This window comes from Geodermatophilus sp. SYSU D01036, assembly GCF_054050435.1.
The window spans coordinates 1-46438 of sequence record NZ_JBJGZJ010000031.1; the positions used below are offsets into that span (position 1 = coordinate 1).

41 protein-coding genes and 1 pseudogene are annotated in these 46438 nt (G+C 75.1%); 13 read left to right on the top strand and 29 right to left on the bottom strand.

Annotated features, from left to right (window positions below; genetic code table 11):
• Positions 1-284 (top strand): annotated as a pseudogene (locus ACI8AR_RS21165) (DUF349 domain-containing protein); the annotation flags it as partial.
• A gap of 49 nt (positions 285-333) precedes the next feature.
• Here the strand turns inward: ACI8AR_RS21165 and miaB are convergent.
• Complete coding sequence (miaB, locus tag ACI8AR_RS21170; RefSeq protein ID WP_457052748.1) at positions 334-1785, bottom strand: tRNA (N6-isopentenyl adenosine(37)-C2)-methylthiotransferase MiaB; 1452 nt, start codon at positions 1783-1785, stop codon at positions 334-336.
• Between the two features lie 112 nt (positions 1786-1897).
• Here miaB and ACI8AR_RS21175 point away from each other — a divergent pair, with 112 nt between their 5' ends.
• The 5 genes from ACI8AR_RS21175 to ACI8AR_RS21195 all read left to right on the top strand — a co-directional run bounded on the left by ACI8AR_RS21175 (position 1898) and on the right by ACI8AR_RS21195 (position 5832).
• A complete protein-coding gene (locus tag ACI8AR_RS21175; protein ID WP_457052749.1) occupies positions 1898-2653 on the top strand; it encodes an amino acid ABC transporter ATP-binding protein in 756 nt (251 codons plus the stop codon).
• A gap of 20 nt (positions 2654-2673) precedes the next feature.
• Complete coding sequence (locus ACI8AR_RS21180) at positions 2674-3567, top strand: glutamate ABC transporter substrate-binding protein (RefSeq protein WP_457052750.1); 894 nt, start codon at positions 2674-2676, stop codon at positions 3565-3567.
• 84 nt (positions 3568-3651) lie between these two features.
• Entirely contained in the window at positions 3652-4302 is a 651-nt protein-coding gene (locus ACI8AR_RS21185; RefSeq protein WP_457052751.1) for an amino acid ABC transporter permease, read from the top strand.
• The gene (locus tag ACI8AR_RS21190) at positions 4299-5192 is read left to right on the top strand and encodes an amino acid ABC transporter permease (protein WP_457052752.1); all 894 of its coding nucleotides are present in this window, start codon (positions 4299-4301) and stop codon (positions 5190-5192) included. The genes ACI8AR_RS21185 and ACI8AR_RS21190 overlap by 4 nt, the downstream gene beginning before the upstream one ends.
• A 112-nt stretch (positions 5193-5304) precedes the next feature.
• On the top strand, positions 5305-5832 hold the full coding sequence (locus tag ACI8AR_RS21195) for a hypothetical protein (protein ID WP_457052753.1): 528 nt from the start codon (positions 5305-5307) through the stop codon (positions 5830-5832).
• An 88-nt stretch (positions 5833-5920) separates the two neighbouring features.
• Here the strand turns inward: ACI8AR_RS21195 and ACI8AR_RS21200 are convergent, their stop codons facing one another.
• The 11 genes from ACI8AR_RS21200 to ACI8AR_RS21250 form a co-directional block, all read right to left on the bottom strand.
• A complete protein-coding gene (locus ACI8AR_RS21200) occupies positions 5921-6655 on the bottom strand; it encodes a regulatory protein RecX (protein ID WP_457052754.1) in 735 nt (244 codons plus the stop codon).
• An 8-nt stretch (positions 6656-6663) separates the two neighbouring features.
• Entirely contained in the window at positions 6664-7695 is a 1032-nt protein-coding gene (gene recA, locus ACI8AR_RS21205; protein ID WP_456928996.1) for a recombinase RecA, read from the bottom strand.
• Positions 7696-7878: 183 nt separating this feature from the next.
• Complete coding sequence (locus tag ACI8AR_RS21210; RefSeq protein ID WP_457052755.1) at positions 7879-8526, bottom strand: response regulator; 648 nt, start codon at positions 8524-8526, stop codon at positions 7879-7881.
• Entirely contained in the window at positions 8523-9686 is a 1164-nt protein-coding gene (locus ACI8AR_RS21215) for a sensor histidine kinase (RefSeq protein WP_457052756.1), read from the bottom strand. Before ACI8AR_RS21215 ends, ACI8AR_RS21210 begins: the two co-directional genes overlap by 4 nt.
• A 38-nt stretch (positions 9687-9724) precedes the next feature.
• Positions 9725-10561 (bottom strand): ABC transporter permease subunit, encoded by an 837-nt coding sequence (locus tag ACI8AR_RS21220; RefSeq protein ID WP_457052757.1) that lies wholly within the window; start codon positions 10559-10561, stop codon positions 9725-9727.
• A complete protein-coding gene (locus tag ACI8AR_RS21225) occupies positions 10558-11481 on the bottom strand; it encodes an ATP-binding cassette domain-containing protein (RefSeq protein ID WP_457052758.1) in 924 nt (307 codons plus the stop codon). The genes ACI8AR_RS21220 and ACI8AR_RS21225 overlap by 4 nt, the downstream gene beginning before the upstream one ends.
• A 108-nt stretch (positions 11482-11589) precedes the next feature.
• Positions 11590-11784 carry a DUF3046 domain-containing protein gene (locus ACI8AR_RS21230; protein ID WP_457052759.1) on the bottom strand — a complete coding sequence of 65 codons (195 nt, stop codon included), beginning with the start codon at positions 11782-11784 and terminating at the stop codon, positions 11590-11592.
• 10 nt (positions 11785-11794) lie between these two features.
• Complete coding sequence (locus tag ACI8AR_RS21235) at positions 11795-12436, bottom strand: hypothetical protein (RefSeq protein WP_457052760.1); 642 nt, start codon at positions 12434-12436, stop codon at positions 11795-11797.
• Entirely contained in the window at positions 12433-12894 is a 462-nt protein-coding gene (locus tag ACI8AR_RS21240; RefSeq protein ID WP_457052761.1) for a MarR family winged helix-turn-helix transcriptional regulator, read from the bottom strand. The genes ACI8AR_RS21235 and ACI8AR_RS21240 overlap by 4 nt, the downstream gene beginning before the upstream one ends.
• A 181-nt stretch (positions 12895-13075) precedes the next feature.
• The gene (locus ACI8AR_RS21245) at positions 13076-14326 is read right to left on the bottom strand and encodes an MFS transporter (RefSeq protein WP_457052762.1); all 1251 of its coding nucleotides are present in this window, start codon (positions 14324-14326) and stop codon (positions 13076-13078) included.
• Positions 14323-15468: an acyl-CoA dehydrogenase family protein gene (locus ACI8AR_RS21250; RefSeq protein WP_457052763.1), complete on the bottom strand. Its 1146-nt coding sequence runs from the start codon at positions 15466-15468 to the stop codon at positions 14323-14325. Before ACI8AR_RS21250 ends, ACI8AR_RS21245 begins: the two co-directional genes overlap by 4 nt.
• 104 nt (positions 15469-15572) lie before the next feature.
• Here ACI8AR_RS21250 and ACI8AR_RS21255 point away from each other — a divergent pair, with 104 nt between their 5' ends.
• Together ACI8AR_RS21255 and ACI8AR_RS21260 are read left to right on the top strand one after the other, a co-directional pair.
• Positions 15573-20189, top strand: a complete 4617-nt coding sequence (locus ACI8AR_RS21255) for an ATP-dependent helicase (protein ID WP_457052764.1) — start codon at positions 15573-15575, stop codon at positions 20187-20189.
• An 83-nt stretch (positions 20190-20272) separates the two neighbouring features.
• Positions 20273-21082, top strand: coding sequence for a cold shock domain-containing protein (locus ACI8AR_RS21260; RefSeq protein ID WP_457052765.1), 810 nt, complete (start codon positions 20273-20275; stop codon positions 21080-21082).
• Between the two features lie 43 nt (positions 21083-21125).
• Here ACI8AR_RS21260 and ACI8AR_RS21265 read toward each other — a convergent pair whose 3' ends face one another.
• Complete coding sequence (locus ACI8AR_RS21265; protein WP_457052766.1) at positions 21126-21710, bottom strand: antibiotic biosynthesis monooxygenase; 585 nt, start codon at positions 21708-21710, stop codon at positions 21126-21128.
• A gap of 158 nt (positions 21711-21868) precedes the next feature.
• On the opposite strand from ACI8AR_RS21265, the gene ACI8AR_RS21270 reads away from it, so the two are divergent.
• Positions 21869-22723 (top strand): DNA-formamidopyrimidine glycosylase family protein, encoded by an 855-nt coding sequence (locus ACI8AR_RS21270; protein ID WP_457052767.1) that lies wholly within the window; start codon positions 21869-21871, stop codon positions 22721-22723.
• Between the two features lie 51 nt (positions 22724-22774).
• Here the strand turns inward: ACI8AR_RS21270 and ACI8AR_RS21275 are convergent, their stop codons facing one another.
• Positions 22775-23605, bottom strand: a complete 831-nt coding sequence (locus tag ACI8AR_RS21275) for a PspA/IM30 family protein (RefSeq protein ID WP_456930317.1) — start codon at positions 23603-23605, stop codon at positions 22775-22777.
• Positions 23606-23799: 194 nt separating this feature from the next.
• Between ACI8AR_RS21275 and ACI8AR_RS21280 the strand changes: the two genes are divergently transcribed.
• Complete coding sequence (locus tag ACI8AR_RS21280) at positions 23800-24810, top strand: PfkB family carbohydrate kinase (RefSeq protein WP_457052768.1); 1011 nt, start codon at positions 23800-23802, stop codon at positions 24808-24810.
• Between the two features lie 6 nt (positions 24811-24816).
• Here the strand turns inward: ACI8AR_RS21280 and ACI8AR_RS21285 are convergent, their stop codons facing one another.
• The 10 genes from ACI8AR_RS21285 to ACI8AR_RS21330 all read right to left on the bottom strand — a co-directional run bounded on the left by ACI8AR_RS21285 (position 24817) and on the right by ACI8AR_RS21330 (position 37762).
• Complete coding sequence (locus tag ACI8AR_RS21285; RefSeq protein ID WP_457052769.1) at positions 24817-26448, bottom strand: glycoside hydrolase family 13 protein; 1632 nt, start codon at positions 26446-26448, stop codon at positions 24817-24819.
• 20 nt (positions 26449-26468) lie between these two features.
• Entirely contained in the window at positions 26469-27791 is a 1323-nt protein-coding gene (locus ACI8AR_RS21290) for an ABC transporter ATP-binding protein (RefSeq protein ID WP_457052770.1), read from the bottom strand.
• Between the two features lie 48 nt (positions 27792-27839).
• Positions 27840-28673 (bottom strand): carbohydrate ABC transporter permease, encoded by an 834-nt coding sequence (locus ACI8AR_RS21295; protein ID WP_457052771.1) that lies wholly within the window; start codon positions 28671-28673, stop codon positions 27840-27842.
• Positions 28673-29635 carry a carbohydrate ABC transporter permease gene (locus ACI8AR_RS21300; RefSeq protein ID WP_457052772.1) on the bottom strand — a complete coding sequence of 321 codons (963 nt, stop codon included), beginning with the start codon at positions 29633-29635 and terminating at the stop codon, positions 28673-28675. Before ACI8AR_RS21300 ends, ACI8AR_RS21295 begins: the two co-directional genes overlap by 1 nt.
• A complete protein-coding gene (locus tag ACI8AR_RS21305; RefSeq protein WP_457052773.1) occupies positions 29632-30897 on the bottom strand; it encodes an extracellular solute-binding protein in 1266 nt (421 codons plus the stop codon). The genes ACI8AR_RS21300 and ACI8AR_RS21305 overlap by 4 nt, the downstream gene beginning before the upstream one ends.
• Before the next feature lie 213 nt (positions 30898-31110).
• Positions 31111-32340, bottom strand: coding sequence for a DUF4032 domain-containing protein (locus ACI8AR_RS21310; protein ID WP_457052774.1), 1230 nt, complete (start codon positions 32338-32340; stop codon positions 31111-31113).
• Positions 32341-32471: 131 nt separating this feature from the next.
• Positions 32472-32885, bottom strand: a complete 414-nt coding sequence (locus ACI8AR_RS21315) for a helix-turn-helix domain-containing protein (protein WP_457052775.1) — start codon at positions 32883-32885, stop codon at positions 32472-32474.
• A gap of 158 nt (positions 32886-33043) precedes the next feature.
• Complete coding sequence (gene pgsA / locus ACI8AR_RS21320; protein WP_456930326.1) at positions 33044-33706, bottom strand: CDP-diacylglycerol--glycerol-3-phosphate 3-phosphatidyltransferase; 663 nt, start codon at positions 33704-33706, stop codon at positions 33044-33046.
• A 7-nt stretch (positions 33707-33713) separates the two neighbouring features.
• Positions 33714-35150, bottom strand: coding sequence for a MiaB/RimO family radical SAM methylthiotransferase (locus ACI8AR_RS21325; protein WP_457052776.1), 1437 nt, complete (start codon positions 35148-35150; stop codon positions 33714-33716).
• Positions 35151-35218: 68 nt separating this feature from the next.
• Complete coding sequence (locus ACI8AR_RS21330) at positions 35219-37762, bottom strand: DNA translocase FtsK (protein ID WP_457052777.1); 2544 nt, start codon at positions 37760-37762, stop codon at positions 35219-35221.
• Between the two features lie 73 nt (positions 37763-37835).
• Here ACI8AR_RS21330 and ACI8AR_RS21335 point away from each other — a divergent pair, with 73 nt between their 5' ends.
• On the top strand, positions 37836-39779 hold the full coding sequence (locus tag ACI8AR_RS21335) for a S9 family peptidase (protein ID WP_457052778.1): 1944 nt from the start codon (positions 37836-37838) through the stop codon (positions 39777-39779).
• Between the two features lie 4 nt (positions 39780-39783).
• Here the strand turns inward: ACI8AR_RS21335 and ACI8AR_RS21340 are convergent, their stop codons facing one another.
• From ACI8AR_RS21340 to ACI8AR_RS21360, 5 genes are read right to left on the bottom strand one after another with little or no spacing between them, the layout of a single operon-like run.
• On the bottom strand, positions 39784-41496 hold the full coding sequence (locus ACI8AR_RS21340; protein ID WP_457052779.1) for a ribonuclease J: 1713 nt from the start codon (positions 41494-41496) through the stop codon (positions 39784-39786).
• 19 nt (positions 41497-41515) lie between these two features.
• Entirely contained in the window at positions 41516-42412 is an 897-nt protein-coding gene (gene dapA, locus ACI8AR_RS21345) for a 4-hydroxy-tetrahydrodipicolinate synthase (protein WP_456938876.1), read from the bottom strand.
• A gap of 10 nt (positions 42413-42422) precedes the next feature.
• Complete coding sequence (locus ACI8AR_RS21350) at positions 42423-42944, bottom strand: dihydrofolate reductase (RefSeq protein WP_457052780.1); 522 nt, start codon at positions 42942-42944, stop codon at positions 42423-42425.
• Positions 42941-43753, bottom strand: coding sequence for a thymidylate synthase (locus ACI8AR_RS21355; protein ID WP_457052781.1), 813 nt, complete (start codon positions 43751-43753; stop codon positions 42941-42943). The genes ACI8AR_RS21350 and ACI8AR_RS21355 overlap by 4 nt, the downstream gene beginning before the upstream one ends.
• Before the next feature lie 11 nt (positions 43754-43764).
• Positions 43765-44997 carry a winged helix-turn-helix domain-containing protein gene (locus tag ACI8AR_RS21360; protein WP_457052782.1) on the bottom strand — a complete coding sequence of 411 codons (1233 nt, stop codon included), beginning with the start codon at positions 44995-44997 and terminating at the stop codon, positions 43765-43767.
• Positions 44998-45063: 66 nt separating this feature from the next.
• Between ACI8AR_RS21360 and ACI8AR_RS21365 the strand changes: the two genes are divergently transcribed.
• Together ACI8AR_RS21365 and ACI8AR_RS21370 are read left to right on the top strand one after the other, a co-directional pair.
• Positions 45064-45648 (top strand): GNAT family N-acetyltransferase, encoded by a 585-nt coding sequence (locus ACI8AR_RS21365; RefSeq protein WP_457052783.1) that lies wholly within the window; start codon positions 45064-45066, stop codon positions 45646-45648.
• A complete protein-coding gene (locus ACI8AR_RS21370) occupies positions 45645-46313 on the top strand; it encodes a DUF2461 domain-containing protein (protein WP_457052784.1) in 669 nt (222 codons plus the stop codon). The genes ACI8AR_RS21365 and ACI8AR_RS21370 overlap by 4 nt, the downstream gene beginning before the upstream one ends.
• Positions 46314-46438: the final 125 nt, after the last annotated feature.

A 46438-nucleotide genomic window follows, 5' to 3' on the forward strand; every position in this document is an offset into this window, starting at 1 on the left:
ACTACGACCACTACGGGCAGGTCCCGCGGGGCGCATGGCGGTGGGTGGTGTACCGCATGCAGGCGGTCTACCAGCGGGCCCGCGCCCCCGCGGACGCCGGCCGGGTGCGCACCGCGCCGGAGAACCCGATGGTCGCCTCCATGCGGGCCGCGGTCACCAAGGCCGAGGAGCAGCTGGCCAAGGCGGAGGCCTCCGGGGACGCGACGCGGATCTCCCGGGCGCAGGCCGACCTGGAGACCCGCCGCGAGTGGCTGGCCGAGGCCGAGCGGTCCTCCCGCCGCTGAGCCGGGACGACGGAGGCCCGCCCGGGGATCCGGGCGGGCCTCTCCCGTCTCAGGCGGGGGCGCCGATGCGCGGCATGCCGAGCAGCACGCCGGGCGTCGTCGGGCGGGTGCCGGCCTCGTGCGCGTCGCCGGCGCGGGTGCGGCGGTGCGACAGCAGCGGCCCGTCGGCGACCAGGTGGTGCGGCGCGGCCGCGGTGACGACGGTCTCGACGACGTCGCCGGGCCGGACGCCGTCGCCGCCGGCGAAGTGCACCAGCCGCCCGTCGCGGGCGCGGCCGCTCATCCGGCCGGTGCGGGCGTCCTTGCTGCCCTCCCCCGCCGCGGCCAGCAGTTCCACCGTGCGGCCGACCTGCGCGCGGTTCTCCGCCCAGCTGATCTCGTCCTGCAGCGCGGTGAGCCGCAGGTAGCGCTCCTGCACGACCTCCTTGGGCAGCTGGCCGTCCATGGTGGCGGCCGGCGTCCCGGGGCGCTTGGAGTACTGGAAGGTGAACGCGCTCGCGAAGCGGGCCTGCCGGACCACCTCGAGGGTCTGCTCGAAGTCGGCCTCGGTCTCGCCGGGGAACCCGACGATGACGTCCGTGGTGATCGCGGCGTCCGGCATGGCGGCGCGGACCCGGTCGATGATCCCGAGGTAGCGGTCCTGCCGGTAGCCGCGGCGCATCCGGCGCAGCACGTCGTCGGAGCCCGACTGCAGCGGCATGTGCAGCTGGTGGCAGACCGCCGGCGTCTCGGCCATCGCCTCGATGACGTCGTCGGTGAACTCCCGCGGGTGCGGGCTGGTGAACCGCAGCCGCTCCAGGCCCGCGATGCGGCCGGCGGCGCGGAGCAGGTCGGCGAACGCGCCCCGGTCGCGGAAGTCCACGCCGTAGGCGTTGACGTTCTGGCCGAGCAGGGTCACCTCGAGCACGCCCTGGTCGACCAGCGCCTGCACCTCGGCCAGGATGTCGCCCGGCCGGCGGTCCTTCTCCTTGCCGCGCAGCGCCGGGACGATGCAGAACGTGCAGGTGTTGTTGCAGCCGACGCTGATCGACACCCAGCCGGAGTAGGCGGAGTCCCGCTTGGCCGGCAGCGTCGAGGGGAACACCTCGAGCGCCTCGGCGATCTCCACCTGCGCCTCGGCGTTGTGCCGGGCGCGCTCCAGCAACGCCGGCAGCGACCCGACGTTGTGCGTCCCGAAGACGACGTCGACCCACGGCGCCCGCCGCACGATCTCGCCGCGGTCCTTCTGCGCCAGGCACCCGCCGACGGCGATCTGCATCCCCGGGTGCGCGTCCTTCACCGGGCGCAGGTGGCCGAGGTTGCCGTAGAGGCGGTTGTCCGCGTTCTCCCGCACGGCGCACGTGTTGAGCACGACGACGTCGGCGTCCTCGCCCTCGGGCGCGGCGGCGTAGCCGGCGGCCTCGAGCAGCCCGGACAGCCGCTCGGAGTCGTGCACGTTCATCTGGCACCCGTAGGTGCGCACCCGGTAGGTGCGCGGCGGGCTGTCGACCTCGGTTCCCATGACGCCTGCGAGGGTACGGCGCGACACCGGTCACACGGCGTCACCGCCTTCGTTACTACACCGTGACGCCCCCGGGACGTCGGCGCGCGCCCGCGGCCCTAGGGTTCCGGACGTGACCAGCCAGCTAGCCGGAGGACCTCTCGTCCAGCTGACCGGCGTCAACAAGTGGTTCGGTGAGCTGCACGTGCTGCAGGACATCGACCTCTCGATCGACCGCGGCGAGGTCGTCGTGGTCATCGGGCCGTCCGGGTCGGGCAAGTCGACGCTGTGCCGCGCGATCAACCGGCTCGAGGCCATCCAGCAGGGCGAGATCCGCATCGACGGCGAGAAGCTGCCCGAGGAGGGCAAGGCGCTCGCCCGGCTGCGCAGCGACGTGGGGATGGTCTTCCAGAGCTTCAACCTCTTCGCCCACAAGACGATCCTGCAGAACGTCACACTCGCCCCGACCCGGGTGCGGCGGCAGTCGAAGGGCGACGCCGACAAGCGGGCCCGCGAGCTGCTCGACCGGGTCGGCGTCGGGCACCAGGCCGACAAGTACCCCGCCCAGCTGTCGGGCGGTCAGCAGCAGCGCGTCGCCATCGCGCGGGCCCTGGCCATGGACCCCAAGGTCATGCTCTTCGACGAGCCGACGTCGGCGCTCGACCCCGAGATGATCAACGAGGTCCTCGACGTCATGATCTCCCTGGCCCGCGAGGGCATGACGATGGTCGTCGTCACCCACGAGATGGGCTTCGCCCGCCGGGCGGCCAACCGGGTCGTGTTCATGGACGGCGGCCGGATCGTCGAGTCCGCCGACCCGGAGACCTTCTTCACCAACCCGCGCTCGGAGCGGGCCCGCGACTTCCTCTCCAAGATCCTCAACCACTGACCCTCCCGGGAGGACCCCCCATGCGCAGCACCCGACGGATCGCGGCGTTCGCCGCCCTCGGCCTCGCCCTCGCCGCCTGTTCCAGCGAGGCGGGCAGCCAGGCCGAGGAGTCGGCCGAGAACACCGCCGAGGTCCAGGAGGACGTCGAGTTCGAGGCCGGCACGACGATGGCCGAGCTCAACGAGGCCGGCGCCATCACCATCGGCACCAAGTACGACCAGCCCGGGTTCGGCCTGCTCAACCCGCAGTCCAACACCCCCGAGGGCTTCGACGTCGAGATCGCCAAGATCGTGGCGGCCGAGCTGGGCATCCCGGAGGACGGCATCACCTGGACCGAGACGGTCTCGGCCAACCGGGAGCCGTTCATCCAGAACGGCCAGGTCGACATGGTCGTGGCCACCTACACGATCAACGACGCGCGCAAGCAGGTCGTGGACTTCGCCGGCCCGTACTACGTCGCGGGCCAGGACATCATGGTCGCGTCGGGCAACCCCGAGGGCATCGAGGGCCCCGACGACCTGGCCGGGAAGACGGTGTGCTCGGTGGAGGGCTCGACGCCCGCGCAGAACATCCGGGACAACTACCCGCAGGCCCAGCTGGTGACCTACGACGTCTACTCCAAGTGCGCCGACGACCTGCGCAACGGCAACGTCGTGGCGGTGACGACGGACAACGTCATCCTCACCGGCCTGGTCGCCGGCAGCGACGGCGCCTTCGAGCTGGTGGGCAACCCGTTCACCGAGGAGCCCTACGGCATCGGCCTGGCGCTCGGTGACACGGAGTTCCGCAACTTCATCAACGACGTCCTCGAGGAGTCCTTCGAGGACGGCCGCTGGGCCGACGCGTGGGACCGCACCGCCGGCGCCATCACCGGCGAGGAGGCCCCCGAGCCGCCGACGGTCGACCGGTACTGATCCCACTCGACCCGGACGTCCCCGACGCCGCCGGGCGGGCTCCCGCCCGGCGGCGTCCCCCGTCTCCGACCGACCGAGGGTGCGGTGCAGTTCCTCAGCGACAACTCCGACCTGTTGTGGAGCGCGTTCCTGACGACGCTCTCCCTCGCCGTCGTCAGCGGCGTGTGCGCCCTGGTGCTCGGCACCGCGCTCGCGGGCATGCGGGTGAGCCCCGTGCCGCCGCTGCGCGGGCTGGCGACCTTCTACGTCGAGGTCTTCCGCAACACCCCGCTGACGGTGGTGTTCTTCTTCCTCGCGTTCGGCATCGTGCAGATCGACCTGCAGTTCCCGAGCCGCTTCATCACCGCCGTCGCCGCGCTGTCGTTGTACACCGCCGCGTTCGTCTGCGAGGCGCTGCGGTCGGGCATCAACGCCGTCCCGCCGGGACAGGCGGAGGCCGCCCGCGCGCTGGGCCTGACCTTCGGCCAGTCGCTGCGCCAGGTGGTGCTCCCCCAGGCCTTCCGCACCGTGGTGCCGCCGCTGGGCAACGTGTGGATCGCGCTGGCGAAGAACACCTCGATCGCCGCCGGCTTCGCGGTGACGGACCTGACCGCCGCCCTGCAGCGGCTGGCCAACACCAACGCCGACCAGCTGCTCGCCGTGTTCGCCGCGGTCGTCGCCGGCTACCTGGTCATCACACTGCCCTCCGCCTGGCTGATCCGGGTGGTCGAGAACCGGGTGGCGATCGTCCGATGAGCAGCACCGTCCTGTTCGACCTGCCCGGCCCGCAGGCCCGCCGCCGCCAGCGGATCGGCACCGTCGTCGGCGCGCTGGTCATCGCGGCGCTCGTCGGGTGGGCGCTGTGGCGCCTGGGCGTCAACGGCCAGCTCGCGCCCGACCGCTGGGCGATCCTGTTCGACCCGGCGTCCGGGGTGCCGCAGGCGCTCTGGGAGGGCCTGCTCAACACCCTCGCCGCGGCCGCCGTCGGCATGGTGCTGGCCACCGTGCTCGGCGCCCTGCTGGCCGTGGGGCGGCTGTCCGACCACGCCTGGGTGCGGGCCCCGGTCGGCGTGGTGATCGAGTTCTTCCGCGCCGTGCCGCTGCTGATCCTGATCCTGTTCTGCCTGCTGTTCCTGCCGACCGTCGGCGTCCCGATGACCGCGTTCCGCGCGCTGGTCCTCGGCCTGACGCTCTACAACATGGCCGTGCTGGCCGAGATCTTCCGCGCCGGCATCCTGTCGGTGGACCGCGGCCAGCGGGAGGCGGCCTTCGCGCTCGGCATGCGCAAGACGCAGGTCATGACGCTGGTGCTGATGCCGCAGGCGGTGCGCCGGATGCTGCCGGTGCTGGTGGCCCAGCTGGTCGTGCTGCTCAAGGACTCGTCGCTGGGCTTCATCGTCGGCTACGTCGAGCTGCTGCGGACCGCCCGGAGCCTGGTGGAGTTCTTCGCCTTCTCCTTCGGCAACACCTACACGTTCCAGCTGTACGTGGCCGCCGCGGTGATCTACATCGTGGTCAACGTGCTGCTGTCCTGGCTGGCGCGGTACGTGGAGAAGCGCACCCGCCGGAACACGAAGGCGGCCGCGGCCAAGCCCGTCGAGTCGCTCACCAGCGCGGAGATGGACGGGGGCGGCGGGCCGGTCTGACCGGGCTGCGCCGCGGGACACGGAACGGTCACGTGGCGTCCCGTCCGCCCCCCGGCGCACCCCGGGCGCGCGGGCGGTCAGCCGGCAAGGCGGGGCTGCCGAGAGTGGATCCGTGGACACCGCTCTCCGCCCCGCCGTGCCGCCGCTGCCGTCGGTGGTGCGCCTGCCCGAGGGGCAGGTCGACGTCGCCCAGGACTTCGTGAACCGCCTGCGCGCGGCCGCCCCGCAGTTCGCCGTCGCCGCCGGTGCCCAGACCGCCGTGGTCCGCGAGGCCGTGCCGCCGGCCCGGCACCGGCGGGCCCGCTGCCGGGTGGTGCTGCGCGCCGCCGACGGCAGCGAGCGCGACCTGACCTTCCTCGGCCCGGTCAGCCGGCCGGCGGTGCTGCCCGACCGCACGTTCGAGCAGCACATCCAGCAGTGGCTCGCCGCCCGCGTGGGCGACGAGGGCGAGTGGCTGGTCGCCGACGACGAGGCGCCTGACGGCGTCGCGGTGGACCTCACCGCGTGGACCGGGCGCCCCGCGGCGGCCGGGCTGGCGACCCAGGCGATGCCCGTGCAGCGGGCCCAGGCGGTCCAGGGGCCCGCGCACGCGCCGGCGACCGAGGCGATGCCCGCCGTCGCCACCCCGCTGGCGGGCTGAGTCCACCTCCGACGGTCAGCGGCCGGTCGCCCCGAGGGCGGCCGGCCGCTGTCGTTCCGTGGTCCCGCGCGGGCGCGGTCGGACGCCCTCAGAGGTCGGCGTCGTCCCAGCTCGCGGCGTCCTCGTCGGTGTCGGTGCCGAAGCCGGTCTCGTCCATGACCTCGCGGACCACGCCCGCGGCCAGCCCGCCGTTGTAGCCCTTGCGCGCGAGCATGCCGATCAGCCGGCGGGTGGCGGTGACGCGGTCCACCCGGCGCAGCGCCGGGAGCCGGCGTTCCACCAGGTGGCGGGCGGCGGCCCGCTCGTCCTCCTCGTCGACCTGGGCGAGGGCCTGCTCGGCGTCCTCCCCGTCGACGCCCTTGGCGCGCAGCTCCGCGCGCAACGCCCGCCGGGCCAGGCCGCGGCCGGCCTGCCGGGAGGTGACCCAGGCGCGGGCGAAGGCGGCGTCGTCGATGAGCCCGACCTCGCCGAACCGGTCGAGGACCGCGGCCGCGGCCTCCTCGGGCACGCCGCGGCGCTCGAGCAGGTCGGCGAGCTGCTGGCGGGTCCTGGCCGCGCCGGTCAGCGCCCGCAGGCAGATGGCCCGGGCCACCGACTCCGGGTCCCCCGGGTCGTCGGCGTCGCGGTCGTAGGGGGCGGGTGGCGTCCCCGCGTCGGCGGCGGCCGGGCCGTCCGGGTCAGGGGACGGCCCGGACCGCCGCCGCCCGCGGCCGCCGCGCCCCGGGGAGCCCGGCTGCCGGGTTCCCCGGCCGCGGCGGCCGACGGGGCGCTCGGCCTGCTCGGGCCCGGCCCCCTCGGGGACCGGGCCGGACCAGCCGGTCACGGGGTCGCTCAGAAGTCGACCGGGTCAGCGGCCGGCGCGTCGACCTGCGGGCCGATGCCCAGCTTCTCCTTGACCTTCTTCTCGATCTCGTCGGCGAGGTCGGGGTTGTCGCGGAGGAACGTGCGGACGTTCTCCTTGCCCTGGCCGAGCTGGTCGCCCTCGTACGTGTACCAGGCGCCGGACTTGCGGATGAAGCCCTGCTCGACACCGGCGTCGATGAGGCCGCCCTCGCGGCTGAACCCGACACCCCACAGCAGGTCGAGCTCGGCCTGCTTGAACGGGGCGGCGACCTTGTTCTTGACGACCTTGACGCGGACCCGGCTGCCGACGGCCTCGGTGCCCTGCTTGAGGGTCTCGATCCGGCGGACGTCCAGGCGGACCGACGAGTAGAACTTCAGCGCGCGGCCACCGGTGGTCACCTCGGGCGAGCCGTAGACGATGCCGACCTTCTCGCGCAGCTGGTTGATGAAGATCGCGGTGGTGCCCGAGTTGTTCAGCGCACCGGTGATCTTCCGCAGCGCCTGGCTCATGAGGCGGGCCTGCAGACCGACGTGGCTGTCACCCATCTCGCCCTCGATCTCGGCGCGGGGCACGAGGGCCGCGACGGAGTCGATGACGATGATGTCGAGCGCGCCGGAGCGGATCAGCATGTCGGCGATCTCGAGGGCCTGCTCACCGGTGTCGGGCTGGCTGACCAGCAGCGCGTCGGTGTCGACGCCGATGGCCCGGGCGTACTCCGGGTCGAGCGCGTGCTCGGCGTCGATGAAGGCCGCGATGCCGCCGGCGGCCTGGGCGTTGGCCACCGCGTGCAGGGCGACCGTGGTCTTGCCGGAGGCCTCCGGGCCGTAGACCTCGATGACGCGGCCGCGGGGCAGGCCGCCGATGCCGAGCGCGATGTCGAGGGCGATCGAGCCGGTCGGGATGACCTTGATCGCCTGCGCGGCGCTGTCGCCCAGGCGCATGACCGAGCCCTTGCCGAACTGCTTGTCGATCTGGGCGAGGGCCATGTCGAGGGCCTTGTCGCGGTCGAGCGTTGCCATGGTGCTCACCTTCGGGAAGTCGCGTGTCGTGGAGTCGATGCGGTGTCGGAGGCGACGCTAGGTCGGGGGTCTGACAATTCCGGGGACCGACCGGACCTGTGGAGGGACGACCTCCCTGTGGACGCGCCCGTCACTGTAGGACGAACACGTGTTCGAGTCGAGCGACACGCGGTCGAGGCCGGGTCACACCAGGCCGTGCGAGTGCGCGAAGACCGCCGCCTGCGTGCGGTCCCGCAGGCCCAGCTTGCCCAGGATGCGCGCCACGTGCGTCTTCACCGTCAGCTCCGACAGGACCAGCACGGCGGCGATCTCGGCGTTGGACTCCCCCCGGGCGACCGCACGCAGCACCTCGAGCTCGCGCTCGGTGAGCGAGGCGACGCGGGGGTCGGCCGGCGTGTCCGCGGGCAGCCGGTGGGCCAGCGTCTCCAGCAGCCGGCGGGTGACCCGCGGGGAGACGACGGCGTCGCCGCGGGCCACCGCCCGCACCGCCCGCAGCAGCTCCGCCGGCTCGGCGTTCTTCACGAGGAACCCGCTCGCCCCCGCGCGCAGTGCCGCGAACGCGTACTCGTCCAGGTCGAAGGTGGTGAGCACCAGGACGCGGCTGGGCAGCCCCTCGGCGACGATGCGCCGGGTCGCCTCCACGCCGTCCGTGCCGGGCATGCGGACGTCCATCACGACGACGTCCGGCCGGAGCTCGCGCGTCAGCGCGACGGCCCGGGCGCCGTCCCCCGCCTCGCCGACGAGGACCAGGTCGTCCTGGGCCTGCAGCACCATCGAGAAGCCGAGCCGGACCAGGGGCTCGTCGTCGATGAGCAGCACGCGGGTGCTCACGCCACCGCACCGGTCCCCTCGGCGCCGACCGCGGCCAGCGGGAGGACCGCGGCGACCCGCCAGCCGCCTCCCGGGCGCGGCCCGGCCACGACCGCCCCGTCCCACGCCGCGACGCGCTCCCTCATGCCGACCAGGCCGTGCCCCGGCCGCCCCGGTGGTGCGGCCGGGTCGCCGTCGTCGGTCACCTCGACGGCGAGCTCGCCGTCGCGCCAGTCCAGGCGCACGGCGGCCGACCGGGCCCCCCGCGCGTGCCTCAGCGTGTTCGTCAGCGCCTCCTGCACGAGGCGGTGGACGGCGAGCTGGGCGCCGGCGACGAGCGGCGCGGGCCGGCCGGTCACCGTCAGCGACGTCGGCAGCCCGGCCGCCCGGACCTGCCCGACGACCGCGGCCAGGTCGTCGAGGCCCGGCGCCGGCGTCCGCTCCGGCCCGCCGTCGTCGGTGCGCAGCACGCCGACGAGGCGGTGCATCTCCGCGAGGGCCTCCCGTCCGGTCGTGGCGACCTGCCGTACCGCCCGGGCGGCCTGCTCGGTGGCCGGCGCGTACCCGGCGCCGTCGGCCAGTGCGGTCATCACCGAGAGGTTGTGCGCGACCACGTCGTGGAGCTCACGGGCGATCCGGGAGCGCTCCTCCATGACCGCCACCCGGGCCCGCACGTCCCTCTCCCGCTCGGCCCGCTCGGCGCGGTCGCGCAGCGCCTCCAGGTAGGCCCGCCGGGTCCGCCGGTCGCGCCCGACGACCGCGGCCGTCACGGTCACCGCCACCAGCGGCACCACCGCGGCGCCGTCGGCGGGGCCGGCCAGGGCGGCGGCGCCGAGGGCCAGGGGCACGGCCAGGGCGATCCCGACGGCGGTGGCGACGCGCCACGGGGCGCAGCGGTCGGCGACCCAGACGAGCAGCCACCAGGCCGCCACGCCGGCGGGCAGCAGCGCCCGCGCCTCCAGGCCGTGCAGCACCCACCAGGCGACCACCACGCCGGCGGAGGCGAGGAACGCGGCGAAGGGCGCCCGCGCCCGGCCCACGGCCGGCGCCCAGGCCAGCGCGGTCACGGCGACCTCCGCCGCCGACGGGCCGCCGAAGCGGACGAGCGGGCCGACGGCGAGGACGGCTCCGGCCACCACCGGCCCGACCGACCACACCACCGACCCGCCCGCCCGCTGCACGGAGGACATGCTGCCGCCCGCGCGCCCCGGTACGGGAGTCACGCGTCGCGGCGCCGCACCACGACCGCCGCCGCCGCCAGCAGGACGGCCAGGTAGGCGCACAGCACCCCGAAGCCGGTCCAGGGGGCGAACTCGTCGGCACCCGTCGCGACCTGCACGACGCTGGCGCCGGCCTGCCCGGGGAGCCACCGCACCACGTCGGGACCCCAGCTCGAGGGCAGCAGCCCGCCGAGCACCGGGAGCAGGAAGACGACGCCGAACAGCGTGCCGATCGCCCCACCGGTCGAGCGCAGCAGCCACCCGAGTGCGGAGCCGAGCACTCCGACCGCCGTCACGTACAGACCGGCGCCGAGCACGGCCCGGGCGACGCCGTGGTCGGCGAGCGACACCCCGGTGTCACCGAGCGCGGCCCGGCCGACGAGGAACGCCGCCAGCGCGGCGAGCAACGTCGTGACGAGGGCGAGTGCGGCGAGCACGCCGGCGCGGGCCAGGAGGACCGGCCACCGGCGGGGCACCGCCGCGAACACGACCCGCACCGCGCCGCTGGTGTACTCGCCGGTGACCAGCAGGACCCCGAGCACCCCCACGGCCAGGGCCGCCAGGTTGTAGCCGCCCAGGCTGAGCCCGACCGGGTCGGCGGGGTCCAGGCCGGGCGGCCCGCCCTGCTCCCCGGCGCCCGCTGTCGCGGTGAACAGCAGCGAGAGCAGGACCATCCCGGCCGACGCCCCGCCGAGCACCCACCAGGTGGTGCGCAGGGACCGGACGGCGACCCACTGCCCGGCGACCAGGCCTCCCCAGCCGCCGCCGGCGGGCCCCCGGGGGGCGCGGGTCGCGCCGGGGGCGTCGAGGACTCGGGTGCTCGTGCGGCCGGTCATGCCAGGGCCTCCTGCCGATGGTCGGTGCGGTACTCCCGGTCCTCGCGGGTCAGGTCCATGAAGGCCTCCTCGAGCGAGGCCGAGACCGGTGTCAGCTCGTGCACCGCGATGCCGGCGCGCAGGGCGCGGTCACCGATCTCGGCGGCTCCCAGCCCCTGGACCTCCAGGAGTCCCCGCTCGGGCGAGGCGAGGCCGACGCCGTCGCCGGCGAGGACGCCCACGAGGTCGTCGGGGCGCGGGCTGCGCACCCGCACCGAGGAGTTCCCGGCACGCCGGAGGACCGCGGCCGTCGGCTCGTCGGCGACGAGCCGGCCGCGACCGAGGACGACGAGGTGGTCGGCGGTGACGGTCATCTCGCTCATCAGGTGCGAGGACACGAGGACCGTCCGGCCCTCGGCGGCCAGCTGCCGCGTCAGCGTCCGGATCCACAGGACCCCGTCGGGGTCCAGGCCGTTGACCGGCTCGTCGAGCACCACGGTGGCGGGGTCGCCCAGCAGCGCCGTGGCGACGCCGAGGCGCTGGCCCATGCCGAGGGAGAACCCACCGACGCGGCGGTCGGCGACCGGCGTCAGGCCGGCGAGCTCGAGGACCGTGTCCACGCGCGACCGCGGCAGCCCCGCGGTGGCCGCGAGGACCCGCAGGTGGTCCCGGGCGGTGCGTCCCGGATGGGCGGAGCGGGCCTCCAGGAGGGCGCCGACGGCGCGCAGCGGGACCGGGAGGTCGGCGTAGCGGCGGCCGTCCACCCGGACGCTGCCGGCGGTCGGCCGGTCGAGGCCGACGACGACCCGCATCGTCGTCGACTTGCCCGCGCCGTTGGGTCCGAGGAAGCCCGTGACGCGGCCCGGGTGGACGGTGAGGGTCAGGTCGTCGACGGCGGTGCGGTCGCCGTAGCGCTTGGTCAGTCCACGGATCTCGATCACGCCGTCGACGCTAGGGACGGCGAGGTCCCGGGCGCGTCCGCCGCGGGGACGCACCTCGCGGGCGCCGCGTACTCCGCGCGGAGTACCCAGGGCCTCCGGGGAGCGGCCTCAGCGCTCCTGGAGGGGCACGTCGTACTCCTCGCAGATCGCCAGCCACACGCGGCGCAGCGGCACCCCGGCCTCGATCGCGTCGACCGCCGAGCGGCCCCCGAGCACGGAGAACACGTGGTCGCGCGCGACGCTCTCCGCCCGCATCGACCCGAACTGGGTCTCCAGCCGGGACCAGAACTCCTGCAGGCGCACGTCCCCGACGCTAGCGCGCGTCCCCGCCGGCCGTGGCGGCAGCGTGGTCGGCGATCCCCGCCCGCAGCCGCCGGACCAGCGCCGCCGGGTCGTCGGCGGCCAGCCGCAGCTCGCCCACCGGGCGGCCGCCGGTGCGGGCCAGCGGCAGCACCAGCGGTGTGCGCAGCTCGACGTCGACCTGCGTGGAGGCGACGACGGCGACCGACACCGCGCGCCGCTCCCCCTCCTGCGCGACGACGACCGTGCGCGAGCCCTCGACGCTGCGCCGCCGCACGCGCGCGGCGGCGATCTCCTCCCACGGCACCCGGACGTCGACGGTCCAGCCGCTGCGCACGCGCAGCCCGCCGGCGTCGACGGTGTGCGGGTGCACGCGCTGCCCGGCGAGCATCCCGGCCATCCACAGCAGGCCGTAGACGCCGAGGACCGCCACCGCGACCCGCAGCGACTGCCAGGGCAGCAGCCAGTCGACCAGCGGGATCTCGACCGCCGACAGCACGATGAACGTCCACATCACCGGCGCGGCCGCCGAGGCGTACGGGAAGGCGTCGGCGCCGGCCGGCACGTCGGGACGGCGGCGCACCCACCGCCACAGGCTGCGCCAGGTGCCGAGCTCGAAGGCCACCGCGCGGCGCACCAGCTCGCGGGCGGTCACGGGGCCTCCCCCGCGGCCGCGCCGCCCGGGACCAGGGCGCGCAGCCGGTCGAGGACCTCGTCGAGCGCGGACACCAGCCCGGCGAGGCGGTCCGGCGCCAGCCCGCCGAACAGCTGCTCCGCGAGCTGCGCCTGCCCCGCCGCCATCTCCTCGAGCAGCCGCTCGGCGCGGGCGGTGGGGGTCACCAGGGTCGCCCGCCGGTCGGTCGGGTGCGGCTCGCGGGTGACCAGGCCGGCCTCGGCCAGCCCGTCGACCAGCCCGGTGACGTTGCGGGCACTGACCCCGAGGGCGTCGGCCAGCGCCCGCTGGGTGCTGGGGCCGGCGGAGCGCAGCCGCCACAGCAGCGTGGTGCGGGCGACGGTCAGCCCCTCGGCCGCCAGCGACGTCGCCATGTCCCGCCCGAGCAGGACGGTGACCTCCAGGACCCGGTCGAGCGCCGCGACCCGCGCGTCCACCATCGTGAACCCCCTGTACCGTGAAGTGCCTTCACGATACAGGACGGCCTAGGCTGGGGGCGTGTTCCCCAGCACGGGCTCGGCGACGTGGGACGTCGTCCTCGAGATCGGCATCGCGGTCTGCCTGCTGATCACGCTGGTCGTGCTGTGGCGCAACATGCGCGGCCACTGAGGGGCCGGGCGGTCAGCGCCGCAGCCAGACCAGCGCCAGCGGGACCACCAGCGCCGCGGACACCCCGGCGACCAGGCCGAAGCCGCCCAGCGCCAGCAGCGGGCCGCCGACGGCGCCGGCGACCGCCGCGCCCAGGCCCATGAGCAGGTCCGCGCCGCCCTGCGCGGTGGGCCGCACCTCCGCCGGCACCGCCTCGGTGACCAGCGTGGAGCCCGCGATCAGCCCGCACGACCAGCCCAGCCCCAGCAGCAGCAGGCCGACGCCGAGCCGGCCGGCGGCCTCCGGCGGCGCGGTCCCGGCCAGGCCCGCGGCGGCGAGGAGCAGCGCCCCGCCGAGCGCCACCGTCGCGCGCCGGCCCACCCGGTCGGCGAGCCAGCCGACGAGCGGGCTGAACAGGTACATGCCGGCCACGTGCACGCTGATGACCACGCCGACCAGCCGCAGCGTCGTCGCGTCGTCGTGCCCGCCGGCGTGGCCCATGTGCACCGGCGTCATGACCATGACGCCGACCATCACCGCGTGCGAGACCACGACGGCGACCAGGCCGAGCCGGCCGCCGGGGGCGGCCCACACCGCGGCCAGCGCGCCCCGCGTGGCCCGCCGTGGGCGGACGGGCGCCGGCCCGTCGCCGTCGGCGATCCGGCGGGCCAGCAGCAGCGGGTCCGGGCGCAGGGCGAGCCACAGCCCGGCGGTGACGACGGCGAACACCGCGGCGGACACGGCGAAGCCGCCGCCGAGCGCGGGCAGGCCGAGCGCGCGCCCGAGGTCGGCGCCGGGCGCGGCGAGGTTGGGGCCGAGGACGGAGCCGACCGTCGTCGCCCAGACGACCAGCGACAGCGCGCGGCCGCGCCGCTCGGGGAGGGCGAGGTCGGCCGCGGCGTAGCGCGCCTGCAGGCTGCAGGCGGTCGCCGCGCCGAAGGCGAACAGCCCGGCGAGCAGCAGCGGGAGCGAGGAGAGCGCCGCGGCGACGACGGTGAGCGCGGCGCCGCCGACGGCGACGGCGTACCCGGCGGCCAGCCCCGCCCGCCGCCCGGCCCGGTCGGACACCCGGGCGAGCGGGACGGCGAGCACCGCGGCGCCGAACACGCCCATCGTCTGGCCGAGCCCCGCGGCGGCGTCGCTGCCCGACACCTCCCGCGCGAGCAGCCCGCCGACGGTGATCCCGACGGTGACGCCGAGGCCGCCCAGGGCGACCGCGCCGGAGAGGACGGCGACGGTGCGCCGCTGCACCCGGCCGACGTCGGCGGCCGCCTGCGTCGTCACAGGCCCAGGGACCGGCCGATGATCTCGCGCATGATCTCGTTGGTGCCGCCGTAGATCGACTGCACGCGGGCGTCGCGCCAGGCCTTGGACACCGGGTACTCGTCCATGTAGCCGTAGCCGCCGTGCAGCTGCAGGCAGCGGTCGGCGACCTTGTTCTGCAGCTCGCTGGTCCAGTACTTGGCCATCGCCGCGTCGACGGCGGTCAGCTCGCCGGTGCCCAGCTGCCGCACGCACTCGTCGACGAACGTCCGCGCGACCGTCGTCTCGGTGTGCAGCTCGGCGAGGACGAACCGGCTGTTCTGGAAGCTGCCGACCGGCCGGCCGAAGGCGGTCCGGCTGGTGACGTACTCGAGGGTCCGGGCGAGCACCGTCTCGCAGGCGGCCACCGCGCCGACGGCGATCGACAGCCGCTCCTGCGGCAGGTTCTCCATGAGGTGGGCGAAGCCGCGGTTCTCCGCGCCGAGCAGGTTCTCCGCCGGCACCCGCACCTCGTCGAAGAACAGCTCCGCGGTGTCCTGCGCCTTGAGGCCGACCTTGTCGAGGTTGCGGCCGCGGGTGAACCCGGGCGTGTCCCGCTCGACGACGAGCAGGCTGGTGCCCTTCGCGCCGGGGGCGTCGGGGTCGGTGCGCGCCACCACGATCACCAGGTCGGCGTTGATGCCGTTGGTGATGAAGGTCTTGGCGCCGCTGAGCACCCAGGAGTCGCCGTCGCGGCGGGCGGTGGTGCGGATCGACTGCAGGTCGCTGCCGGTGCCCGGCTCGGTCATCGCGATGGCGGTGATCAGCTCGCCGCGGCAGAAGCCGGGCAGCCAGCGCTGCGCCTGCTCCTCGGTGCACAGGTCGCGCAGGTAGGGCGAGACGACGTCGTTGTGCAGGCCGAAGCCCAGGCCGCTGGCGCCGACCCGGGTGACCTCCTCGTCGAGGACGGCGTTGTAGCGGAAGTCCCGGACCCCGCCGCCGCCGAACCGCTCGTCGATGTCCATGCCGAGCAGGCCCTGCTCGCCGCCGGCGAGCCACACCTCGCGCGGGACGATCCCCTCGCGCTCCCACCGGTCGTGGAACGGCGCGACGTTCTTCTCCAGGAACGTGCGGACCGTCTGCCGGAAGTCCTCGTGCTCGGCCTCGTAGAGCGAGTGGCGCATGGCGGGCAGTGTGCCGCACGCCACCCCCGGTCCGGGCGCACGCCGCCCGTCTCCGGCGTCGGCGCAGGCCAGCGGACTGTCGTACCCGCGGGGACACTGGACACGTGCCCGCTCTCGACCGGTTCTCCGCGCCCACCCGGGCCTGGTTCACCGGCGCCTTCGCCGAGCCCACGGCGGCCCAGGAGGGCGCGTGGGACGCCATCAGCAGCGGCGAGCACGCGCTCGTCGTCGCCCCGACCGGGTCGGGGAAGACGCTGGCGGCCTTCCTCTGGTCGCTGGACCGGCTGACCAGCACGGCGCCGGCCGACGAGAGCCGCCGCTGCCGCGTCCTCTACGTCTCGCCGCTCAAGGCGCTGGCCGTCGACGTCGAGCGCAACCTGCGCGCCCCGCTGGCCGGCATCGGGCAGGCGGCCATGCGGCTGGGCCTGCCGCGCCCGGAGATCACCGTCGGCATCCGCTCCGGCGACACCCCGGCCGACGAGCGGCGGGCGTTCACCCGGCGGCCCACCGACATCCTCATCACCACGCCCGAGTCGCTGTTCCTCATGCTCACCAGCTCCGCGCGGGAGGCGCTGCGCGGGGTGGAGACGGTGATCGTCGACGAGGTGCACGCCGTCGCCGACAGCAAGCGCGGCGCGCACATGGCGGTCTCCCTCGACCGGCTCGACGAGCTGCTGGACCGCCCCGCACAGCGGATCGGCCTGTCGGCCACGGTGCGCCCCATCGAGGAGGTCGCCACCTTCCTCGCCGGTGGCCGGCCGGTGCGGGTGGTGCAGCCACCGGCGGGCAAGGAGTGGGACCTGTCGGTCGTCGTCCCGGTCGAGGACATGAGCCAGCTGGGCCAGCCCACCGGCGAGCTGGAGGGGTCGGCCGCCGGGGACCAGCCGCGGACGTCGATCTGGCCCGCGGTCGAGGAGCGGGTGCTGGACCTGGTCGAGGCGCACCGCAGCACGATCGTGTTCGCCAACTCCCGCCGGCTGGCCGAGCGGCTGACCAGCCGGCTCAACGAGATGGCCTACGAGCGGGCCACCGGCGAGGCCGTGCCGCCCGGCACCAACGCCGCGGCGCTCATGGCGCAGGCCGGCTCCGGCGGCGGCGTCCCCGAGGGCGTGCAGCCGGTCGCCGCCGCCCACCACGGCTCGGTGTCCCGGGAGCAGCGCGCGGTCGTCGAGGAGGCGCTGAAGTCCGGGCGGCTGCCGGCGGTGGTCGCGACGTCGTCGCTCGAGCTCGGCATCGACATGGGCGCGGTGGACCTCGTCGTCCAGGTCGAGGCGCCGCCCACCGTGGCCGCGGGCCTGCAGCGGGTCGGCCGCGCCGGGCACCAGGTCGGCGCGGTCAGCCGCGGCGTGCTGTTCCCCAAGTACCGCGGCGACCTCGTGCAGTGCGCGCTGGTCGCCGAGCGGATGAAGGCCGGCGCGATCGAGTCGATCCGCTACCTGCGCAACCCGCTCGACGTGCTCGCCCAGCAGATCGTGGCGATCGTGTCCGAGGGCCCGCGCACGGTGGAGGAGGTCGGGGCGCTGCTGCGCCGGTCGGCGCCGTTCTCCGGCCTGCCCGACTCCGCGCTGCACGCCGTCCTCGACATGCTGGCCGGCCGCTACCCCTCCGACGCGTTCGCGGAGCTGCGGCCGCGGCTGACCTGGGACCGGGTCACCGACACCCTGACCGCCCGCAGCGGCGCGCAGCGGCTGGCGGTCACCAGCGGCGGCACCATCCCGGACCGCGGGCTGTTCGGCGTCTTCCTCGTCGGCGGCGAGGGGTCCGGCGGGCGCCGGGTCGGCGAGCTCGACGAGGAGATGGTCTACGAGTCGCGCGTCGGCGACGTCTTCCTGCTCGGCTCGTCGTCGTGGCGGATCGAGGAGATCACCCACGACCGGGTGCTCGTGTCCCCCGCCCCCGGCCAGCCCGGGAAGATGCCGTTCTGGCACGGCGACGCCCCCGGCCGGCCGCTGGAGCTGGGGCGCGCGCTCGGCGCGTTCCTCCGCGAGGTCGGCTCGGCGACGCCGGAGAAGGGCCGCGAGCGGGCGCAGGCGGCCGGCCTGGACGACTGGGGCGCGGCCAACCTGCTCGCCTACCTCGCCGAGCAGAAGGCGGCCACCGGCCACCTCCCCGACGACCGCACGCTGCTGGTCGAGCGGTTCCGCGACGAGCTCGGCGACTGGCGGCTGGTCGTCCACTCCCCCTTCGGCGCGCAGGTCAACGCCCCGTGGGCGCTGGTGCTCGCCGCCCGTCTGCGCGAGCGCTACGGCGTCGACGTCGCCTCCATGCACTCCGACGACGGCATCGTGCTGCGGCTGCCCGACACCACCGGCGAGCCGCCCGAGGCCGACCTGGCCGTCCTCGACCCCGACGACGTCGAGCGCGAGGTGACCGCGGAGGTCGGCAGCTCCGCGCTGTTCGCCAGCCGCTTCCGCGAGTGCGCCGCCCGCGCGCTGCTGCTGCCCCGCCGCGACCCCCGCCGCCGCACCCCGCTGTGGCAGCAGCGCCAGCGCGCCGCCCAGCTGCTCTCCGTGGCCAGCGACTTCTCCTCGTTCCCCATCACGCTCGAGGCCGCCCGCGAGGTGCTGCAGGACGTCTACGACGTGCCCGGCCTGGTCGAGCTGATGCGCGACGTCCGCTCGCGACGGGTGCGGGTGGTCGACGTCCAGACGCAGGCCGCGAGCCCGTTCGCGCAGTCGCTGCTGTTCGGCTACGTGGGGCAGTTCCTCTACGAGGGCGACGCCCCGCTGGCCGAGCGCCGCGCCCAGGCGCTGGCGCTGGACACCGGCCTGCTCGCCGAGCTGCTCGGCCGCTCCGAGCTGCGCGAGCTGCTCGACGCCGAGGCGCTGGCCGAGGTGGAGCGCGAGCTGCAGCGGCTGCCGGCCGAGCGGCACCCCCGCGACGTCGACAGCGCCTCCGACCTGCTGCGCGGCCTGGGCGACCTCACCCCCGCCGAGGCGGCGCTGCGCGGCGTCCCGGCGGAGTGGCTGGACGAGCTGGTGGCCTCCCGGCGGGCGATCGTCGTGCGGATCGCCGGCGAGGAGCGGCACGTCGCCATCGAGGACGCCGGCCGGCTGCGCGACGCGCTGGGCACCGCGCTGCCCGTGGGCGTGCCCGAGGCGTTCACCGAGCCGGTCGCCGACCCGCTGGGCGACATCGTCGGCCGCTACGCCCGCACGCACGGCCCGTTCCAGCCGGCCGAGGTCGCCACCCGGCTCGGGCTCGGCGTCGCCGTCGTCACCGCCACCCTGCAGCGGCTCGTCGGCACCGGCCGGCTGGTCACCGGCGAGTTCCGGCCCGGCGGCACCGGCCAGGAGTGGTGCGACGCCGAGGTGCTGCGCTCGGTGCGCCGCCGCAGCCTGGCCAGGCTGCGCCAGGAGGTCGAGCCGGTGCCGATCGGCACGCTGGCCCGGTTCACGCCGGCCTGGCAGTCGGTGGGCAGCCGGATGCGCGGCGTCGACGGCGTCCTGGCGGTGGTCGAGCAGCTGGCCGGCGCGCTGGTGCCGGCCAGCGCGCTGGAGACGCTGGTGCTCCCGACCCGGGTGCGCGACTACTCCCCCGCGATGCTCGACGAGCTGACCAGCGCCGGCGAGGTGCTGTGGGCCGGCGCCGGCGGGCTGCCCGGCGGCGACGGCTGGGTCAGCCTGGTGCCCGCCGACCTCGCGCCGCTGCTGCTGCCCGACCCCCTCGAGCCGCCGGAGGAGGGCGGCGTCGGCTTCGCCGTCCTCGAGCAGCTGTCGGCCGGGCAGGCGGTGTTCTTCCGCGGGCTGTCCGACCTGGTGGGCTCCACCGACGACACCGCGCTCGCCGACGTCGTGTGGGACCTGGTGTGGGCGGGGCTGCTCACCAACGACACCCTCGCCCCGCTGCGCACCCGGCTGGCCGGCGGCGGCACGCACAAGCGGGCACCGGCGCCGCCGCGCGCCCGCGTGGACCGCACCCGCTACGGCCGCCCCCGGCTGGGCCGCCCGGCGATGCCCAGCCGCACCGGCCCGCCCACGGTGGCCGGCCGCTGGTCGCGGTTGCCCGACCGGGAGGCCAACCCCACCCGGCGCACCACCGCCCGCGCCGAGGCGCTGCTCGAGCGGCACGGCGTGCTGACCCGCGGCGCGGTCACGGCCGAGCAGGTGCCCGGCGGGTTCTCCGCGGTCTACCCGGTGCTGCGCGCGTTCGAGGAGAACAACCGGGCGCGACGCGGCTACTTCGTCGAGACCCTCGGCGCCGCGCAGTTCGGCACGGTCGGCGCCGTCGACCGGCTGCGCGCGTACGCCGTCCCCGACCGCACGCCCGAGGGCGCGGTGGTGCTGGCGGCCACCGACCCGGCCAACGTCTACGGCGCCGCCCTGCCCTGGCCCGACCGCACCGGCCCCTCCGACGGCGAGGCCACGGGGTCGTCGGCGGTGCAGGTGGCCGTCGACGTCGGCGAGGGCACCGGCGGCGGGAAGCGGGCCACCGGGCACCGCGCCGGGCGCAAGGCCGGGGCGCTGGTGGTCCTCGTCGACGGCGAGCTGGTGCTCTACGTCGAGCGCGGCGGCAAGACGCTGCTGTCGTGGACCGAGGACGAGCAGACGCTCAAGGAGGCGGCCACCGCGCTGTCGGGCGCCGTCGCCGCCGGGGCGCTGGGCCGGATGGTGGTGCAGAAGGCCGACGGCGCCTCCGTGCACCAGGACACCCCGCTGTCGTCGGCGCTGCAGGCGGCCGGGTTCGCGGCCACCCCGCGCGGGTTGCGTCTGCGGGGGTGAGCCTCCGCGGCTGACGGGAGCCGGTCCGCCCCGGACGCGTACCGTGGACCGTCGCAGTACGTGAGGGATCGAGGGATACAGACATGGCAGCCGGCACGGTCCGCTGGTTCGACGCGGACAAGGGCTTCGGGTTCATCGAGCCGCAGGACGGCGGGGACGACGTCTTCGTCCACTTCTCGGCCATCGAGGACACCGGTGGCTTCCGGACCCTCGACGAGGGTCAGCCCGTCGAGTACGACGCCACCGAGGGGCCGCGCGGCCCGCAGGCCGAGCGGGTGCGCCCGACCGGCGGCGCCCCGCGCGGCGGCCGCCGCGACGACCGCGGCGGGCGTGACGACCGCGGCCGGGACGACCGGGGGCGGGGCCGGGCGCCGCGCGGCATCGTCGTCCAGGGCACCGTCACGCGCTTCGACGCCGACCGCGGCTTCGGGTTCATCGTCCCCGAGGACGTCTTCGTGCACGTCTCCGCGGTGACCCGCGGCGGCGACCTCGAGGAGGGCGACCGGGTCGAGTTCGAGCTGGTCGAGGGCAACCGGGGGCTGCAGGCCGACTCCGTGCGGCTGCTCCCGTCGACCCCGCGCCGCGGCGGCTACGACCGCCCCGCGCCCCGGGACCGCCGCGACGACCGCGGCGGCCGGGACCAGCGGCCGGCCCGCGCCCCGCGCGGCGGGGACGCCGGCGGCGACGCCGAGGGCACGGTGCAGTGGTTCAACGCCGAGAAGGGCTTCGGCTTCATCACCCCCGACGACGGCGGCGACGACGTCTTCGTGCACTACTCCGAGATCGAGGACGACGGCGGCTACCGCGAGCTCGAGGAGGGCCAGCGGGTCGCGTTCACCCGCACCTCCGGCGCCCGCGGCACCAGCGCCAGCGGCGTCCGCCCGCTCGGCTGACGCCGGTCCCGCCGGGCCGCCGCACCCCGGTGGCCCGGCGGGTTCAGCCGCGGCCGCGCAGCCAGGGGGCGAGCCAGCGCGACAGCCGTGGCATGACCACCTGGCCGAGCAGCACGACGACGACGGTCGCCGACAGCAGCAGCCGCGCCGGCAGCGGCCAGGACGCGATGTGCGGGGCCACGAGCAGCTGGAAGGCCAGCGTGATGGCGAAGACGACGGCGATGGTCAGCACGGTCAGCCGCCAGCGCGGGCCGGGGCGCGGCGGGGTGAGCGCGGTGAAGAAGCTGTCCAGCCCGGCGACGCGGGCGTAGTCGGCACCGTCGGCGAGGTGCTCGACCCGCTCGAGCGCCCGCTGGCGCTGCGCCGAGCGCTCCCAGCGGGCCAGCGACTCGCCGTCGGCGAAGCGGTAGACCAGGTGGTAGCGGGTGGAGCCGGGCCCCGGCCGCAGCAGGCTGGTGCCCAGGTTGCCCGGGAAGGCCGCGGCCAGGCCGAGGACGTCGGCGGCCCAGCGCTCGAACGCCTCGCGCTGCGCGGGCCGCACGTCGCGGGCGACGGTCACCGTGACCGGCTCGCCGGCGGCGGTCAGGTGTGCGGGCGTGGTGCTGGCGGAGGCGGGACGTCGCTGCACGGGTGCTGCAGCGTCCCCGCCGGGCGCGCCCTTCCCGCCGTGGAGGTGACCTCCCTCGCTCCCGAGCAGTCGAAGGACCCCCTGCCCCCCACCGCTCGCACGCTCGCGGCGGGTCCCTGCAGGGGGCCGAGGACACGGTCACCAGGGACACTGGGGAGGTGCCCGAGGGAGACACCGTCTGGCTGGCCGCCAAGCGCATGAACACCGCGCTGGCCGGCCAGACGCTGCGCCGCGGCGAGCTGCGGGTGCCGCAGCTGGCCGCCACCGACCTCACGGGCCGCACGGTCCGCGAGGTGGTCCCCCGCGGCAAGCACATGCTCACCCGGTTCACCGACGGCTGGACGCTGCGCACCCACTACCGGATGGACGGCAGCTGGCACATCTACCGCAAGGGCGCGCGGTGGCGCGGCGGGCCGGCGTTCTCCATCCGCGCGATCCTCGCCACCGACCAGTGGGACTGCGTCGGCTACCGGCTGCACGACGTCACGATGGTCCGCACCACCGACGAGGACCAGGTCGTCGGCCACCTCGGCCCCGACGTCCTCGGGCCGGACTGGGACCTCGACGAGGCGCTGCGCCGGCTGCGGTCGCACCCCGAGGAGCAGATCGGCGTCGCGATCCTCGACCAGCGCAACCTGTGCGGGCCGGGGAACCTCTACAAGGTCGAGGGGCTGTTCGTCTGCGGGGTGCACCCGTGGATGCGGGTGGCCGACGTCGAGGACCTGCCCGGGCTGGTCGACCGGACCCGCAACCTGATGCTGGCCAACCGGGACCGCCCCGAGCAGAGCACCACCGGCGACCTGCGCCGCGGCCGCGACCACTGGGTGTACGGCCGCAAGGACAAGCCCTGCTACCGCTGCGGCACCCCGATCCTGCGCGGCGACCAGGGTCCGGACCTGCAGGAGCGGATCACCTACTGGTGCCCGACCTGCCAGGCCACCGACGCGCCCGTCGACCCGGCGGCCCGCACCGGCGAGCCCGGCCGCCCGCCGCCGCTGGCCAACGCCCACTAGGGACGCCGCGGGCCCGGCTCCCAGGGGAGCCGGGCCCGCGGCCGTCAGGACCTAGGCGTTCTCGGGACGCTGGGCGGTCTGCTCGGTCTTCTCGAACGACGGCGACGCCGTCCCCGGGCCGATCGCCCCCGCAGCACCCGTGCCGCCCTCGACGGCGGGCTGCCCGCCCATCGCCGCGCGGATCTGCTCCAGCCGGGAGGCGCCGGCGACGTCGAGGGTCGCCTTCTGCACCTCGAGCATGCGGCCCTCGACGGAGGTCTGCGCGAGCTCGGCCTGGCCGAGCGCGTTGGCGTAGCGGGCCTCGATCTTGTCGCGGACCTCGGCCAGGCTCGGGGTGTTGCCCGGCGCGGACAGCTCGTTGACCTGGCGCATCGAGGCGGCCACGTGCTCCTGCATCTTGGCCTGCTCGAGCTGGCTCATGAGCTTGGTGCGCTCGGCCAGCGTCGTCTGCAGCCGCATCCGGCTCTGCTCGACGGCGCCGCGCGCCTGCTCGGCGGCCTGCAGCGCCTCGTCGTGGCTGCGCTTGAGGTCCTCCATCGCCTGTTCGGCGGCGACCAGCTGGGTGGCGAACGCCTGCGCGGCCTGCTCGTACTCGGCGGCCTTGGGCGCGTCCCCCCGGCCGCGGGCCTGGTCGGCCAGCACCAGCGCCTGGCGGGCCGAGGCCTGCAGCTTCTCCACCTCGCCGAGCTGCCGGTTGAGCCGCATCTCCAGCTGCCGCTGGTTACCCAGGACGGCGGCGGCCTGGTTGGCCAGCGCCTGGTGCCGCTGCTGCTCGGCCTCGATCGCCTGCTGGATCTGGATCTTCGGGTCCGCCCGCTGGTCGATCTGCGCGTTGGCCGACGCGGTCAGGTACCGCCAGAGCTTGACGATCGGGTTGGGCATGTTGGGCTCCTCCTGCTCCGGCGCGGTCCCGCGCCGCCTCCTGGCTCCCGCACCGCCGCGGTGCCACGGCGGTTCTCCCCGTCATCGTCCCAGCAGGAAGGGTGTCCCGGCCAACAGGGACGTCCCCGGTCCGGCCGGCGTCCCCCGTCCGGGGATCCCCGGAGAACCGGGCCGCGCCGGGCTAGGGTCGGCCGATGGACAGCGCCGTCCCCACCCTCACCGTCCTCGGCGAGCTCGTCGTCGATCTGCTGCCGGTCCCGGACGCCGACGCCGGTCCCGAGGGCACCGCGCCGCAGTACGTGGCGCGGCCAGGCGGCAACGCGCTCAACGTCGCCGTCGCCGCCGGGCGGCTGGGCACCCCGGTGGCGCTGCTGGCCCGCCTCGGCACCGGCCCGCTGGCCCCGGCGCTGCGGCGGCACGCGGAGCTGTCCGGCGTCGACACCCGCGGCATGGTGGCCGCGACCGAGCCGGTGAGCCTGGCCGTCGTCGGGCTGGGCCCGGACGGGTCCGCCGACTACGGCTTCCACGTGCAGGGCGCCGCCGACTGGCAGTGGACCGACGAGGAGCTGGCCGCCGTCGTCCCCGAGGCGACGGCGGTGCTGCACGTCGGGTCCATCTCCAGCTGGACCCCGCCCGGGTGCGACGCGATCGCCCGGCTGGCCGAGCGGCTGGCCGGCGGGGCACTCATCAGCGTCGACCCCAACCTGCGCCCGATGCTGGCCGGCGGCCCGGTCGGCGCCACGCTGGGCAACGACCCCGGCGCCGTCCGGGCCCGGCTCGACCGGCTGGTCGCCGTGGCCGACCTGGTCAAGGTCAGCGCCGAGGACCTCGGCTGGCTGGAACCCGACGCCGCGGGCGACCTCGACGCCACCGCGCAGCGCTGGGCCGGCCGCGGGCCGGCGCTGGTGCTGCTCACCGACGGCGGCGCGCCGCTGCGGATCGCCCGCCCGGCCCGGCCGCTGCTGCACCGCGAGCCGCCGCGGGTGACCGTCGCCGACACCGTCGGCGCCGGCGACACCCTCGCCGCCGGCTTCTTCGCCGGCCTGCTCGCCGCCGGGGTCACCTCCCGCGCGGCGCTGGAGGCGCTGTCCGACGACGACCTGCTGCGCCTGGTCGACGACGCCGCGCTGGCCGCCGCGCTCACCTGCACGCGGGTCGGCGCCGACCCGCCCACCGCCACGGAGCTGGCCGCGGCCCGCGGCTGACGCTGCCTAGGCCGGGGCCAGCCAGGCGGCGGTGTCCGGCGGCAGGTCGTCGGCGGCCGCGGCGCTGGTGAGCAGCACCCGCCCCAGCCCGGACAGCGGGACCGGCTCCGGGGACAGGTTGACCACGCAGCGCAGCGCCGTCCCGCGGTCGAAGGCCAGCACGCCGGCGTCGAGGTCCAGCCAGGTCAGCGGCTCCTCGGCCAGGAGCTCGCGGCGCAGCCGCAGGGCCGCCCGGTACAGCGAGAGCGTGGACGCCGGGTCGCCGCGCTGGGCTTGCACGGTCAGCGATCGCCACCACGCCGGCTGGGGCAGCCACGGGGCGACGCCGTCGGGCGCGAACCCGAACGGCGGGCGGTCCCCCGACCACGGCAGCGGCACGCGGCAGCCGTCGCGGCCGCGCGCGGTGTGCCCGGACCGCTCCCAGGTGGGGTCCTGCAGCGCGTCGGTGGGCAGGTCCTCGACCTCGGGCAGGCCGAGCTCCTCCCCCTGGTACAGGTACGCCCCACCAGGGAGGGCGAGCGTCAGCAGCGCCGCGGCGCGCGCCCGCCGCAGCCCGAGGGCGAGGTCGGCGGGCCAGGCCGCGTCGAAGCCCATGACGGCGGCGCCGCTGTGCGCCCGGCCGAAGCGGGTGAGGTGCCGGGTCTCGTCGTGGCTGGACAGCACCCAGGTGGCCGGCGCACCGACCGGGGCGAGCGCCGCGAGGGTGCCGTCGACCACCGCGCGCAGGGCCGCGGCGTCCCACGGCGCCCTGAGGTAGTCGAAGTTGAAGGTGGTGTGCAGCTCGTCCGGGCGCACGTACCGCGCCAGCCGCTCGGGCCCGCGGACGACGGCCTCGGAGACGAACAGCCGGTCGCCGTCGTAGGTGTCGCCGATGCGCCGCCAGCGGCGGAAGACCTCGTGCACCGCGTCGACGTCCCAGTGCGGGTTGTCCACCCACTCGCTGCTGGCGAACACCGCGCCCGGGCCGTGCCCGGCGTCGGGCAGGCCGGGCACCTTGGCCATCGCCGGCGCGGCGTCCACGCGGATCCCGTCGACCCCGCGGTCGAGCCAGAACCGCACGATCCCGTCGAACTCCTCCTGCACCTCCCGCGAGGTCCAGTCCAGGTCGGGCTGCTCGGGCGCGAACAGGTGCAGGTACCACTGCCCCGGTCGGCCGTCAGGCTCGCGCACCCGCGTCCAGGCCGGGCCGCCGAACGCGCTGATCCAGTCGTTGGGCGGCTCGGTGCCGCCCGCGCGGCCGTCCCGGAAGAAGTAGCGCGCCCGCTCGGGCGCCCCCGGTCCCCCGGCGAGGGCGGCCCGGAACCACGGGTGCTCGGCCGAGGTGTGGTTGGCGACGAGGTCGACGACGACGCGCAGCCCCAGCGCGTGTGCCTCGGCGAGCAGCGCGTCGACGTCGGCCAGGGTGCCGAACCGCGGGTCGACGTCGCGGTGGTCGGCGACGTCGTAGCCGCCGTCGGCCATGGGTGAGGGGTACCAGGGGGTGACCCACAGGGCGTCGACGCCGAGGTCGGCCAGGTACGGCAGCCGGCCGCGCAGGCCGGGGACGTCGCCCAGCCCGTCCCCGGTCCCGTCCGCGAAGCTGCGCAGGTAGACCTCGTAGACCACCGCCGTCCGCCACCACGGGCGGCGGTGGTCCACGGAGAGGGTCCGGTCCTCCCTCAGGCGCTCGCCCGGTGGGCCCCGGACGACCCGGAGGACCCGGACGGCCCGGTGCTCCCGGAGATGACGCTGGAGCCGACGGTCTGCCCGCTGGCCTGCGCGTCCTGCACCTGCCCGACCCGGTCCTCCTCGGCCAGTTGGGTGAGCCGGGCGCCGGCCTCGGCGTCGCGGGTGAGGTTCTCACCCGTCTGCGGGTCGAAGACGTGGATCTTCCGGCTGTCGAGCCAGAACTCCGCGTCCCGGCCCTCGCGGATGCGGCTGGTCGCGTCGATCGACACGATCGCCTGGGTGCGCAGCTCCTCGGAGTCGAGCTCGCGGGAGAGGTCGCGCAGCTGGGCGGTGATCGCCTCCGGCGCCTCGTAGGGGATGTAGGCGTACTGCGAGTCGCCGAGCCACTCGGTCACGTCGACGCGGGCGCGGAAGACCGACCCGTGCGGCCGCTTGGCCTCGTCGACCAGCGAGGCGTCCTCGAAGTACTCGGGCCGGATGCCGACCAGCAGCAGGTCGCGGCCCCGCACGGCGGCGACGCGCTTCTCGTCGAGCTCCACCTGACCGAACGGCGTCTGCAGGGCGTTGCCCTCCAGCGTCGCCGGGAGGAAGTTCATCGGCGGGGAGCCGATGAAGCCCGCCACGAAGAGGTTGACCGGCTGCTCGTACAGCTCCCGCGGCGAGGCGACCTGCTGGATCCTCCCCTTGCGCAGGACGCAGACCCGGTCCCCGAGGGTCATCGCCTCGGTCTGGTCGTGGGTGACGTACACGGTCGTGATGCCCAGCCGGCGCTGCAGCCGGCTGATCTCGGTGCGCATCTGGCCGCGCAGCTTGGCGTCGAGGTTGGACAGCGGCTCGTCGAAGAGGAACGCCTCGGCCTGGCGCACGATGGCCCGGCCCATCGCGACGCGCTGCCGCTGACCACCGGAGAGGTTGGCCGGCTTGCGCTCGAGGTGCTCGCGCAGCTCGAGCACGTCTGCGGCCTCGTTCACCCGGCGCCGGACCTCGTCGTCGGGCGTCTTCGACAGCCGCAGCGGGAAGGCGATGTTCTCGAACACCGTCATGTGCGGGTACAGCGCGTAGTTCTGGAAGACCATCGACAGGTTGCGCTCGCGCGGCGCCAGCTCGTTGACGCGCTTGCCGCCGATGAGCATGTCGCCGCTGGTGATGTCCTCGAGCCCGACGATCATCCGCAGCAGCGTCGACTTCCCGCAGCCGGACGGGCCGACGAGGATCATGAACTCGCCGTCGGCGATGTCCAGGCTGACGTCGTTCACGGCCGGGTAGCCGTCCCCGTACTGCTTGACGATGTTCTTCATCTCGATGGAGGCCATCAGATCTCGTCCCCTCGATGGGTCGGCGGGATGGTGGGCACGGCCGGGTCAGCCCTTGACCGCGCCGTTGGTGAGACCGGCGACGATGCGCCGCTGGAACAGGAGCACGAGGACGACGACGGGGATGGTGACGATCACCGCCGCCGCGGCGATGGCACCGGTGGGGTCCTGGAACTGGGACGCGCCGGAGAACAGGCCGAGCGCGGCCGGGACGGGGCGGGCGGCGTTCGTCGAGGTGAGCGAGATGCCGTACGCGAAGTCGTTCCAGGCGATGAAGAAGGCGATGATCGCCGTGGTGAACACGCCGGGCGCGGCCAGCGGGACGATCACCTTGCGGAACGCCTGCCAGGTGGTCGCGCCGTCGACCTGGGCCGCCTGCTCCATCTCCCAGGGGATCTCCCGGAAGAACGCCGACATGGTCCAGATGGAGATCGGCAGGGTCAGCGACAGGTAGGGGATGATCAGGCCCGGCCAGGTGTCGTACAGCCCGATCTGCCGCCACAGGTTGAACAGCGGCGTGACGATCGAGATGACCGGGAAGATCGCCACGGCCAGCGCGGTGCCGAGGATGAGCCTCTTGCCCGGGAAGTCCAGCCGGGCGATCGCGTAGGCGGCGAACATCGAGAGGATGCACGAGATGAACGTCGCGATCAGGCAGATCCCGAAGCTGTTGCGCAGCGCCGGCAGGAACAGGTCACTCGCCGAGCCGGTGAGGATCGTGGAGTAGTTCTCCCACGTCCAGGCCGACGGCAGGAACGACTGGTTCGCCAGGTCCGCTGTCGTCTTGAACGACAGCGAGACGATCCAGGCGATCGGGAACAGGCAGTAGAGGACGATCAGGGCACCGCCGACCCACCACCAGGTCTTCTCCTTGGTCGACATCAGCGCTCCCCTCGTGCCTGGGCCAGGTCGACCCGGAATCCCTTGATGAAGCTGAAGGCGATGAGCACCACCGACAGGAACAGCAGCACGGACACGGCCGAGCCGAGGCCGATCTCCACCCGGGAGATCGTCTGCCGGTAGGCGAGGAACGAGACCGACTCGGTGTTGTTCGCGCCGGCGGTCATGATGAAGATGCTGTCGAAGATCCGGAACGCGTCCAGGGTCCGGAACAGCAGCGCCACCATGATGGCGGCCTTCATGTTGGGGATGGTGACCCGCCACATCCGCTGCCACCAGGTGGCGCCGTCCACCTTGGCGGCCTCCTGCAGCACCTCCGGGACCTGGGCCAGGCCCGCCAGGAGCAGCAGCGAGATGAACGGCGTCGTCTTCCAGATCTCGGCCAGGCAGATCACGAAGAGCGAGGAGGCCTGGCCGCCGAACCAGTCGGTGGTGTCGCTGACACCTGGTAGCCAGGCGAACCAGCTGTTGACGAAGCCGGTGTTGATCCGGAAGGCGAACGCCCAGGCGTAGGCCGACACGACCGTGATCACCGCGTAGGGGATCAGGATGGCGGCCCGGACCAACGGGCGGATCGAGCTGAGCGCCTTGGCCATCACCAGGGCCAGGGCGAAGCCGAGCACCAGCTCGACGGCCACCGTGACCACGGTGATGATCACGGTGACGAGGATGGACTGCCACCACACGCCGTCGGTGAGGATCACCCAGTAGTTGCCGAGGCCGTCGAAGGACCGGTTCTCGGGGTCGGTCAGCCGGTAGTTGAACAGCGAGTAGTAGACCGCCTGGACGATCGGGTAGGCGGTCACCAGCAACATGACCACGAAGGCCGGTCCGGCCAGCATCCAGCCGAGCTTGCGCTCGGCCCGGGACCGGTCGCTGATCGTGCCGCGCGGCGCGGAGACGGGCTGGGTCTTCTCGACCGGCGGCAGCGTCGTCTGACTCATAGCAGCTGCTCCCCTGTGAGGACGGCCTCGGTGAGGGTCTCGGTGCGTTCACCCGTCTGGTCGTCGACCGAGCCCGGCGGGTGGAACTCGCGCAGGAAGCACCCGAGGACCTCGCTGTAGTAGGGCGTGAGCGGGCGGGACGCCGCCAGCTCGAGGGACTCGCGGATGGTGTCGGCCATCGGGTAGGCCTCCTGCACCTCGGGGTCGTCGTACACCGCGACCGACGACGCCGGGTTGCCGTTGGTCACCATGTACTCGGCCTGGTTGTCGTCCTGGACGATGCAGGTGACCGCCTCGTAGGCGAGGTCGGGGTACCGGCTGAACGCCGACACCGCGATGTCGATCCCGCCGAGGGGCGGCGCGCTCGGCGTGCCCTCGTCGACCGCGGGGTAGAGCGCCCACCCGTAGTCGTCGGGCACCGACTGGTCGAGCGTGCCGGCCTCGACCTTGGAGAGGGCCTGGGCGTAGACGAACGGCCAGTTGACCATGAAGCCGGCGTCGTCGCTCTCGAACTCGCTGGCGCTGGTGTCCTCGCTGGCCGTGGTGAATCCGGCGCCGACCGCGGAGGAGTTGGCGACGCTGGCCATGACCTCGGAGGCGCGGTCGGCCTCGGGAGTGGCGAGACCGAACTGGATGCTCTCGGGGGTGTCCCCGCTCTCGACGATGTACTGGCCACCGGCGGACTCGAGGAGCGCGTTGAACCACACCATCAGGGACTCCGACCGCCGGCCCTGGGCGCTGAGCAGCTTGTCCTGGCTCTCCGCGGCCTCGATCAGCTGGTCCCAGGTCACCGGCTCCGTCATGTCGAGACCCGCGGCCTCGGCCACCGACTTGCGGTACCAGAGGAGCTGGGTGTTCGACCAGAAGGGGACCGCGACGAGCTCGCCGTCCCACGTGGCGGAGTCCAGCGCCCCCTGGAACACGCCCTCGCTGACCTCCTGCGCGACGTCCTCCGGGACGGGGGCGAGGAAGCCCGCCTGGGCGAACTCCGGCGGGAACACCACGTCGAGGCTCATGAGGTCGATCGACTTGTCCTCGGCCGCCAGCCGGCGGACCAGCTGCTCGCGCTGGGCGGGCGAGTCACGGGGGAGCTGGGACACCTCGATCGTGTAGGCCCCGTCCGACTCCTCGGAGCAGCGTTCGGCGATCGTCGCCTGGCCACCGGAGTCGGGGTTGATGTACCACGTCAGGGTCGGGGTCCCGCCGTCCCCGTCACCGCCGCAGGCGGCCAGCGTGGACGCCACCACCGCCGCGGTGGCCACGCTGCCCAGCGCGCGGCGTCGCCGCCTGCGCCCGCTCCGGTGTGGTCGACCGGCTCCGGTCTCCGGGATCCGTCCTGCGATGGACAAGACTCATCGCCTCCGTTTCGGCGAGCACCGACGATCACCGCGTGATCAGTACCGTGGCCCTGATCACAGGAGCGCGCAACCCGGCCGTTAACCGGCCGTGACCTGCGGGAGCGGCGGCGATCCGCCTCAGGTGCGCCGGGCGATGACCGACGGCGTGGTGATCTCCTCCGGGGTCCGGGAGAGCACGTCGTCGAGGTAGGACCGGAGGGCCTTCCTCGCCCCGACGTCGCGGCCGGCCTGCTCGGACAGGAACCACCGGTGCTCGAGCACCTCGTGGAACACCTCGGCCGGCGCCAGGCGCCCGGCCAGCTCCTTGGGGACCGCGTCGACGACCGGCTGGTACACCTCGGTCAGCCAGCGGGTGCTGGCCTCGGCCTGCGGCACCGGCCGGCCCGTCTTCTGCTCGAGGTAGGCGCGGTAGGAGCGCAGGTCGTTGAGCAGCCGGCGGGCCTGGTTCTCCTGCACCTCCAGGCCGGTCAGCCGGAACAGCTCCCGCCGGTGCTGACCCGGGGAGGAGACCCGGGTCTCGACCCGGAGCCGGGCGCCCTCGTCGGAGGTGACGAGCTCGACCTCGCCGACGTCGAAGCCGAGGTCGTTGAGCCGCCGCAGCCGCTCGGCCACCCGGTAGCGCTGCTCGTCGGCGGAGAAGACCTCCTCGCGGGTGACCTCGTCCCACAGCAGCTCGTAGCGGCGGGGCAGGCTCTCGGCCACCTCGATGGGGTCGACGCCGTCGGGCAGGAGCTCGCCGAACTGCAGGTCCAGCAGCTCCGCGCCGACCCGCTCCCGCGCGAGGTCGAGGTCGTAGTGGCGCTGGCCGCGGGACAGCTGCGGGTGCCGCTCGGCGGTCTCGGCGTCGACCAGGTGCGCGGCCAGCGCCCCGGCGTCGAGGCGGAAGAGGGTGTTGGACAGCGAGCAGTCGCCCCAGAAGACGCCGGCCAGGTGCAGCCGCACGAGCAGCACCACCATGGTGTCCATGAGCTGGTCCACCGACTGCCGGGCGCTGGGCCGCGAGAACAGGTAGCGGTAGGACATCGAGTACTCGAGGTACCGGGTCACCAGGATGGCGTCCTGGCCGCCGGGCCGGTCCACGCAGACGCCGAGCACCGAGACCGCCGGCAGGCCCTCCTCCTCGAACTCGCCGAGCAGCGCGTACTCGTGCCGGGCCAGCGGCTCGGCGATCTCCTTGAGGGCGAAGACCTGGTCCTGCTCGGCGACGAAGCGGACGACGTGCCGGGAGATGCCGCGCTGCGGGACCTCGAGGAGCAGGTCCGGGTCCCACTCCTCCAGCGGCTGGTGCCACGGCAGCGCGAGCAGCCGGGCACCCTCGGTCCCCGGTGGCCGGAACAGGTACCGCACGGCGACCTCCGCAGGTTCCCGGAGCAGCCGACCGCCCGCTGGTGGGCGGTCTCCCCCGGGATCACCCTGCCACGGCGGGGGGCGCGACGCCCGGCACCGCGGCGGGGCGGCGCGCCCGCCGCGGTGGGCGGCTACGCGGCGAGCGAGACGGCGCGCAGCCCGGCGCGGGCCGGCTTCTCGGCGCCGACCAGCGCGAGCGCGGGCTCGGCGACGGGCGCGGCCTCGGCGGCGGGCGCCGACGCGGCGGCCGGCTCGGCCGCGGCCTCCTCGGCGGGGGTGGTGCCGGTGGGGGCCAGCGGGCGGACGCGGGTGTCGGAGCCCCGCAGTCCGGAGCTCACCTCGGCGAGCAGGTCGGCGAGCTCGACGTCGAGGGCGTCGCAGATGGAGGCGAGCAGCTCGGAGGAGGCCTCCTTCTGCCCGCGCTCGACCTCGGAGAGGTAGCCCAGGCTCACCCGGGCGGCACCGGAGACGTCGCGCAGCGTGCGCCGCTGCTGCAGCCGGTGACCGCGCAGGGTCCGCCCGAGCTGGGTGCGCAGCAGCGTCATGGCCGTCTCCTGTCTGGCAGAGGGAAGAGCGGCGGCACCCGCGGGTGCCGTGCGCCCACGGTACGCGGCCTGCCCGCCCCGGATGGAGCCGACGCGGACGCGTCCGCTCATGGCGTAACGCCGCAGGCCGGCACGCACTTCCCGGGGCGGCCCCGGCCTCAGGCCGCGCTGTCGGTGACCGAGCCGGTGGGCCCGGCGGCGCGCCGCGCGGCGGCGGCGCGCATGGCCCGGGCGCTGGTGCGGCGCAGGGTCAGCGCGCGGTAGACGTAGTCGAGGCCGGTGACCAGCGTGAGCACGACGGCGGCGGCCATGACCCACCAGCGGGCGCTGGCCAGCACGCCGGTCAGCGGCAGGGTGTACAGCCCGATGGCCAGGGCCTGGACGACGGTCTTGGCCTTGCCGCCGCGGCTGGCGGCGATGACGCCGTGCCGGATGACCCAGAACCGCAGCAGGGTCACGCCGACCTCGCGGACGAGGATGGTCAGCGTCACCCACCAGGGCAGCAGCCCGAGCACCGACAGCCCGACCAGCGCGGTCCCGGTGAGCGCCTTGTCCGCGATCGGGTCGGCGAGCTTGCCGAACTCGGTCACCTGGCCGGTGCGGCGCGCGATGAGCCCGTCGTAGCGGTCGGTGATGATCGCCAGCGCGAAGAACACCGTCGCCCACACGCGGCGGTCGTCGTCCATGCCGCCGTCGGACAGGAGCAGGACGGCGAACACCGGCACCAGGGCCAGCCGCAGGACGGTGAGCGCGTTCGGCAGGTTGACCAGCCTGGCCGACTGCGGCGGGGTCGCCGCGGGGTCCGGCAGGACGGCGCTCACCGCCCGCTCACCGCCCGGCCGGGAGGGAGGCGGGCTCGAGGGCGGCCGCGACCAGGTCGACGCCCTCGGTGCCGACCACCTCGGCCGCGAGCAGCTGCCCGGGCCGGGCGTCGGCGGGGACGCCGGTCAGCGTGGTCGTGCCGTCGGCGTCGGGGTCCTGGTGGGCGGCGTGGCCGGCCCAGGCGCCGGGGCCCTCCTCCGCCGACAGGTCCTCGGTGAGCAGCACCTCGACGCGCTCGCCGACGCGGTCCTCGGCGCGCTGGGCGGTGAGCTCCTCGACCAGGTCGGTGATCCGCCGGACGCGGGCGTCGATCTCGGCCCGGCCGAGCTTGCCCGGCAGGCCGATCGCCTCGGTGCCCTCCTCGTCGGAGTAGCCGAACACCCCGACGGCGTCGAGGCGGCCCTCGGTGAGGAAGCGCTCGAGCTCGGCGACGTCGTCCTCGGTCTCCCCCGGGAAGCCGAGGATGACGTTGGTGCGGAACCCGGCCGTGGGCGCCAGCGACCGGGCGCGCTCGATCAGCGCGAGGAAGTCGTCGGTGCCGCCGAACCGGCGCATCCGGCGCAGCAGGCCGGGCGAGGAGTGCTGGAACGACAGGTCGAAGTACGGCGCGACGCCGTCGGTCGCGGCGATGACCTCGAGCAGGCCCGGGCGCAGCTCGGCCGGCTGCAGGTAGGCAACCCGCACCCGGGCGATGCCCTCGACCGCGGCCAGCTGCGGCAGCAGCCGCTCCAGCGAGCGCAGGTCGCCGAGGTCCTTGCCGTAGGAGGTGGAGTTCTCGCTGACCAGCACCAGCTCGGTCACGCCCTGCCCGGCCAGCCAGCGGGCCTCGCCGAGGACCTCGGCCGGGGGGCGGGAGACGAACGAGCCGCGGAAGGCCGGGATGGCGCAGAAGGCACACCGCCGGTCGCAGCCGGAGGCGAGCTTGAGCGCGGCCGAGGGACCGGAGGCCAGCCGGCGGCGCTGCACCCAGCCGTGGCCGGGGATCGCCGGGGCCTCCGCAGACGCGGCCGCGGCGGTGCGCGCGACGGGGCTGATCGGCAGGAGCGTGCGGCGGTCGCGCGGCGAGTGCGGGACCAGCGGGCGGCCGGCGAGGACGTCGTCGAGCCGGTCGCCGATCGCGGCGTAGTCGTCGAAGCCGAGCACGGTGGCCTCGGGCAGCGCCCCGGCCAGCTCGGAGCCGTAGCGCTCGGCCATGCAGCCGACGGCGACCACCTCGGCGCCGCTGTCGGTGGCCGCGAGGATGGCGTCGACCGAGTCCTTCTTGGCCGACTCGATGAACCCGCAGGTGTTGACCAGGACGGCGTCGGCGCCGTCGGGGTCCTCGACCAGTCGGTAGCCGTCGGCGGCCAGGCGGCCGGCCAGCTCCTCCGAGTCGACCTCGTTGCGGGCGCAGCCGAGGGTCACCACCGCCACCGTGCGGGCAGGGCCGGTCGGAGCTGTCACCGGCCCATCGTAGGCGCCGGGCGCCACCCTCCCCTGCCGAGCGGGGGTGACGCCGCCCGCTCCCCCGCTCAGCCCTCGCCCGCGGGGAGGGTCCCGCCACGCAGCGTGAACAGGACCGACTCCAGCTCGTCGGGCTTGACCAGCACGTCACGGGCCTTGGAGCCCTCCGACGGGCCGACGACGCCCCGGGTCTCCATGAGGTCCATGAGCCGGCCGGCCTTGGCGAAGCCGACCCGCAGCTTGCGCTGCAGCATCGACGTCGAGCCGAACTGGCTGGTGACGACGAGCTCGACGGCCTGGCACAGCAGGTCCAGGTCCCCGCCGATGTCCTCGTCGATCTCCTTCTTCTCGCCCTGGGCGGCGCTGAAGACCTCCTCGCGGTACTCCGGCTCGGCCTGGCGCTTGGTGAACTCGACGACCGCCTCGATCTCGGCGTCGGACACGTAGGCGCCCTGCACGCGGATCGGCTTGCCGGCGCCGATCGGCAGGAACAGGGCGTCGCCCATGCCGATCAGCTTCTCCGCGCCGGGCTGGTCGAGGATGACCCGGCTGTCGGTGAGGCTGGAGGTGGAGAACGCCAGCCGCGAGGGCACGTTGGCCTTGATCAGGCCGGTGACGACGTCGACCGAGGGCCGCTGGGTGGCGAGCAGGAGGTGGATGCCGGCCGCGCGCGCCTTCTGGGTGATGCGGACGATCGACTCCTCGACGTCGCGCGGGGCGACCATCATGAGGTCGGCGAGCTCGTCGACGATCGCGAGGATGTACGGGTAGGGCCGGTAGACCCGCTCGCTGCCCGGCGGCGCCACGATCTCGCCCCGCTCGACCTTGCGGTTGAAGTCGTCGATGTGCCGGACGCCGGACGCCCGCATGTCCTGGTAGCGCTGCTCCATCTCCTCGACCAGCCAGGCCAGCGCGGTGGCCGCCTTCTTCGGGTCGGTGATGATCGGCGTGATCAGGTGCGGGATGCCGTCGTAGGGCGTGAGCTCGACCATCTTCGGGTCGACCAGGATCATCCGCAGCTGGTCGGGCGTGGCCCGCAGCAGCAGCGACACGAGCACCGAGTTGACGCAGCTGGACTTGCCGGAGCCGGTGGCGCCGGCGACCAGCAGGTGCGGCATCTTCGCGAGGTTGGCGCAGACGAAGCCGCCCTCGATGTCCTTGCCCAGACCCACCAGCATCGGGTGCGGGTCCTGCTTGGCGACGGTGGAGCGCATGACGTCGCCGAGGCTGACGGTCTCGCGGTCGGTGTTGGGCACCTCGACGCCGACCGCGGACTTGCCCGGGATCGGGGCGAGGATGCGGATGTTGTCGTTGGCGACCGCGTACGCGAGGTTCTTGGTCAGCGCGGTGATCTTCTCGACCTTGACCGCGGGGCCGAGCTCGATCTCGTAGCGGGTGACCGTCGGGCCGCGGGTGAAGCTCGTGACGGCGGCGTCGACGTTGAACTGCTCGAGGACGCCGGTGATCGCCTCGATGGCGGCGTCGTTGGCCTGCGAGCGCGCCCGCGGCGGGGTGCCCGGGCGCAGCGAGTTGATCGAGGGCAGCACGTAGTCGCCCTCGACCGGCTCGATGACCAGCTGCTGGGGCTCCTCGACCGGCGGGAGGTCCTCCGGCGGCGCCGTGCGGTCGACGACGGCCGGCCGCCGGGGCGCGGCGGGCGCCGGCTCGTGCCGGACGGCCTCCCGCACGTCGGCGGTGGGCACGTGGTCGATCGGGCCGGTGGCGGTGAGGTCGGGGGCGTCCTCGTCGAGGACCTCGGCCAGCGCGGCGCGCTTGGAGCGGCGCGGCTTGACCGGCTCGGCCGGCTCCTCCTCGGCCCAGTCCTCGTCGTAGCCGTCCTCGTCCCACTCCTCGTCGCCACCCCGGCCGACGAGCTCGCGCAGCCGCTCGGGCACCTGGTGCAGCGGGGTCCCGGTGAGCACCAGGACCGCGAAGACGGCGAGCAGCGAGAGCAGGACGACGGCCACGACGGCGCCGAGCCCCGCGGTCAGCGGCGTCCCGACGACCCAGCCGACCAGGCCGCCCGAGCCGGGCTCCCCGCCCATCGGGTCCGCGGGGGTGCCGACGACGGAGGCGATGCCGAGCACCGCGAGGGTGGCGCACACCCAGCCGATGGCCAGCCGGCCGCGGGCCTCCGGGCGCGGCGCGCGGCGCAGCAGCCGCAGCGCGACGAGGAACAGCAGCGCGGGCAGGACGACGAGCAGGGAGCCGACGATCCAGCGGACGCCGTCGGCCAGGCCCGCGCCCACGGGGCCGATGCCGTCGAACCACGCGGCGGCGCCGAGCACGACGGCGAGCCCGAGGACGGCGAGGCCGGCACCGTCGCGGCGGTGCTCGGGGGCCAGCGGCTCGGCCTCCTCCGGGCGGGCGATCGAGCGGGCCAGCCCGCCGGCGCCGCGGGCGACCAGGGACCAGGCGCTCGCGGCGGCCCGGAAGGCGCCGGCGGCCGCGCCCGGCCCCTGCTTCGGGGCGGGCCGGCGGGCGGGCGGCTTGCGGTTGCCGTTGCGGGCGGGCGTGCGCGAGGCCGGCCGCTTGCCGGAGGCCGTCGACCCGGACCGGCCCTTCGGGGCCGAGCCGGCCGGCCGGCGCGAGGGCGTGGTGCGGGCAGGCATGCGTCGACGGTAGCCGCCGGCCGGCGTCCTCCCAGGAAGGCGCGTGATCGTGTCCCCGGCCTACGGTCGCTGCATGCCGACCTCCTCCCCCGTCCCGTACGGCAGCTGGCCCACCCCGATCACCTCGGCACTCGTCGTCCGCGCGGCCGCGCGCCTCGGCGAGGTCGCCGTCGACGGCGGCGACGTCTGGTGGTCCGAGTCACGCCCCGGCGAGGGCGGCCGGTCGGCGCTGGTCCGGCGCGCGGCCGACGGCACCACGACCGACGTCCTCCCCTCCCCCTGGAACGCCCGCACCCGGGTGCACGAGTACGGCGGGGCGGCGTGGGCGGTCGCCGGCGGCACGCTGTGGTTCACCCACTTCGACGACCAGCGGCTGTACCGGCTGTCCCCCGGCGACCAGGCACCGGTCGCCGTCACGCCCGAGCCGGAGCTGCCGGCCGGCGTGCGGTACGCCGACCTCACCCCGGACGCCGGCGGCGCGCTGCTCGCCGTCCGGGAGACGCACGCCGCCTCCGGCGCCGCGGCCGACGTCGTCGACGAGGTGGTGTGGCTGGCGCCGGACGGCACCGCCGAGGTGCTGGTCAGCGGGCCGGACTTCGTCTCCGACCCCCGGCCCGGCCCCGACGGGCAGCTGGCCTGGCTGCAGTGGCACCACCCGGACATGCCCTGGGACGCCGCGCAGCTGGTCGTCCGCGCCGCCGACGGCACCGAGACCGTGGTCGCGGGCGGCCCGGACGAGTCGGCCGTGCAGCCCACCTGGGCCGACGACGGCACCCTCTGGTTCTGCTGCGACCGCACCGACGTGTGGTCGCTGTGGCGGTGGCGTCCGGGCGGCGAGGCGGAACTGGTCCTCGACACCGGCACCGAGATCGCCGGGCCGCAGTGGGTCTTCGGCTCCCGCCGGTTCGTCCTGCTGCCCGGCGGCCGGGTGGTCGCCGCGGCCGGCGGCGAGGGCGGGGACCGGCTGGTCGTGGTGGAGGCCGACGGCACCACGCGGGAGGTGGCGCTGCGCGGGTGGACCGCCCTGCGGTACCTCACCGCGCTCGGCGACGGCGTCGTCTGCGTGGCCGGCAGCCCGGCGAGCGAGCCCGTGGTGCTGCGCGCGGACCTCTCCGGGCGCAGCGAGGTGCTGCGCCCGGCGCGCGACCTCGGGCTGGACCCGGCCTGGTTCTCCGCGCCGGAGCACCTGACCTTCCCGACCGAGGAGCGCGGCACCGGCATCGCCGAGGCGCACGCCGCGGTCTACCCGCCGGCGAACCCGGAGGCCACCGCGCCCGAGGGGGACCTGCCGCCGCTGATCGTGATGGTGCACGGTGGCCCGACGTCGGCCCACCCGCGCGTGCTGGACCTGGAGATCCAGTACTTCACCTCGCGCGGGTTCTGCGTGGCGCACGTCGACTACCGCGGCTCCACCGGCTACGGCCGCCGCTACCGCGACGCGCTGCAGGGCCGGTGGGGCGTCGTCGACCTCGACGACGTCGTCGCCTGCGCCCGCTCCCTCGCCGACGCCGGCCGGGTGGACCCCGCCCGCATGGCCATCCGCGGCGGCTCGGCCGGCGGCTACACGACGCTGGCCGCGCTCACCCTGCGCCCCGGCGTCTTCACCGCCGGCGCGAGCCACTTCGGCGTCGCCGACCTCGGCGCCCTGGCCGCGGACACGCACAAGTTCGAGTCCCGCTACCTCGACGGGCTGGTCGCGCCGTGGCCGGAGGGCGCCGACGTGTACGCCGAGCGATCGCCGATCACGCAGGTCGGCGCGCTGGACACCCCGCTGGCGGTGTTCCAGGGCGCCGAGGACCGCGTCGTCCCGCCGGAGCAGGCCGAGGTGATGGTCGCGGCACTGCGGGAGAAGGGCGTGCCGCACGCCTACCTGCTGTTCGACGGCGAGCAGCACGGTTTCCGGCGGGCGGAGAACATCCGCGCCGCCCTCGACGGCGAGCTGTCCTTCTACGCGCAGGTGTGGGGCTTCGACCTGCCGGCCGGCGAGGGCATCGACCCGATCGAGGTGGTGCGGTAGCCGCTCAGACCTCGAGCACCGTCGGGATGATCATCGGGCGGCGGCGGTGGGTGTCGGACACCCACTTGCCGACCGTCCGGCGGATCGTCTGCGACAGCCGGTGGGCGTCGCGCTGACCGTCGGCGAGCTCCCGCTTGAGGTTGTCCTCGACCAGGTGCAGCACCTCGTCGAAGGCGCTCGGGTCGTCGGAGAAGCCGCGGGTGGACAGGTGCACCGGCCGGACGATCGTGCCCGTCGAGGGCTCGATCACCACGGTGAGCGCCACGAAGCCCTCGTCGCCGAGGATCCGCCGCTCCTGCAGCGACTCCTCGCCGACGTCGCCCACGTTGAGCCCGTCGACGTAGACGTTGCCCACCGGCACCGACCCGGTGATCGAGGCCTTGCCGTCGACCAGGTCCACCACCACGCCGTCCTCGGCGAGGAGGACCCGGTCGGCGGTCATGCCGGTCTCCTCGGCCAGCGCGGCGTGCGCCCGCAGGTGCCGCCACTCCCCGTGCACCGGCATGAGGTAGCGCGGCTTGGCGACGTTGAGCAGGGTGCGCAGCTCGCCGGCCGGGGCGTGCCCGGAGACGTGCACGCGCGCGGTCTCCTTGTGCACGACGGTGGCGCCGAGCCGGGCCAGCCCGTTGATGACCTTGTAGACGGCGGTCTCGTTGCCGGGCACCAGCGAGGAGGCCAGCACGATCGTGTCGCCGGCCTCGATGGTCACCTGGTGGTGCTCGCCGCGGGCCATGCGCCCGAGCGCCGACAGCGGCTCGCCCTGCGACCCGGTGCTGATCAGCACCACCTGCTCCGGCGGCATGCTCGTCGCCTCGTCCAGGCTCACCATCAGCCCCGGCGCGACCCGCAGCAGGCCCAGGTCCCGGGCAACACCCATGTTGCGGACCATCGAGCGGCCGACCATGGCGACCTTGCGGCCGTGCGTCTCCGCGGCGTCGAGCACCTGCTGGATGCGGTGCACGTGGCTCGCGAAGCTGGACACGATCAGCCGCTGGGTGGCGCGGCGGAAGACGTCCTCGAGCACCGGCCCGATCGACCGCTCGGGCGTGACGAACCCGGGGATTTCGGCATTGGTGGAGTCGGCCAGCAGCAGGTCGATGCCCTCGAGGCCCAGCCGGGCGAAGGCGCCGAGGTCGGTGAGGACGCCGTCGAGCGGGAGCTGGTCCATCTTGAAGTCGCCGGTGTGCACCAGCACGCCCGCGGGCGTGTGGACGGCGACGGCCAGCGCGTCGGGGATCGAGTGGTTGACCGCGATGAACTCGCAGTGGAACGGCCCCGCGACGTGGTCGTCGCCCGCCGCGACCTCGACCAGGGTGGGCACCAGCCGGTGCTCGCGCAGCTTGGCCGCCACCAGGGCGAGGGTGAACCGCGAGCCGACCAGCGGGATGTCCCCGCGCAGCCGCAGCAGGTAGGGGATCGCGCCGATGTGGTCCTCGTGCCCGTGGGTGAGGACGACGGCGACGACGTCGTCGAGGCGGTGCTCGATGACCCCGAAGTCGGGGAGGATCAGGTCGACGCCGGGCTGCTCGGCCTCGGGGAACAGCACCCCGCAGTCGATGACCAGCAGCTTCCCGTCGAACTCGACCACGGCCATGTTGCGGCCGATCTCGCCGAGCCCGCCGAGCGCGATGACCCGCAGGCCGCCGGCGGGCAGCGGGGGCGGCGTCTTGAGGTCCAGGTGCGGCTGACCGGCGGTGCCGGCGGAGCTAACGGTCACGGGGCGGTGCTCGCAGGGATCACAGGGGGATGCCTCCGTCGGCGAGGTCGGCGCGCAGCTGCGCGATCTGCTCGGGCGTGGCGTCGACGAGCGGGGGGCGCACGGGGCCGGCGGGCAGCCCCAGCTCGCGCAGCGCCGCCTTCACCATGATGACGCCCTGGGTGCGGAAGATGCCGGTGTACAGCGGCAGCAGGGTCTCGTTGACCTCGCGCGCCTTGGCCAGGTCGCCGGACTCGACCGCGGCGATCAGCTCGGCGAGCCGGGGTCCGGCCAGGTGGCCGACGACGCTCACCACGCCGACGGCGCCGAGGGCCAGCATCGGCAGGTTGACCATGTCCTCGCCGCAGTAGTAGGCGAGGTCGGTGCGGGCCAGCGTCCAGGCGAGCGCGCCGAAGTCGCCCTTGGCGTCCTTCACCGCGACGATGCGCGGGTGCTCGGCGGCGCGGACCAGCGTCTCCACCTCGATCGGCACCACCGAGCGGGGCGGGATGTCGTAGAGCATCACCGGCAGGTCGGTGGAGTCGGCGACCGCGGTGAAGTGCCGCAGCAGCCCGGCCTGCGGCGGCTTGTTGTAGTACGGGGTGACGACGAGCAGGCCGTCGGCGCCCAGCCGCTCGGCCCGACGCGCGTTCTCGATGGTGTGCGCGGTGTCGTTGGTGCCGACCCCAGCGACCACGGAGGCGCGGTCGCCCACCGCGTCGATGACCGCCTCGAGGACGGCGTGCTGCTCCCCGTCGCTCAGCGTGGGGGCCTCCCCGGTGGTGCCGAGGACGACGAGGCCGTCGTGGGCCTGACGGTCGACCAGGTGCGCGGCCAGCTCCTGGGCCCCGGCGAGGTCGATCGAGCCGTCCTCCGCGAGCGGGGTGACCATCGCCGTGATGACACGTCCGAACGGCCGGGCGGGGTCGGTGGTCATGCCGAGGAATCTACCGACCGGCCGCGGGCGCCCCGGTCCCGGCAGCGTCCCGCCGGAACTCGGAGACGGCGTACCGCAGCCCGGTCGTCGAGGTCTCCCACCCCGCGTCCGGCGTGCGGGACACCCGCCGCCAGCCGTCGTCGAGGACGGGGGCGCGGGTGTCGCCGTCGACGGCCAGGTCGACGTCGGTGACGACCAGCCGGTGCGCGTGCGGGAGGAACGCCGCGTAGACGGCCGCGCCGCCGATCACCCAGCAGTCCGGGTGCGCGGCGAGCACGCCGGCCACCGAGCCGGCCCGCTCCGCGCCGTCGGCCGCCCAGTCGGCGTCGGTGGTCAGGACGACGTTCACCCGTCCCGGCAGCGGCCGGTTGCGCGCGGGCAGCGACTCCCAGGTGCGCCGCCCCATGACGACGGTGCCGCCGCCGGTCAGGCGCCGGAACAGCCGCAGGTCCTCGGGCAGGTGCCAGGGCAGGGCGCCGCCGGCGCCGATGACCCGGTCGTGCGCCTGCGCCCAGATGAGCGAGACGGTCACACCGCGACGGCGGCGCGGATGGCCGGGTGCGGGTCGTAGCCGTGCAGGGTGAACGACTCGAAGGTGTGGTCGAACAGCGACGGCGCCGGGGCGATCTCCAGCGTCGGGAACGGCCGGACCTCGCGGGAGAGCTGCTCGCGCACCTGCTCGACGTGGTTGCTGTAGACGTGGCAGTCGCCGCCGACCCAGATGAACTCGCCCGGCTCCAGGCCGACCTGCGCGGCGACCATGCGGGTCAGCAGCGCGTAGCTGGCGATGTTGAACGGGACGCCGAGGAACATGTCGGCGCTGCGCTGGTAGAGCTGGCAGGACAGCCGGCCGTCGTGGACGGCGAACTGGAACAGCGCGTGGCAGGGGGCCAGCGCCATGTCCGGCAGCGCGGCCACGTTCCACGCCGACACGACCATGCGCCGGGAGTCGGGGTCCTTGCGCAGCGTGTCGAGGACGCCCTGGATCTGGTCGACCGTGCCGCCGTCGGGGGTGGGCCAGGAGCGCCACTGGACGCCGTAGACCGGCCCGAGGTCGCCGTTCGCGTCGGCCCACTCGTCCCAGATGGTGACGCCGTGCTCCTGCAGCCAGCGGACGTTGCCGTCGCCGCGCAGGAACCACAGCAGCTCGACCGCCACCGACCGGAAGTGCACCTTCTTCGTCGTGACGAGCGGGAACGACGTCGACAGGTCGTAGCGCAGCCGCTCGCCGAAGGTGCTGACCGTGCCGGTCCCGGTGCGGTCGGACTTCGGCGTGCCGGTCTCGAGGATCCGCCGCAGGAGGTCCTCGTACTGCGTGTCCACCGGTCCGTTGCTCACCACGGGCGTCGAGCCTAGGCGACCACGGGGCGTGGGACGGGCAGCGCGGCGGTGAGGTCGGCCGCGAGGTCCCCGCGGTCGGCCACGGCGACGTCGTCGAGCTGCAGCCAGTCCGCCATCAGCCGCAGCTCCTCGGCCAGCGCGGCGGCGACCTCCGCGCGGTCGACGCCGTCCTCGGCGTGGGTGGCCTGCGCCCGCAGCACGCCGGCCTGGCGGTCGGCCTTGAGGTCGACCCGCGCCACCAGGCGGTCGCCGAGCAGGAACGGCAGCACGTAGTAGCCGTGCACCCGCTGGGCGGCGGGTGTGTAGATCTCCAGCCGGTAGCGGAAGCCGAAGATGCGCTCGACCCGCGGCCGCTCCCACACCAGCGAGTCGAACGGGGACAGCAGCGCGCGGGCGCGGATCCACCGCGGCCGGCGGGCGGCCGGGTCCAGCCAGGCGGGAGCGCCCCACCCGGCCACCTCGACCGGCAGCAGCTCCCCCGCGTCGGCGAGCTCGGCGATCGCCTGCCGCGCCTGCACGGGCCGCAGCCGGAAGTAGTCGCGCAGGTCCCGCTCGGTGGCCACGCCGAGCGCGCGGGCGGCGGTGCGCACGAGCTCGCGGACGGCGTCGGCGGGGTCCGGTGTCGGGGTCTGCAGGACGGCGGCGGGCAGGACCCGCTCGGTGAGGTCGTAGACCCGCTCGAACGACGTCGTCCGCGCCCGCGCGGTGAGCACGCCGGTGTAGAAGAGCCACTCGAGGGCGACCTTGCCGGCGTGCCAGTTCCACATCTGCCCGGGCCGGTCCGGGCGGGGCTCGGCGAGGTCGCTGGCCTTGGTCGGGCCGCCCTCCCGCACCCGGTCGAGCACCTCGGCCACGTAGCCGGGCCGCTCGCGCTGGATGCGCACCATCGAGCTCCAGGCGTGCTCCTCGGCGGCGGCCATGCGCCAGCGCAGGTACGGGTGCAGCCGCACCGGGAGGAAGGACGCCTCGTGCGCCCAGAACTCGAACAGCTCGTGCCGGCGGGCCGTGAAGTCGTCGAGGACCGCCCGCCGGTAGGCGCCCAGCCGGCTGAACGCCGGCAGGTAGTGCGACCGGGACAGCACGTTGACCGAGTCGATCTGCACGACGCCGAGCCGGTCGACCATCCGCCGCAGCTGCCGGCTGTCGACCACCCCGGTGGGCCGCGGGTCGGCGAAGCCCTGCGCGGCCAGGGCGATGCGCCGGGCGAGGGCGGCGGGCAGCCGGTCGGCGACGGGAACGGGCACGCCGCCGATCCTGCCGTGCACCGGTGACGGTCCGCCTCCGCGCTCCCCCGACCTAGGCTGCCGGGCGTGGACCCCCACCCGGCCTTCCCGCGCCTGACCGGCGCCGCGGACGTGTCCGTGCGCCCCGCCGTAGCCGCGGACGCCGCCGAGGTGGCGCGCGTGCAGGGCGACACCTGGCGCGCCGCCTACCGCGACGTCCTGCCGCCGGCCGCGCTCGAGGGCTGGGACCCCGCGGCCGCCGAGGCGGCCTGGTCGGCGGCGATCACCGCCCCGCCCACCGCCGCGCACGGGGTGCTGGTCGCCCTGGACGGCGGCCGGGTGGTCGGCTTCGCCGCGTTCGGTCCCGCCGAGCTGTCCGACGGCGAGCAACCGCACCCGGCCGGCCCGACGACCGAGCTCGCGGTCCTCCTGGTGGAGCCGCGGTGGGGACGGCGGGGGCACGGCAGCCGGCTGCTCGCGGCGGTGGCCGACCTGGCCGCGGGCACGGGCGCGGCGCGGCTGACCGCCTGGGTGCCCGAGGCCGACAGGGTCACGGCCGGCTTCCTCGAGTCGGCCGGGTGGGACCGGGACGGCTGGGCACGCACCCTCGACGCCGCCGGGGTCCCGCTGCGCGAGGTCCGCTGGCACACCCTGCTGGGAGGAGACGCATGACGTTCCAGGGCTTCCCCGACGAGGGCCTGGTGTTCTACGAGGGCCTGGAGGCGGACAACTCCAAGACCTACTGGACGCGGCACCGCGCCGTGTACGACACCTGCGTCCGGGCGCCCATGCAGGCCCTCGTCGACGAGCTGGCCGCGGAGTTCGGCCCGGCGAAGCTCTTCCGCCCCTACCGGGACGTCCGCTTCAGCAACGACAAGACGCCGTACAAGACGCACCAGGGCGCCGTCGCCAACCCCGAGGGCCGGGGCGCGGGCGCGTGGTACGTCGAGATCTCCGCCGCGGGCCTGCGGGTGGCGGGCGGCGCCTGGCGACTGGAGTCCGACCAGGTCGAGCGCTACCGCCGGGCCGTCGCCGACGACGTCCAGGGCCCACGCCTGCGGAACGAGGTGGGCCGCCTGGCCGCGGCCGGCTGGTCCGTCGACGGCGACCGCCTCACCCGGGCGCCCAAGGGCTACGACCTGAGCGGCGACGACGCACGTGCGGACCTGCTGCGGCACCGGTCCCTGCACGCCGGCCGGCTCTTCGACTTCGCCGAGTGGCTGCACGGGCGCGAGGCACTCGAGCACGTCCGCACCGCCTGGCGGGACCTGACCGCGCTCAACGCCTGGCTGGCGGACAACGTCGGCGCGACGACGAGGGAGATCCGTCGGCGCTGATCGACTTCCTGTTGCCGTTCTGACGGGATGCAGAAGGGGCCCCCCCCCCCCCTCGGGGGGGGGGGCCGGCTGGGCCTGGTTTTTCGGCGGCGGCCCACACTCACACCCCCCCTCCCGGGCCGTAC

What these genes read in the sequence shown, in the direction of transcription:
- ACI8AR_RS21250 (WP_457052763.1), bottom strand. Translation starts at nt 15,468, where the DNA reads ATGCGCCACTCGCTCTACGAGGCCGAGCACGAGGACTTCCGGCAGACG.
- ACI8AR_RS21220 (WP_457052757.1), bottom strand. Translation starts at nt 10,561, where the DNA reads ATGACCGGCCGCACGAGCACCCGAGTCCTCGACGCCCCCGGCGCGACC.
- ACI8AR_RS21330 (WP_457052777.1), bottom strand. Translation starts at nt 37,762, where the DNA reads ATGCCTGCCCGCACCACGCCCTCGCGCCGGCCGGCCGGCTCGGCCCCG.
- ACI8AR_RS21295 (WP_457052771.1), bottom strand. Translation starts at nt 28,673, where the DNA reads ATGTCGACCAAGGAGAAGACCTGGTGGTGGGTCGGCGGTGCCCTGATC.
- ACI8AR_RS21335 (WP_457052778.1), top strand. Translation starts at nt 37,836, where the DNA reads ATGCCGACCTCCTCCCCCGTCCCGTACGGCAGCTGGCCCACCCCGATC.
- ACI8AR_RS21190 (WP_457052752.1), top strand. Translation starts at nt 4,299, where the DNA reads ATGAGCAGCACCGTCCTGTTCGACCTGCCCGGCCCGCAGGCCCGCCGC.
- ACI8AR_RS21370 (WP_457052784.1), top strand. Translation starts at nt 45,645, where the DNA reads ATGACGTTCCAGGGCTTCCCCGACGAGGGCCTGGTGTTCTACGAGGGC.
- ACI8AR_RS21260 (WP_457052765.1), top strand. Translation starts at nt 20,273, where the DNA reads ATGGCAGCCGGCACGGTCCGCTGGTTCGACGCGGACAAGGGCTTCGGG.
- ACI8AR_RS21180 (WP_457052750.1), top strand. Translation starts at nt 2,674, where the DNA reads ATGCGCAGCACCCGACGGATCGCGGCGTTCGCCGCCCTCGGCCTCGCC.
- ACI8AR_RS21240 (WP_457052761.1), bottom strand. Translation starts at nt 12,894, where the DNA reads ATGGTGGACGCGCGGGTCGCGGCGCTCGACCGGGTCCTGGAGGTCACC.
- ACI8AR_RS21300 (WP_457052772.1), bottom strand. Translation starts at nt 29,635, where the DNA reads ATGAGTCAGACGACGCTGCCGCCGGTCGAGAAGACCCAGCCCGTCTCC.
- ACI8AR_RS21280 (WP_457052768.1), top strand. Translation starts at nt 23,800, where the DNA reads ATGGACAGCGCCGTCCCCACCCTCACCGTCCTCGGCGAGCTCGTCGTC.
- ACI8AR_RS21290 (WP_457052770.1), bottom strand. Translation starts at nt 27,791, where the DNA reads ATGGCCTCCATCGAGATGAAGAACATCGTCAAGCAGTACGGGGACGGC.
- ACI8AR_RS21275 (WP_456930317.1), bottom strand. Translation starts at nt 23,605, where the DNA reads ATGCCCAACCCGATCGTCAAGCTCTGGCGGTACCTGACCGCGTCGGCC.
- ACI8AR_RS21315 (WP_457052775.1), bottom strand. Translation starts at nt 32,885, where the DNA reads ATGACGCTGCTGCGCACCCAGCTCGGGCGGACCCTGCGCGGTCACCGG.
- miaB (WP_457052748.1), bottom strand. Translation starts at nt 1,785, where the DNA reads ATGGGAACCGAGGTCGACAGCCCGCCGCGCACCTACCGGGTGCGCACC.
- recA (WP_456928996.1), bottom strand. Translation starts at nt 7,695, where the DNA reads ATGGCAACGCTCGACCGCGACAAGGCCCTCGACATGGCCCTCGCCCAG.
- dapA (WP_456938876.1), bottom strand. Translation starts at nt 42,412, where the DNA reads ATGACCACCGACCCCGCCCGGCCGTTCGGACGTGTCATCACGGCGATG.